Source organism: Prosthecobacter fusiformis, from assembly GCF_004364345.1.
GTDB lineage: Bacteria > Verrucomicrobiota > Verrucomicrobiia > Verrucomicrobiales > Verrucomicrobiaceae > Prosthecobacter > Prosthecobacter fusiformis.
Genome location: NZ_SOCA01000009.1, coordinates 115,063 through 170,919 on the forward strand (window position 1 = coordinate 115,063; position 55,857 = coordinate 170,919).

55 protein-coding genes and 1 tRNA gene (2 of these 56 cut by a window edge) are annotated in these 55,857 nt (G+C 56.0%); 30 read left to right on the forward strand and 26 right to left on the reverse strand.

What is annotated here, in order from left to right; genetic code table 11:
* From EI77_RS18845 to EI77_RS18860, 4 genes are all read left to right on the forward strand, one after another.
* Nucleotides 1-2,092, forward strand: partial view of a serine/threonine-protein kinase gene (locus tag EI77_RS18845; RefSeq protein WP_133796858.1) — the 3' portion only. Its footprint begins 1,226 nt before the window's first position; the window shows 2,092 of its 3,318 coding nt (coding positions 1,227-3,318); the start codon falls outside the window, past its left edge; its stop codon occupies nt 2,090-2,092.
* Nucleotides 2,093-2,193: 101 nt separating this feature from the next.
* A complete protein-coding gene (locus tag EI77_RS18850) occupies nt 2,194-3,732 on the forward strand; it encodes a sulfatase (RefSeq protein ID WP_133796859.1) in 1,539 nt (512 codons plus the stop codon).
* Nucleotides 3,733-3,798: 66 nt separating this feature from the next.
* The gene (gene murJ, locus EI77_RS18855) at nt 3,799-5,418 is read left to right on the forward strand and encodes a murein biosynthesis integral membrane protein MurJ (protein ID WP_133796860.1); all 1,620 of its coding nucleotides are present in this window, start codon (nt 3,799-3,801) and stop codon (nt 5,416-5,418) included.
* Nucleotides 5,415-6,011: a hypothetical protein gene (locus EI77_RS18860; protein WP_133796861.1), complete on the forward strand. Its 597-nt coding sequence runs from the start codon at nt 5,415-5,417 to the stop codon at nt 6,009-6,011. Before murJ ends, EI77_RS18860 begins: the two co-directional genes overlap by 4 nt.
* Before the next feature lie 151 nt (nt 6,012-6,162).
* On the opposite strand, the gene EI77_RS18865 is transcribed toward EI77_RS18860, so the two are convergent.
* The 4 genes from EI77_RS18865 to hemL all read right to left on the reverse strand — a co-directional run bounded on the left by EI77_RS18865 (nt 6,163) and on the right by hemL (nt 8,620).
* Nucleotides 6,163-6,516 carry a cupin domain-containing protein gene (locus EI77_RS18865; RefSeq protein WP_166647364.1) on the reverse strand — a complete coding sequence of 118 codons (354 nt, stop codon included), beginning with the start codon at nt 6,514-6,516 and terminating at the stop codon, nt 6,163-6,165.
* Between the two features lie 140 nt (nt 6,517-6,656).
* Nucleotides 6,657-6,944 carry a hypothetical protein gene (locus EI77_RS18870; protein ID WP_133796863.1) on the reverse strand — a complete coding sequence of 96 codons (288 nt, stop codon included), beginning with the start codon at nt 6,942-6,944 and terminating at the stop codon, nt 6,657-6,659.
* 150 nt (nt 6,945-7,094) lie between these two features.
* Complete coding sequence (locus EI77_RS18875; protein ID WP_133796864.1) at nt 7,095-7,313, reverse strand: hypothetical protein; 219 nt, start codon at nt 7,311-7,313, stop codon at nt 7,095-7,097.
* Between the two features lie 20 nt (nt 7,314-7,333).
* The gene (hemL, locus tag EI77_RS18880; RefSeq protein ID WP_133796865.1) at nt 7,334-8,620 is read right to left on the reverse strand and encodes a glutamate-1-semialdehyde 2,1-aminomutase; all 1,287 of its coding nucleotides are present in this window, start codon (nt 8,618-8,620) and stop codon (nt 7,334-7,336) included.
* A gap of 81 nt (nt 8,621-8,701) precedes the next feature.
* Between hemL and EI77_RS18885 the strand changes: the two genes are divergently transcribed.
* Nucleotides 8,702-9,427, forward strand: coding sequence for a hypothetical protein (locus EI77_RS18885; protein ID WP_133796866.1), 726 nt, complete (start codon nt 8,702-8,704; stop codon nt 9,425-9,427).
* 6 nt (nt 9,428-9,433) lie between these two features.
* On the opposite strand, the gene ruvA is transcribed toward EI77_RS18885, so the two are convergent.
* The gene (gene ruvA / locus EI77_RS18890) at nt 9,434-10,042 is read right to left on the reverse strand and encodes a Holliday junction branch migration protein RuvA (protein WP_133796867.1); all 609 of its coding nucleotides are present in this window, start codon (nt 10,040-10,042) and stop codon (nt 9,434-9,436) included.
* A 108-nt stretch (nt 10,043-10,150) separates the two neighbouring features.
* Between ruvA and EI77_RS18895 the strand changes: the two genes are divergently transcribed.
* Nucleotides 10,151-10,756 (forward strand): hypothetical protein, encoded by a 606-nt coding sequence (locus EI77_RS18895; protein WP_133796868.1) that lies wholly within the window; start codon nt 10,151-10,153, stop codon nt 10,754-10,756.
* A 140-nt stretch (nt 10,757-10,896) separates the two neighbouring features.
* Here the strand turns inward: EI77_RS18895 and EI77_RS18900 are convergent, their stop codons facing one another.
* Entirely contained in the window at nt 10,897-12,384 is a 1,488-nt protein-coding gene (locus EI77_RS18900) for a Gfo/Idh/MocA family protein (protein ID WP_133796869.1), read from the reverse strand.
* A 180-nt stretch (nt 12,385-12,564) separates the two neighbouring features.
* Nucleotides 12,565-13,641, reverse strand: coding sequence for a pyruvate dehydrogenase (acetyl-transferring) E1 component subunit alpha (gene pdhA / locus EI77_RS18905; RefSeq protein ID WP_133796870.1), 1,077 nt, complete (start codon nt 13,639-13,641; stop codon nt 12,565-12,567).
* 327 nt (nt 13,642-13,968) lie between these two features.
* On the opposite strand from pdhA, the gene EI77_RS18910 reads away from it, so the two are divergent.
* From EI77_RS18910 to EI77_RS18920, 3 genes are all read left to right on the forward strand, one after another.
* Nucleotides 13,969-14,325: a hypothetical protein gene (locus EI77_RS18910; protein ID WP_133796871.1), complete on the forward strand. Its 357-nt coding sequence runs from the start codon at nt 13,969-13,971 to the stop codon at nt 14,323-14,325.
* A 90-nt stretch (nt 14,326-14,415) separates the two neighbouring features.
* Nucleotides 14,416-16,278, forward strand: coding sequence for a tRNA uridine-5-carboxymethylaminomethyl(34) synthesis enzyme MnmG (gene mnmG, locus EI77_RS18915; RefSeq protein ID WP_133796872.1), 1,863 nt, complete (start codon nt 14,416-14,418; stop codon nt 16,276-16,278).
* Between the two features lie 6 nt (nt 16,279-16,284).
* Nucleotides 16,285-16,755: a hypothetical protein gene (locus EI77_RS18920; RefSeq protein ID WP_133796873.1), complete on the forward strand. Its 471-nt coding sequence runs from the start codon at nt 16,285-16,287 to the stop codon at nt 16,753-16,755.
* Between the two features lie 38 nt (nt 16,756-16,793).
* Here the strand turns inward: EI77_RS18920 and EI77_RS18925 are convergent, their stop codons facing one another.
* Nucleotides 16,794-17,276 (reverse strand): DUF3592 domain-containing protein, encoded by a 483-nt coding sequence (locus EI77_RS18925; RefSeq protein WP_166647365.1) that lies wholly within the window; start codon nt 17,274-17,276, stop codon nt 16,794-16,796.
* A gap of 85 nt (nt 17,277-17,361) precedes the next feature.
* On the opposite strand from EI77_RS18925, the gene EI77_RS18930 reads away from it, so the two are divergent.
* Nucleotides 17,362-18,117, forward strand: coding sequence for a phosphodiester glycosidase family protein (locus EI77_RS18930; RefSeq protein ID WP_133796875.1), 756 nt, complete (start codon nt 17,362-17,364; stop codon nt 18,115-18,117).
* Nucleotides 18,118-18,148: 31 nt separating this feature from the next.
* Here EI77_RS18930 and EI77_RS18935 read toward each other — a convergent pair whose 3' ends face one another.
* The 3 genes from EI77_RS18935 to EI77_RS18945 all read right to left on the reverse strand — a co-directional run bounded on the left by EI77_RS18935 (nt 18,149) and on the right by EI77_RS18945 (nt 20,352).
* Complete coding sequence (locus EI77_RS18935) at nt 18,149-18,415, reverse strand: hypothetical protein (protein WP_133796876.1); 267 nt, start codon at nt 18,413-18,415, stop codon at nt 18,149-18,151.
* Nucleotides 18,416-18,426: 11 nt separating this feature from the next.
* Nucleotides 18,427-18,840: a Uma2 family endonuclease gene (locus EI77_RS18940; RefSeq protein ID WP_133796877.1), complete on the reverse strand. Its 414-nt coding sequence runs from the start codon at nt 18,838-18,840 to the stop codon at nt 18,427-18,429.
* 99 nt (nt 18,841-18,939) lie between these two features.
* Nucleotides 18,940-20,352: a sulfatase family protein gene (locus EI77_RS18945; protein ID WP_133796878.1), complete on the reverse strand. Its 1,413-nt coding sequence runs from the start codon at nt 20,350-20,352 to the stop codon at nt 18,940-18,942.
* A 207-nt stretch (nt 20,353-20,559) separates the two neighbouring features.
* Here EI77_RS18945 and msrA point away from each other — a divergent pair, with 207 nt between their 5' ends.
* The gene (gene msrA / locus EI77_RS18950) at nt 20,560-21,147 is read left to right on the forward strand and encodes a peptide-methionine (S)-S-oxide reductase MsrA (RefSeq protein ID WP_345778282.1); all 588 of its coding nucleotides are present in this window, start codon (nt 20,560-20,562) and stop codon (nt 21,145-21,147) included.
* 119 nt (nt 21,148-21,266) lie between these two features.
* Nucleotides 21,267-21,776, forward strand: coding sequence for an MscL family protein (locus EI77_RS18955; RefSeq protein ID WP_133796880.1), 510 nt, complete (start codon nt 21,267-21,269; stop codon nt 21,774-21,776).
* A gap of 44 nt (nt 21,777-21,820) precedes the next feature.
* Here the strand turns inward: EI77_RS18955 and aroC are convergent, their stop codons facing one another.
* The 3 genes from aroC to EI77_RS18970 all read right to left on the reverse strand — a co-directional run bounded on the left by aroC (nt 21,821) and on the right by EI77_RS18970 (nt 24,073).
* Nucleotides 21,821-22,900 carry a chorismate synthase gene (gene aroC, locus EI77_RS18960; protein ID WP_133796881.1) on the reverse strand — a complete coding sequence of 360 codons (1,080 nt, stop codon included), beginning with the start codon at nt 22,898-22,900 and terminating at the stop codon, nt 21,821-21,823.
* A 284-nt stretch (nt 22,901-23,184) separates the two neighbouring features.
* Nucleotides 23,185-23,931, reverse strand: a complete 747-nt coding sequence (rnc, locus tag EI77_RS18965) for a ribonuclease III (protein ID WP_133796882.1) — start codon at nt 23,929-23,931, stop codon at nt 23,185-23,187.
* 67 nt (nt 23,932-23,998) lie between these two features.
* A tRNA-His gene (locus EI77_RS18970) sits at nt 23,999-24,073 on the reverse strand.
* A 288-nt stretch (nt 24,074-24,361) separates the two neighbouring features.
* Here EI77_RS18970 and infA point away from each other — a divergent pair.
* Nucleotides 24,362-24,580 (forward strand): translation initiation factor IF-1, encoded by a 219-nt coding sequence (gene infA, locus EI77_RS23870; protein ID WP_279586926.1) that lies wholly within the window; start codon nt 24,362-24,364, stop codon nt 24,578-24,580.
* A 5-nt stretch (nt 24,581-24,585) separates the two neighbouring features.
* Complete coding sequence (locus tag EI77_RS18980; protein WP_133796884.1) at nt 24,586-25,134, forward strand: ribonuclease H-like domain-containing protein; 549 nt, start codon at nt 24,586-24,588, stop codon at nt 25,132-25,134.
* A gap of 13 nt (nt 25,135-25,147) precedes the next feature.
* Here the strand turns inward: EI77_RS18980 and EI77_RS18985 are convergent, their stop codons facing one another.
* Both EI77_RS18985 and sufD read right to left on the reverse strand, forming a co-directional pair.
* Nucleotides 25,148-26,083, reverse strand: coding sequence for an endonuclease/exonuclease/phosphatase family protein (locus EI77_RS18985; protein ID WP_133796885.1), 936 nt, complete (start codon nt 26,081-26,083; stop codon nt 25,148-25,150).
* A gap of 12 nt (nt 26,084-26,095) precedes the next feature.
* On the reverse strand, nt 26,096-27,454 hold the full coding sequence (gene sufD / locus EI77_RS18990) for a Fe-S cluster assembly protein SufD (RefSeq protein WP_133796886.1): 1,359 nt from the start codon (nt 27,452-27,454) through the stop codon (nt 26,096-26,098).
* 48 nt (nt 27,455-27,502) lie between these two features.
* On the opposite strand from sufD, the gene EI77_RS18995 reads away from it, so the two are divergent.
* On the forward strand, nt 27,503-27,778 hold the full coding sequence (locus EI77_RS18995; RefSeq protein ID WP_133796887.1) for a type II toxin-antitoxin system Phd/YefM family antitoxin: 276 nt from the start codon (nt 27,503-27,505) through the stop codon (nt 27,776-27,778).
* A complete protein-coding gene (locus tag EI77_RS19000) occupies nt 27,775-28,197 on the forward strand; it encodes a type II toxin-antitoxin system VapC family toxin (RefSeq protein WP_133796888.1) in 423 nt (140 codons plus the stop codon). The genes EI77_RS18995 and EI77_RS19000 overlap by 4 nt, the downstream gene beginning before the upstream one ends.
* 309 nt (nt 28,198-28,506) lie before the next feature.
* Here EI77_RS19000 and sufB read toward each other — a convergent pair whose 3' ends face one another.
* The 5 genes from sufB to EI77_RS19025 form a co-directional block, all read right to left on the reverse strand.
* A complete protein-coding gene (gene sufB / locus EI77_RS19005; RefSeq protein WP_133796889.1) occupies nt 28,507-29,925 on the reverse strand; it encodes a Fe-S cluster assembly protein SufB in 1,419 nt (472 codons plus the stop codon).
* A gap of 39 nt (nt 29,926-29,964) precedes the next feature.
* Entirely contained in the window at nt 29,965-30,480 is a 516-nt protein-coding gene (locus tag EI77_RS19010; RefSeq protein ID WP_133796890.1) for a YcxB family protein, read from the reverse strand.
* A gap of 8 nt (nt 30,481-30,488) precedes the next feature.
* Nucleotides 30,489-31,244 (reverse strand): Fe-S cluster assembly ATPase SufC, encoded by a 756-nt coding sequence (sufC, locus tag EI77_RS19015; RefSeq protein ID WP_133796891.1) that lies wholly within the window; start codon nt 31,242-31,244, stop codon nt 30,489-30,491.
* Nucleotides 31,245-31,263: 19 nt separating this feature from the next.
* Nucleotides 31,264-31,719: a Fur family transcriptional regulator gene (locus EI77_RS19020; protein ID WP_133796892.1), complete on the reverse strand. Its 456-nt coding sequence runs from the start codon at nt 31,717-31,719 to the stop codon at nt 31,264-31,266.
* A 623-nt stretch (nt 31,720-32,342) separates the two neighbouring features.
* Nucleotides 32,343-33,281, reverse strand: coding sequence for an alpha/beta hydrolase (locus tag EI77_RS19025; RefSeq protein WP_133796893.1), 939 nt, complete (start codon nt 33,279-33,281; stop codon nt 32,343-32,345).
* Nucleotides 33,282-33,429: 148 nt separating this feature from the next.
* Between EI77_RS19025 and EI77_RS19030 the strand changes: the two genes are divergently transcribed.
* From EI77_RS19030 to EI77_RS19040, 3 genes are all read left to right on the forward strand, one after another.
* The gene (locus EI77_RS19030) at nt 33,430-34,890 is read left to right on the forward strand and encodes a trypsin-like peptidase domain-containing protein (RefSeq protein WP_133796894.1); all 1,461 of its coding nucleotides are present in this window, start codon (nt 33,430-33,432) and stop codon (nt 34,888-34,890) included.
* Between the two features lie 89 nt (nt 34,891-34,979).
* On the forward strand, nt 34,980-38,675 hold the full coding sequence (locus EI77_RS19035) for a WD40 repeat domain-containing protein (RefSeq protein ID WP_133796895.1): 3,696 nt from the start codon (nt 34,980-34,982) through the stop codon (nt 38,673-38,675).
* On the forward strand, nt 38,672-39,148 hold the full coding sequence (locus EI77_RS19040) for a cupin domain-containing protein (protein WP_133796896.1): 477 nt from the start codon (nt 38,672-38,674) through the stop codon (nt 39,146-39,148). The genes EI77_RS19035 and EI77_RS19040 overlap by 4 nt, the downstream gene beginning before the upstream one ends.
* 67 nt (nt 39,149-39,215) lie before the next feature.
* On the opposite strand, the gene EI77_RS19045 is transcribed toward EI77_RS19040, so the two are convergent.
* Genes EI77_RS19045 through EI77_RS19055 form a run of 3 tightly spaced genes read right to left on the reverse strand, consistent with a single transcriptional unit; the run spans nt 39,216 to nt 41,972 of the window.
* On the reverse strand, nt 39,216-40,124 hold the full coding sequence (locus EI77_RS19045; protein ID WP_133796897.1) for a L,D-transpeptidase: 909 nt from the start codon (nt 40,122-40,124) through the stop codon (nt 39,216-39,218).
* A gap of 40 nt (nt 40,125-40,164) precedes the next feature.
* Entirely contained in the window at nt 40,165-40,824 is a 660-nt protein-coding gene (locus EI77_RS19050; protein ID WP_133796898.1) for an HAD family hydrolase, read from the reverse strand.
* Nucleotides 40,825-40,877: 53 nt separating this feature from the next.
* Nucleotides 40,878-41,972 (reverse strand): alpha/beta hydrolase family protein, encoded by a 1,095-nt coding sequence (locus tag EI77_RS19055; protein WP_133796899.1) that lies wholly within the window; start codon nt 41,970-41,972, stop codon nt 40,878-40,880.
* Nucleotides 41,973-42,065: 93 nt separating this feature from the next.
* On the opposite strand from EI77_RS19055, the gene EI77_RS19060 reads away from it, so the two are divergent.
* The 9 genes from EI77_RS19060 to EI77_RS19100 all read left to right on the forward strand — a co-directional run bounded on the left by EI77_RS19060 (nt 42,066) and on the right by EI77_RS19100 (nt 52,778).
* Nucleotides 42,066-42,626, forward strand: coding sequence for a hypothetical protein (locus EI77_RS19060; protein ID WP_133796900.1), 561 nt, complete (start codon nt 42,066-42,068; stop codon nt 42,624-42,626).
* Between the two features lie 319 nt (nt 42,627-42,945).
* Nucleotides 42,946-44,100, forward strand: coding sequence for a DUF3570 domain-containing protein (locus tag EI77_RS19065; RefSeq protein ID WP_166647366.1), 1,155 nt, complete (start codon nt 42,946-42,948; stop codon nt 44,098-44,100).
* Nucleotides 44,101-44,103: 3 nt separating this feature from the next.
* Nucleotides 44,104-45,081: an FAD:protein FMN transferase gene (locus EI77_RS19070; RefSeq protein ID WP_133796902.1), complete on the forward strand. Its 978-nt coding sequence runs from the start codon at nt 44,104-44,106 to the stop codon at nt 45,079-45,081.
* A gap of 21 nt (nt 45,082-45,102) precedes the next feature.
* Complete coding sequence (locus EI77_RS19075) at nt 45,103-45,591, forward strand: TlpA family protein disulfide reductase (protein WP_133796903.1); 489 nt, start codon at nt 45,103-45,105, stop codon at nt 45,589-45,591.
* 50 nt (nt 45,592-45,641) lie between these two features.
* Nucleotides 45,642-45,836 carry a DUF4266 domain-containing protein gene (locus tag EI77_RS19080; protein ID WP_208300412.1) on the forward strand — a complete coding sequence of 65 codons (195 nt, stop codon included), beginning with the start codon at nt 45,642-45,644 and terminating at the stop codon, nt 45,834-45,836.
* Nucleotides 45,837-45,867: 31 nt separating this feature from the next.
* Nucleotides 45,868-48,816, forward strand: coding sequence for an Ig domain-containing protein (locus tag EI77_RS19085; protein ID WP_166647367.1), 2,949 nt, complete (start codon nt 45,868-45,870; stop codon nt 48,814-48,816).
* A gap of 178 nt (nt 48,817-48,994) precedes the next feature.
* On the forward strand, nt 48,995-49,567 hold the full coding sequence (locus tag EI77_RS19090) for a YceI family protein (protein WP_133796906.1): 573 nt from the start codon (nt 48,995-48,997) through the stop codon (nt 49,565-49,567).
* 5 nt (nt 49,568-49,572) lie between these two features.
* Nucleotides 49,573-50,721 (forward strand): type III polyketide synthase, encoded by a 1,149-nt coding sequence (locus EI77_RS19095; RefSeq protein ID WP_133796907.1) that lies wholly within the window; start codon nt 49,573-49,575, stop codon nt 50,719-50,721.
* 2 nt (nt 50,722-50,723) lie between these two features.
* A complete protein-coding gene (locus EI77_RS19100; RefSeq protein WP_133796908.1) occupies nt 50,724-52,778 on the forward strand; it encodes an FAD-dependent monooxygenase in 2,055 nt (684 codons plus the stop codon).
* A 4-nt stretch (nt 52,779-52,782) separates the two neighbouring features.
* On the opposite strand, the gene EI77_RS19105 is transcribed toward EI77_RS19100, so the two are convergent.
* Nucleotides 52,783-53,829 (reverse strand): agmatine deiminase family protein, encoded by a 1,047-nt coding sequence (locus EI77_RS19105; protein ID WP_133796909.1) that lies wholly within the window; start codon nt 53,827-53,829, stop codon nt 52,783-52,785.
* Entirely contained in the window at nt 53,822-54,688 is an 867-nt protein-coding gene (locus tag EI77_RS19110) for a carbon-nitrogen hydrolase (protein WP_133796910.1), read from the reverse strand. Before EI77_RS19110 ends, EI77_RS19105 begins: the two co-directional genes overlap by 8 nt.
* A 191-nt stretch (nt 54,689-54,879) precedes the next feature.
* On the opposite strand from EI77_RS19110, the gene EI77_RS19115 reads away from it, so the two are divergent.
* Together EI77_RS19115 and EI77_RS19120 are read left to right on the forward strand one after the other, a co-directional pair.
* On the forward strand, nt 54,880-55,263 hold the full coding sequence (locus tag EI77_RS19115; protein WP_133796911.1) for a ComEA family DNA-binding protein: 384 nt from the start codon (nt 54,880-54,882) through the stop codon (nt 55,261-55,263).
* Between the two features lie 136 nt (nt 55,264-55,399).
* A protein-coding gene (locus EI77_RS19120; protein ID WP_133796912.1) for a TIGR00266 family protein crosses the window boundary here: on the forward strand, nt 55,400-55,857 show its beginning. 565 nt of this gene lie beyond the right edge of the window; the window shows 458 of its 1,023 coding nt (coding positions 1-458); it begins with the start codon at nt 55,400-55,402; the stop codon falls past the right edge of the window.

Genomic DNA, 55,857 nt, shown 5'->3' on the forward strand with positions numbered 1-55,857 from the left:
CTCCGATGAGGTGATGGCCCGGCAGCTCATTGAGCGGCGCGATTATACGGAATCCGTCGCCTGGCTGACCCGCTCCCTGCGGACCGATCCCGGGAATACCCTGGCCGCCACCAGCCTCTTGAGCCTGCTTCAGCACACGCATCTCCTCCATCCCCTGACGCCGGAGCTGCCGCTCCCCTCAGGTGCCCAGGAGGCACACCTCGTCGCCCTCAGCCAGCAAACGGGAAAAGCCGTCGCTGTCTCCACCTTGAAATCCAAGGGCTCATCGTCTCCCGGCAAATCCGTGCTCAGCATTTGGGACACCGCCACCCATCACCGGACGGATTACCCCCTGCCCAAAGGCGTGTTCGCTACCTGTCTCACCGTCACCCAGGATGGTCGCCACGCCATCATAGCCATGGATGACGGCCAGGTAGAATTGCGATCTTTGATCGATGGGAAACGCCAGCCTTTGCTGCCGAAGCTCCCTCAGCCCGTGCTCAGCATGGCACTCTCTGGAGATGGGCAGATCCTGGCCGCCGGGGCTGAGGACGGGACCATCCAGGTGTGGGATACACATCGCCTGGACCGCCCCGGCTTAGTGCTGAAAGAAGCAGAACTTCCCGTGAATCTCCTGGTGCTGGATTACCTTGGCACCCTGGTGGCCACCGCGCAGTCGGTGGAAACTCAGGAAACTAAAGGCCGTGTTTCCATCTGGGATCTCAGCACCGGGCAGACCCTCGGCTCTCCCTTTGAGACCAGCGATAGCATCTCCTCCCTGGCCCTGCATCGGGAGCGGGAGATGATCGCCGTCGGCCTTTATTCCGGGACTGTGCACGTGGGCAATTTCCGCACGGAAACTGAGCTCCTCACCCCCCTCGGCCATCCCTCCGCTGTTATCTGCATGAGCATGAATGCCAACGCCACCACCCTCATGGTGGGCGATGGCCGCGGTTATCTCCATGCCTGGGATCTGACTAAAGGCCAGCCACGCACTCCCGCACAAGCTCATGATGGCGAGGTCCTCGTCGCCTCACAAGCTCTTGAGCAGGGGCTCGTCACCAGTGTCTCGCGCCATGGGGAAATGCAGGTGTGGAATACCCTCACAGGTGAGCGGGTTCAGCACCGCCTGCGTCACAGCATCGCCCAGGTCAGCATCACTCCCGATGGCTCCATGCTCATCGTTGCCCAGCGGCATGAGCCCAATGTCCAGGTTTGGAGCAGCCACCGGCGCATGACCACCCGCCGCTACTTGGCTGCACCGCAGGAATCCTACCTGGAACTGCCTGCACTTCCAAAAGACGCACCTCAAGAAATCCAGCAGGCAAACACCCGTGGCTGGAACCGCGCTGGCAACCTCATCGCCACCGCAGATCCCGAAGGGCGTGTCTCCGTCCATGACATCCAGGCCGGTTTCCGTCGTTTAGGCCCTTCATTCATTCATCCCCCTGCAGTCGGTGCCGTGGCTCTTTCCAAAGATGGCCACCTCGCCGCCACCTCCGGGCGCGACCAGGAAGTACGCCTCTGGGACGTGGTGACTGGCAAACCCACTGGCATCTCCATCCGTCATGAAGCCTTTGTCAATGCACTCGCCCTCAGTGACGATGCATGCAAGCTCGTCACGGTCACGGATGCAGGTGAAATCCATGTCTGGGATACCCGCACCGGGGATTGCCTCACCCCCAGCCTGGGCCAGGGCAGCGGCCTGACGGAAATCCACATCAGTATCGATGGAAAAAGCATGGTTTATCGCATGGAGGACCAGGGCTGGTTTTCACTGCCCATGCCAGAGATTCCAGATCGCCTCCCAGAGTGGTTTCTGGATTTGGCGGAGGCACTGGCTCATCGCCGTCTTTCGGAAGACGGCAAATCACAGACCCTCAGTCTGGTACAAGTGCACAACGCACTCGCTAAGGTTCCCAAAAAACAGTCTGCTGCAGACTCGACCGCCCTCCGCTGGGCTCATTGGCTGCTCAGCACCCCTGAAACCCGCAGTCTTTCCCCCCAGGAAAACGAGCCTTTTCAGGACTATGTCCGCAGCCTGGCTAAACAAAAGGACCCCTCTGCCCAGGCCGAAGCCCTGCGTTACCAGACGGCTTTACCTGGAGAATAAAAGCTTCTCACGCCAGTCCAGGACCCGCACCTTTGGCAATCAGCGGACAGAAACTCCTCGGCCTCAGCGTTTCAGCGCCGGTTTCATCCCCTTCCCAACCTATGATGTCCCTGCGTCCATTCCTATCCGTTTTATGCATTGGCCTGCTGGCTCCTACCGCATTGAAAGCGGCTGAAAACAGTCGTCCAAATGTGCTTTTCATCATCTCAGATGACCTCAATGCCAGTCTGGGCAGCTACGGCCACCCGCTGGTGAAGACCCCCAATCTGGACAAGCTGGCCGCTCGCGGCGTGCGTTTCCAAAATGCCGCCTGCCAGTTTCCCCTCTGCGGACCCAGCCGCAATTCGATGCTCACCGGTCTATACCCAAACACCACTGGCATCCTCGCCAATAGCCAGATCTTCCGCCAGACCATCCCCAGCCATCACAGTCTGTCCCAGGCCTTTCGGCTGGAGGGATACTTCGCCGCCCGCATCGGCAAGCTTTACCATTACAACGTCCCTCTCTCCATCGGCACCAATGGTCACGATGACCCCGGCTCCTGGGAAATGGAAATCAACCCCACCGGCGTGGATCGCATGCAGGACATGGACGAGGCCTTCAGCCTGATCCCCGGCAGCTATGGCGGCACCCTTAGCTGGCACGCCTCCGCGCATCCTGATGAAAAGCACACCGATGGCATGATGGCCCGTGAAGCGGAATGGGTGTTGGAACGCTGCGCCAAGGACAAATCGCGCCCCTTCTTCCTGGCCCTCGGTTTCTTCCGTCCGCACACCCCTTACATCGCCCCGAAAACCTGGTTTGAAGGTTATCCCAAAGAGCAGATGCCCGTCGTCCAAGGCTGGAAAGAAGACCAAGCCGATCTCCCAGCCCACGCCCTCGGCAGCTATAAAAAAGAGCAGGATAACCTCACCGATGACCTGCGCAGCCAAGCCATCCAGGCTTACTATGCCAGCATCAGCTTTATGGACGCCCAGGCAGGCATTGTCCTCAATGCCCTGGACCGCCTCGGCCTGGCTGAAAACACCATCGTCGTCTTTACCAGCGACCACGGCTACCACATGGGTGAGCACGGCTTGTGGCAGAAACAGAGCCTCTTTGAAGAAAGCGCCCGCGTTCCTCTCATCATGGCAGGGCCGGGCGTGACCAAAGGCGGCGTGGCCCAGGCTCCCGCCGGCCTCATTGACCTTTATCCTACGCTGACGGAAATGTGCGGCGTCAAGGCCCCCGCCAATCTCCAGGGTCAGAGCCTCGTTCCTATCCTCAAGGATCCCAAGGCCCCAGGTCGTGGCTGGGTCATCAGCCAAGTCATGCGCGGGGGCGGCGGCGGCGGCGGCAAAAAGAAAGGAGCCAGTCCGGCCGTTGGGGCCGTGGGTAAGCGCATCTTCGGCTATTCCCTCCGCACCCCGCGCTGGCGCTACACCGAGTGGAATGAAGGTAAAGAGGGCAAGGAACTCTACGATCACGACACCGACCCCAAAGAACTCACCAACCTCGCGGACAAGGCTGAACATGCCGCCACCGTCACTGAGCTATCCACCCAGCTCCAAGGCATCGTCAAGACCACCTTCCCGGCTGACGGCGTCACTCCCAGCCCCAAAGAGTTAGGCATGTGGGCACCCAACCTGACCGACCCGTAACCAACCCTTTCAGGAATGTGATTGCCAGAGCGGCGGCACCAACGAAGGTGCCGCCGCATTTGCATCATGACTGAAGAAAAAAAGGACACCGGCCCCCAGGCACGCAGTACCAGCGTCGTTTCCATCGCCATCCTCTGCAGCCGCGTGCTGGGACTGGTGCGTGACCAGTTGCTCAATGGCCTCTTTGGTTCCGCCTTTGCGGGCATCTTCACCGCCGCCTTTCGCACGCCGAACATGCTGCGGGATCTCTTCGCCGAAGGCGCGCTGTCCACCGCCTTCGTCACCACCTTCTCCAAAAAGATCAAGAATGAGGGGGACGAGGCCGCCTGGGTTTTGGGGCGTAAGATGCTTTCCCTCGCCGCTTGCTTCATGACCCTCGTCGCCATCGCCGGCGTGGTGCTGGCTCCATGGCTCTTTCGTCTGCTCACCCCCGGATTGTCTGAGGAGGCCAAAGTCCTCGGCACTTGGCTGGCGCAGATCATGTATCCCTTCATCGCCATCGTTTCTGTCACCGCCCTGGTGATGGGGATGCTGAATTCAAAGAAGGTCTTCTTCATCCCAGCTGTGGCTTCAGCCTTCTTTAATCTCGGCTGCATCGTCGGAGGCGTCGCCCTGGCCTGGTTCATTGATCCTGGCTTCCGCGCAGGAGAGATCACGGAAAAAGGCCTCACTGGTTTTGCCATCGGCACCCTCATCGGCGGTGTGCTTCAGCTCCTGGTACAACTTCCCTCTCTTCGCCGGGTTGGCTTTCGCTTCGGCCTGGATTTCGGCTGGAAGGATAGCGGCGTGAGCGATGTTCTGCGCCTCATGTGGCCCTCCATGCTCGCCGCGAGTGGCACCCAGATTTCGGTCCTGCTGAATTCCATCTTTGCGTCTTATACACCAGGGAAAGAATCCTCCCTCGCCTGGCTAGCCAATGCCCAGCGTCTGCAACAGCTTCCGTTAGGCCTCTTCGGCGTCGCCGTGGCCACCGTCACCCTGCCCATGCTCTCACGCCTGGCTACGGAAGGCATGTCTCCGGCCTTTCGCAATGCCCTGGCCAAAGGCCTGCGCCTCGTCCTCTTCCTCACCCTGCCCTGTGCCGTGGGCCTTTCCATCCTGGCGCAGCCCATCATTTCTATCCTTTTTGAACATGGCAAATTCACTGCCCACGATGTCGCCATGACCGCGGGCCCCTTGCAGGCCTATGCATTCGGACTCGTCTTTTACTCCGCCATCAAAGTCCTCCAGCCTGCCTTCTACACCATCGATAAACGCTTCATCCCTTTGATGATCAGCATCGGCGTCATCCTGCTAAATCTGGCTCTCAATTACACCACTGTTTTCATCCTCGGTTGGGATCATACCGCGCTTGCCTGGGCCACCGCTGTGGGCCTAGCCGCCAACTTCACCACGCTGTACCTCTGCATGCGCAAATTCGCCCATGGTCTGGAAACGAAGTCTCTCTTACTTACCCTGTCCAAGCTCATCACCGGTAGTGCCCTCATGGCCGCCGTCTGCGTCGGTGCCCAGATGACCATTCTCACCGGCTGGGACCAGATGAATTTCATCACCCGCACAGGCACCCTCAGTCTCACCATCGCGGTCGCCGCTTTCGTTTACTTCTTTGTCACGCAAATGCTACGCGTCCAGGAAGCCGGTGAATTCATGGGCATCCTCTCCAAGCGTTTCAGGCCCAAGTCATGAAGCCGCGCCGCATCTGGACCACGGTCGCCGTGCTGCTCGCCCTCATCTGGGCTGCTGTCGCCATCGTCATGCGCAAGACGGATCACCTCGTTTCCTGGCCCGCCAAAGTCATTGCCTTGGTCGAGGAAACTCCCTGGTCTAACGGCTCCCAAGTCTCCGCCCAAATCCGCCAGCAACACCTCAACGAGGTCATCATCAACCTCAACCGCCTGGATGCTCAGCAGCGTCGTAGCCTTCGCGAAGACGCCCAGGATTCACTCGACAAATTCTTCACCAGCCTCACCGAGAAAGAGCAAAAAGAATACGTGGACCGCACTGTTGAACCCTACTTTGAAAGAATCAGTAAGGGCCTCAAACTCATGCCCGAAGAGGAGCGCAAACGCCTCGTCGGCCGCATCCGCAACGACCTCAAAAACCTTCGCGGCAATTCCGCTGACGGCGAGCGTCTATCCGACCAGGACCGCGAATTCATGGAGTTCATGATCGCCGAGGATCCCATCCTCTTCCTTCGCGAAGCCCCTACTCGAGTAAAGATGGAGCTCGCCCCTGTGCTCGAAGAAATGCAATCCCGTGTCCAGGGAATGCGGCGATAGAGTCTAACCAAAAGGAGAATTATCCGGTAAGCTGGACGGCACTTGAGACAGGCGCAGCCAAAGTACTCCAGAGCTTTAGCCCGCCAAACCCCCGCCACTCTTTCGTCTCCCTTATTTTCAGCTTGGTATAAAACACTCGAAAGCGGAGTCCTCATCCCTCCACCTCAAACTCATCCGCCGGATCAAACGGCGGCATTGGCACATTGATGATTCGCAGGTTCCCCACTGCCCGGTGTACACAACCCGGCCGGATCATCACCGACGTCATCGGTTTCAAAGGAATCCGCTCCCCATCCAATTCCAGATAACCCTCGCCTTCCAGGACGATGTAGATCTCCGTCATCTTCTTGTGATAGTGCAGCTTCGCATCCGCATGGATATCCGTCAGATGCACCGTCGCCAGCGTATTCCAAGGCTCCTTGAAGGCCCGCCGCGCCTGTCCACAGGGGCAAGGCGTCGGCGTGATTTCATCCAGTTGGGCGACAGCGTAACGGGGTTCAGACATGATGGCCATTCATAGCGGACGCATCCCAAAAGACAAGTCTGTTACTGCCGCCGGTGCTCAGTCATGTATCCATCGCGATGGCTGAAGCAACCTCTACGAGATCCAGTTCGATAACATCCGGATGGATGTCTTTGACAGGTTCACGCATGACGCCCTTGAACAAGCAACCGTTGCCTGACTTTCTCCATGACGATTTCTGTGAGGTTTTCAGAGACAGGAATAAAAGGTCCCTTGTCCCGCTCTTCAAGAATGTCTTCAAGCGCTTGTCTTTGCGGATCCGCAAAACTCTCCTCCGCATGTTCTTCCTGCCACTGGTTTATTTCCAGCAACGAGAGGACATAGTTTTCTGGCGACTCATAGCCCTCGCTCGTCTTCCGGTTCACGAACGTCATCAAGTCATCAGGAAGATTGATGGTGAGCTGAGGCATAGCAGAATTTTATCATGAGAAAAACTTTAAGCACAAATTTTCCCACTCAGACTGGTTAAGGGTTTGAGAGCTTCCAAAGACCATCATGAACGATTGCTCCAAGCCAGGCAGCGAGAACAACAACAACGCCTTGAGCCAAACCTAGGATCGTCATTCCAATGCGAAGGTATCGTTGCCTCCAACCCAGTTAAAAGTCATCACTGCCACCACGCTAACTTGAAGTCCCAAAAGAAAGAAGATGGCAAAGCTATATTGGTGACTCAGCGCCAGTTTAGCGAAGGCAGGAATGCCGTCGCTTAGTGAGAGGATGATTAACATGACCATGCAAACAAGGAAGGTCAGCATCAGCGATTTGGATCCTCGTTTCATTGCTCAAAGTTTGTCCCTTTCTACAAAGCCGCCAGCGCTGCCGCCGCCACTTCCGCAGTCCGCTCCATGTCCGCTTTTGCATGCGCCATGCTGATAAAACCGGTCTCGAACTGGCTGGGGGCAAAGTACACGCCGTTGTCCAGGCAGTGATGGAAAAATTTACGGAAGGCTGCAAGATCAGAGGTCTTCGCATCCTGCAAATTTCGCACTTCTTGTTCGGTGAAAAATAGGCAGAACATGCTGCCCTTTCGATACCAGCGATAACCCAGCCCCTTGCGCTTCAGGACATCTAGCACGGCATCTTCCATCACCTGCCCAATCTCCTCCAGATACGCATAACCCTGCTGCCGGTCCAGTTCCCGCAACTGCGCCAGACCTGCTGCCATGGCTAGCGGATTTCCGCTCAGGGTGCCTGCCTGATATACCGGCCCCAGAGGTGCAAGATAGTCCATGATATCCGCCCGGCCACCGAACGCCCCCACTGGCAAACCCCCACCGATCACCTTGCCCAGGCAGGTCAGATCCGGAATGACTCCCTCCAGCTCTTGCACGCCCCCTTTGGCCACTCGGAAGCCCGTCATCACTTCATCAAAAATCAGCAGCGCTCCATACTTCGTGGTAATGTCCCGCAGCTTTTGCAGGAACCCGGGCTGTGGCAAAATGAGTCCCGCATTCGCAGGATAAGGCTCCACAATCAAAGCGGCGATTTCGTGTCCCTTGGCCGCAAAAAGTTCCTCCAGAGCTTCTACATCATTAAAAGGCAGTACGCTGGTCAGCTCCGCAAACGCCGCAGGCACACCGGCACTGTCAGGATGACCATGTGTCAGCGCACCGCTGCCTGCGGCCACCAACAGGCTGTCAGAATGACCATGATAACAACCGTCAAACTTCACCAGTCGCGACCGCCCAGTAAATCCGCGCGCCAGCCGGATGGCGGACATCGTCGCTTCTGTGCCGCTGTTCACCAGCCGCACTTTTTCAATGGATGGCACCCATTCACAGATCGTCCGCGCCATGTCCACCTCATACGGATTCGGGATGCCAAAGCTCACGCCGTCCTTGGCCGCTGTATGAATGGCCTCGATGACTGAAACGGGTGCATGCCCCAAAATTGCTGGACCCCAGGTGCCGACAAAATCAATCATCTCCCGCCCATCCACATCCCAGATGCGGCAGCCTTTAGCACGCCGGACAAAAAAAGGATCCCCCCCCACATTGCGAAAAGCACGTACAGGCGAGTTCACTCCACCTGGGATGTATTGCTTGGCCAGTTCAAAGAGTTTGGTCGAAAGAGGTCCGTTGGGCATGCCCACGGATACGCGAAAGCGAACGGGCGTCGAACAAAAGCTTTCCACCGGACGTCTCTTCTGCGTAGTCTTTATGACGTCATGAAAAAGGCCCTTCTAACCCTCCTGGTTCTCAGCATGGCGATCCTTGCCAGCAAAGCGCCTGCACAGCTTTCCTCCCGTAAATCCTCCCTTCTTGCCCCTGAACCAGGCACCATGGATGTCGAGGACCTCCTCAAAAGACCGGTGATGCTGAAGGTGCTTCAGGAATCCCCTGTTTATACCCGCTCCACCATGGAGCAGGCCATTGGTAGCATGGCCCCCGGCACCCTGGTGAAACTCGTCGGCATTTCCGATAACGGTTACCGCGTCCGTGGACGTGCCCGCCATGGAGATGTGTCCGGGTGGGTACGCCAGCCAGACCTGCTATCCCCCGATCCCAATCTGGTCCCCAATCTCAAAAAACTTCACCAGCGTCAGATTGAAGTCCAGGCTCTGATTGACGCCAAACAAATCGCCCTCGGTATGACCAGCGAGGAAGTTCATGCCAGCCTGGGCAAGCCCAATCGCAAATCCAGCAAAGTCAGTGCTTCAGGCCGTGAGGAGACTCTCGAATACATTGTTTACGATCGCATTCCCCAATACAACACAGGCTTCGACGGCCTTGGACGGCCTGTGCAGACCGTCGTTTATATCAAGGTGGAAACCGGCAGCATGAGCGTCAACCTCAAGGGCAACGTGGTGGAAAGCATCGAGGAAACCAAGGGTAATCCACTTGGCACTGGAGGTGTCAAAATTGTCCCTGGCCCCATCATCTTCGGCTGGTGATCCGCCTCACTGTAGCGAGCGCAGCGCATCCCGGATCAGTTTATCCGCACGCACAGGTTCGGTAGCAGCTTTCGCCAGTTCATTGACTGTCTTCTGCGCATCGCTCTGCTTATAACCCAGCGCGATTAATCCCAGTACCGCATCGCTCACTGCTTCCTGGCGCGGGTCATGCGCTCCACGGGCTACCTCCGCTGCCTGCCACGCATCCACCACGCCCACCTTGTCCTTCAGTTCCAGGACAATGCGCTCCGCCGTTTTTTTCCCCACCCCTTTGATCCGAGCCAGGGCGGCGGTGTCATTGCGGATCACCGCATCTTTAAAGGCAGGCACCGGCATTCCGCTCAAGACAGAAAGCGCCATCTTGGGACCGATCCCGGATACCCGGTCGATCAGCAGGCGGAAAAGATCTCGCTCATCGTTGGTGAAAAAACCAAACAACGTATGCTCCCGCTCCGTCACGTGATGATGTGTCAGCAGCTTCACCTCCCCGCCAGGCTGCGGCAGTTTGTCAAAAGTCGTCAGCGGGATGTTCGTTGCATAACCCACCCCTCCCACATCCACAATGGCCTGATGAGGATGGGCTTCAGCGAGCTTGCCACGAAGAAATGCGATCATCCCGAGATGAAGCCGTGTCGCTCCCCCAGCGCAAGGCCTTTGATGCTGGCACAGAGATGAAACACGTGCTCCATTCACCGCCAGCCCGTTTTCTTCCGGCAGATCTCCATGAAAAGCCTCCTCTTTGCCGCCCTCGCCTTTACCTCCTCTCTCACGGCCCAGACAGTGGCAGGAAAATTGGAAACTCTGCTGCTGCTTCCAGAGCCTGCCGTCCTGCGAAACAACTTCTCCTTTAGCCCAGAAGGCGCAGAAAAAACCGTCCTGACACCCGCTAAAGAGCTCACCGATGTGCCCGGCATCATGGCCTACTCCAGCGAGGAATTTAAACAGCTCGGTCTCAGCGTCGCCACCTTTACGGAGCGGGCCAAAAAAGCAGCCGATATCCGTCTCGCCTCCTTAAAGCCCCATCTCGTCAAAGATGATGCGGGCAAGGTCCTCTATGCCGTTTATCGCAGTGAGAAACCTCTCATCGCGTCCCTCCTCGTCGCCCCTTCCCTGCCCCTCATCTTCGAGTCCCTCTTCGGCAGTGAAGTCTGGGTGGCCATCCCGGACCGCCACTCTCTATTCATCTTTCCTGCTAAACCCGAAGCCCTCGAAGAATTCACCGCCGACCTCGCTGATCGCTTTCACAACGATCCCCGCGCCGCCAGTTCCGAGATCTTTTCCCTCAAAAAGGACACCCCTATTCGGGTCGTCGGCAGCTTCATGCCATAGCTCAATCTGGCCATTCCAGAGCCAAAGTAGTCTAGAACTCTAGCTTGCCGAAACCCCCTTCAAACATCGGTCAAGCCTCCACACAAAAAACGCGGAACCAGTTTCCCGGTTCCGCGTTCTCAAGATTTGGTTAGGCCAGCTTAGCTGATTTTAGGCAGCTCGAACTCAGGCACATACTCTTCCATCGCCATCTTGTTGGCCTCGTCAGCGAACTCACCGGTGAACTTCTCGCTCTTCGGATCGTATTCCAGCCAAGGACCGACGGATGCCTTCTCAGCATTCATGTCGATCTTGTTGTCCACGAGGTTCTGCACGAAGTGTTCGAAGGTCTCCTGGGCGGCCTTGCTGTTGCTGAGGCGCTCTTTGATCTGGTCGTTGGACATTTCCTTGCCGAGGCGATAGGAGATGTTGGACATGTGAGCCAGGGCTGCCGCATGGTAACCATGGGAAACATGGAGCACATCCTTCGTCAGCTTACCTGCACGGCAGGAGTTGATGAAGTTCAGCATGTGGTCGGGACCGTCCTGGAAGTTTTCAAACTTCTCGATGCTCTTGCCGTCATTGTCATAGGCCTTCGCCTCTGCAATGAAGCCGCCTTCGCAATGAATGACGTTGCCGATACGCGGAGCGGATGTCTTGCCATTGATGCGGTAAACGGGTTCAAAACCTTTCGTCCAGTTCATGTCCTTCATCGGAAGGCCACGGTTGTCGAAAAGCAAAGGCGCGCCTTCAGCATAGTCAAAAAATGCCATCTGGTTGTTCGCGGTCTCGCCATCGTCATCGTAACCCCAGCGGCCGCCGAGGCTCATCACGCGTTTTGGCAGCTCCGTTGGATCACCCAGTGCCCAGCGGGCCACGTCGAGCTGGTGAGGCCCCTGGTTGCCAATGTCGCCATTGCCGTAAGCCCACTGCCAGTGCCAGTCATAATGGAACTTCTGGCGGTGAAGTGGCAACTCTGCACGAGGAGCAGACCACAGCTTGTAATCCACAGATTCAGGCGGCGCCACAGCAGCTGGTACCTTACCGATGCTCTGGCGTGCTTTGTAATTGATCCCGCGGCTCAGCACCGTCTTGCCGATCTTGCCACTTTTCACATATTCCATGGCGGCTGCCCAGCCCAGGTCAGAGCGGCGCTGCATACCATGCTGGACCACCTGGCCTTTTTTCTCCACGATACCAGCAGCTTCAACAAGCTTGCGGCCTTCCCAGATGTTGTGGCACACAGGCTTCTCCACATACACATGCTTGCCAGCGGCAATGGCCGTCAGGGCGATCAGGGTATGGCTGTGGTTCGGTGTAGCGATGGTGATCGCATCAATGTCTGGATCTGCGCAGCACTCGCGGAAGTCTTTATAAGGCTTCACCTTGACGTCTTTCTTGGCCAGCTCGGCGACCTTCTTGTCCAGGACTTCGCTGTCCACATCACACAGAGCGACGATACGCACTCCTTTGATTTTCAGCAGGCTGTTGATGTGGCCTGAGCCACGGGACTTGAAGCCGATGACGGCCACGCGGACATCATCGTTCGCACCGATGGTTTTCGCCCAGGTGGGCAAAGTGGCAAGGCCGGCGGCTCCGGCGATGGTGCCGCGCACAAAGGTACGGCGACTGGTGTTGACTGGATTCATGACGAAGTTTGGGTTAGGTTACGGACGCGCGGATTCTATCCGCACATCGCGGTAAATCGTAGCTTACTCAATACGGCAGAAACCTGCCAACCTTTCTTCTGACGTGATGCCCGAATCGGATACTTTTATGCCGGGATAGTCCAAACCCCGGTCACAAAGCTCTGCCTAACCAAAAGCGTGTCAATCATTGAAGAAGTGGCGGCCAGTCGCGCCTGCTTCCGTCTTGTTGTCCACTTCCCAGTACACATCTTCGAAAATCGACTCTGGCTCCGGATAAGCACTCGCTTTCGCAAACTCGGCCGATGCCTCAGCTTCTGCCTGGGCTTCGCGGTCGATCTTCTTCAGCTCATCCTCCGTCGCCACACCTTCTTCCAGCAGATTGCGCTTCCACACCTGGATCGGGTCATGTTGCTTCTGGTAACGTTCCACTTCTTCCTTCGTGCGATACTTCATCTTGTTCGCATCCGCGACCGAGTGACCTTCCCAGCGATAGGTTGCGATTTCCAGCATCGTCGGCTTACTCTCATTGTGAGCACGGTCAATCGCCACCTGCACGCGAGCGCGCACGTCATAGAGATCTTCACCCACAAACGAATCCCAGGCCATGCCGTATCCTTCAGCACGCTTCGCCAAATTTTCATTGTAAGCCGAAGAACGCTCCTGGCTGGTGCCCATGGAGTAACCGTTGTTTTCGATCACATAAATGACCGGCAGATCCCAGAGAGCGGCCAAGTTCAGTGATTCATGAAACGCACCTTGGTTCACCGCACCATCACCTAAAAAGCAAAGCGCCGCTCCTTTGAGGCCGCGATATTTCAAACCATAGGCCAGGCCAAGACCCAGCGGAGTCTGGCCAGCCACAATGCCGTGACCACCCCAGTAATTTTTATCCGGCGCAAAGTAATGCATCGATCCACCCTTGCCCCTCGAGCAGCCAGTCACTTTTCCAAAAAGTTCCGCCATGCACTCATTCATGGACATGCCCACTCCCAGCGCGTGCGCGTGGTCGCGATAAGCGGTGATGACATGATCGTTTTCACCCATCAAGGAAACGCAGCCGATCGCCACAGATTCCTGGCCGATGTAAAGATGAAGGAAACCACCCATGCGACCCGCCTGATAATGCTGCAATGAAACCTGCTCAAAGCGACGCACCCGCACCATCTTCCGGTATAGTTCAATCTTGTCCGCAGCGGTCAGTTTCGCATTAATCGGAGCATCAGCGGATTTGGCAGAAGGAGCAGTCTGGGTGGCCATAGTTGAGGGAAAGAGATACTAGCCGGATGAGGAGGGGAAGCAAGTCAGGAGTCCATGCTGTAAAGTAAACACGGATTAGACAGTCCATCCCCTTTGGATAGCATGGATGATGCCTGCTTTCTGGAAGCCTCAAGACTGTTTCCTGCATCTCAAGGATGTGGAGAATATCCCCTCCATACTTTCGGCATAAAGTGCCGGAATGATCAACATAGTCCCCGGATCATTCATTCGACATCCTTGTGGTGCCCGCCTCGCTGCTTGTGCGTTTTCTTAAACGACCCACATTTCTGGCCAGATCCTCTAAACCCGGGATAAACTCATTCATCCATGCTCACACAGGACCTCCAAAATCCAGCCGAGAGATCGATGATCATCTCCGTTCGTCTGTGGTTCTTTTGGCCACTGGCCTGTATACTCTTCGCCGCCGCTTCATACCCTTTCGGCTCCTATATCCGCGTCGCCAACAGTTGGGCTCAGTGGATCTATTTCATCATGCTCGCGGCTTTCGCCATCATACCCCTTAAATTTTTCTGCCTCGCCGCACGCTCTTCTTGGCTAGCCCTGAAGGATCGAAAGCACCGACATCAGGGTGTCATTTCGATCATCATGCTGGGCCTCGCAGCCCTGATCATCTTCCCGCTGGGCTTAGTCATAGCAAATCTGGGCGTCATGGCCGGCTCCTGATCCCTCCCATTTGTTCCACATGGAACAATTTATCCGGATGTGCTAAGGTGAATGCCGGGTTTAAAACCGACCTATTTCCCTTTCCTGACCATGTCCACCAGCCTCTATACCTACCCGAAACACTACGATGTTATCGTCTGCGGAGCAGGCCATGCGGGGGTAGAGGCAGCGATGGCGGCTGCGCGGCTCGGATGTCAGACAGCCATCCTCACTCAGAATCTGGACACCATCTCCCAGATGTCCTGCAATCCCGCTATCGGTGGCCTCGCCAAAGGTCACGTCGTGCGGGAGATTGATGCGCTCGGCGGCGTTATGGGCCTGAATACGGACGCGACAGGTATCCAGTTCCGCATGCTGAACGCCAAAAAGGGACCCTCTGTCCAGAGCCCCCGAGCCCAATGCGACAAGAAGGCCTACCAGTTTCGCATGAAGTGGCTGATCGAAAACCAGCCAAACCTGGATATGCACCAGGGCAATGCAGCCGAAATCTTGGTCGAAAATGACGTCGTCATCGGCATCCGCACCAGCCTCGGGATGATCTATCGCGCCTCCGCCGTCATCATTTCCTCCGGCACATTCATGCGCGGACTCCTCCATGTCGGCCTCCAAAACCAAGCCGGTGGCCGCATGGGAGACAGCATCTCCACTCTCTCGGATAGCCTCCTACACCTCGGCTTCGAAGTGAAGCGTTTCAAGACCGGCACCCCTTGCCGGATCAACAGTCGCAGCATCGATTTCACCCAGTGTGAACTCCAGCCCGGCGACACTCCCCCACCCCATTTCAGCTATCTTTCCGGGGTGCAAGACCAAGATCCTGACCTCTTTACCCTCAACCACTGGGGTCCAAAAATGTTCCACGTGGAACAAACCCCTTGCTGGATCACCTACACCAACCCCCAAACACACGACATTATCCGGGCTAATCTGGACAAGTCACCCATGTATTGCGGTCGGATTGAGGGGGTCGGCCCACGTTACTGTCCGTCCATTGAGGACAAGGTAGTGCGCTTTTCAGAGAAGGAACGTCACCAGGTTTTCTTGGAACCCGAGGGTCGCCATACCCGCGAATTCTATATCAACGGGGTATCCACCTCCCTGCCATACGAGGTCCAACTCCAGTTCATCCGCTCCATAGTTGGGCTCGAAAAGGCCGAAATCATCCGTCCAGGGTACGCTGTGGAGTACGATTATTGCCCCCCAACCCAGCTCTCCTCAACCCTGGAAACCAAGCGAGTCGGCGGTCTATACTTTGCCGGACAGATCAACGGGACCTCCGGATATGAGGAAGCAGCCGGTCAAGGTCTCCTCGCCGGGGCCAATGCTGCCCTCAAAATCCAGGGTAAACCACCCCTCATCCTCGGCCGTAGTGAGGCTTATCTCGGCGTGCTGGTGGATGATCTCGTCACCAAAGGCACCACCGAACCCTATCGCCTCTTCACTTCCCGCGCTGAATACCGCCTCCTTCTCCGTCAGGATAATTGCGACCTCCGCCTCACTCCCCGCGCCGCAGCGCTGGGTTTGGTCGATGATTTCCGTCGCACTCATACCGAGCAGAAGGCCGCCAAACTCGCCGAGGCGAACCACTTCGCACAAACCACCAGTCACAGCAGCATGCGCCTTCATGCCTGGATTCGTCGGACTGAAAACGATCATACTTTCCTGCCCCAGGATATCCGCTCCCAGTTTTCCGATGAAATCTGGCAACTCCTGGAGAACGACCTCAAGTATGAAGGCTACGTCCAGCGCCAAGAACTCATGGTCGAAAAGACCTCACGCATGGATGAAAAGGAGATTCCTGCCAATTTCGATTACTCCAAAATTCACGGTATGAAGACCGAGGCCCACATGCGCCTCTCCCAAATTCGCCCCACCACCCTCGGCCAAGCAACCCGCATCCAAGGCGTCACCCCTGCTGATATCGCGCTCCTCGCTGTCATGCTAAGAAAGGGATGAGTTTCGATGCTGCTTTTGCTCCAATGCATGGGCATTGCCCTGCTCATCTATCTCCTCCTTCATTATCTCTCCCAATGGGCGGTATCCGTCTGGGCAACCAAAGTAGCTGCTAAAGCTTTAGCCAAGCCTCATCGCCCCTCTACCCTTCTACCTGAAAGCCTCTGCACCATTCACATCACTGAGGATGAATTCAGCTTCTTTCATCCCGATGGCACCCAACAAAGCCTGAAGTGGTCTGATCTCCAGAAAATGGAAATCATCACCACCAGTGATGGACCACTGCTCCCAGATCGCTTTTGGGTGCTGCATGGTTTACAGGAACCCATCATCATTCCTCAAGGAGCTCAAGGCGACGTCACTTTGCTCGAGAGACTGCAGAAGCTTCCTGGCTTTAAAAACGATGTTTTTATCGAGGCTCAGGGCAGCACTTCATATGGCCACTTCACTTGCTGGAACAAGTCACCCGCCGAGCCATAAGCAGTGCAATTCTTGTCCATGACAAGAACTCCTCAAACTCATCCCAAGTGGATACCTCTCCGGGTTCTTCTTCCTCCACCAAAGACTAGCAGCCTGGCACCAAACAATAACCCCAGCCCGCCTCCGCCCATCATCAGCCAGGGAAGTTTGCCCGTTTTTCGCTCCAGGCAGGCTTCATGCGGATTTGCAGGATCATAGTAAACAGGGACTTCTTTTCCTACCGGCCGTGCATTGACGATCACCGCCGCATCCGACCTGTTGCTTGAACTCCCGTCCATAAAGCCGATCTGGTCACCCTTATATGTTTGGCCGTCCACCTCATACTCATAAGTCACCCGTGCCTCATACATTCTCGTCGTAGCACCGGCTCTTGTCCTTGCCTCCGCCACTTCAGAATGCAGCACCTTACCGGCGGCAACAGGCCAGGACTCACTCGTCTTCATCTTCGAGTAATAGCCCCAGCCCAGCCAGATAAAATAACCCGAAACAAGGAGAGGAATGAATTTGGTGATTGCGCGCATGATGGCGATTGATGGCATCGAATAGTGTGATTGACCAAATCCTCCTGTATGTGACACACTTTTCTACCTGCCCTTTTTAGCTCGTATGACTCCTCGCCTTTATCGTTTCCTGGGCAGCCTCGGCTTCCTTATCGCCCCTGCCCTGCTCGCCACAGACATCCAAGAATACGACGGAGCCCTCTACCACCTGTACCGCGTTCCAGTCGCTGAACACACCAAGCTGGACCTGCGATGGACCGATCCCACAGGCCAACCCCTTTCTGATTTCGGGGGCCTTCAGCAGCAGCTCGCCAGTGAGGGTAAAAAGATCCTCTTCGCCACCAATGCAGGCATCTACGAGCGTGGCCCCCGACCATGCGGCCTAACAATAAGTGCTTCAAAAGAACAAGTGTCTTTAAATCTTGCCGACGGCGCCGGAAATTTCTATCTCAAACCCAATGGCGTCTTTTATCTCGATGACGTTGCAGGCCCCGGCATCGTCACCAGCCCCGAATACCCGGCCCTGAATGTGCGCCCGCGCATCGCCACTCAATCCGGCCCCATCCTCCTTCGCAAGGGTGTCATTCACCCCGCCTTCCAGCCCGATTCTGTTAATAAAAGACAGCGCAGCGCCGTGGGCATCGTCGCTGCCACTAAGGAGATCGTCTTCGTCATGAGCGACCGTGAAGACCGCGCCAAAGGCCGCGTGACCTTCCACCAGCTCTCCCGCTTCCTTCTCCACCTCGGCTGCCAGGATGCACTTTATCTCGATGGAGAAATCTCCCAGATGATCACCGCCCCCGCTCCCGGCACAAAGTTCAGCCCCAATACCTTTGCAGCCATGTTCGTCATCACGGACTAACAAAGAGTATCACAAAAAAGCATCTGCCCGATCAGCCCAGGTCACCTGGGTCCACACCCATCTCCCGCAGCTTCGCTGCCAGTAGATCAGCCCGCTCCTGCCCCGTAAATAGCATCTTCCCTTCCCGGTCGCACCAGCGCAACCATTGATGCGTCACTCCTTCGAACTCGCCTTCCCAGAGCATCAGGCCCAGGCCCAATTCACCAAACGTCATCTGCTGCTGGGGCCGGTAAACGCTCCGCTCCAGCGCAAACACGCTCTGGCTTTTTTCCGAGAGATAGTGGATGGGATCAAACACTGCATACCACGTCACTCCCATGTGCTGGTAATTGCGCAGCTTTGCATCCAGTTCACTCCCTTGGTGTTTGAAACAATCTCAATCACCACATCCGGGACCTTGCCATCAAACATCCAGCTAAAGTAAGCGCGATGTTCTTTGTTCATCAGGTCCTGCAGGGGTTCCACATGGGTAGTCACCAGCACATCCGGCACAATGGCAGGCCGGTTCAGTGCTACATATACCCCCACATTCGCCATGGCTACAAATGGGAATCCCGGATGCCAGGAGGCATGAATGGATTCCGTGAGAAGCCGCATCTGTTTCTCAGAGAATCGATTAGCCAGCGGAACATCGTCCTCAGTGATCAGGTTGGAGACATCTGGACGCGGGATTTCCTCCTCCAAATCGCCTCCTGTATGGGTGCTCGTGCTGCCATCCATCATGCGCCAAGAATAAACGAGCAGCCGCTTCCCACAAGATGCTAAACCATCCCAACTGAGAGTCCTCAGGCCTGCTACTCTCCGTCACTCCCGCAAGACCCGTTACTTGTAGTCCTCCCCATTCAGGCTGCGCGCCACGCTTTCCAGCCAGTCTTCCAGCGCCATTTGCATCTGCGGCACCCGCTCAGGCTGCTCGGCAAAGAGCACCCGGCTTTCTGTGGGATCTGCACTCAGATCATAGAGTTCCCATTCCACCTGCCCTTTTTTGTCTTCGATGCGATGCAGCTTCCAGTTTCCGTCCAGCCAGGCCGCATGCCCTGGAAAATTATCCACGGACATCGGCTCACCGATCACTCCTGCATCTTTGAAAAGGCGATTCTCACCTTCGGGTTCGCGGCCATCTGCCTGCGCAGCCAGCAGATCACTCATCCACTCCTCAGACGGTGTCGGAATGCCCTTCCCCGGCCGTTCCCAAAAACCGATCGAGCGATTCCGTTTCTTTTCAGTCCCCTCCAGCAGTGGCAGCAGATTGATACCGTCCAGCTCATGCAGTTTCTCCGGCTCCACCTTCGCCATCGCCAGCACCGTCGGAAAAATGTCGCTGGTCGTGCACGGTGCCGTGATGACCTTCGGCTCCGCGAATAACGCCGGCCACTCCATCAGCGCAGGCACCAGCAGCCCACCCTCATAAATATTACCCTTGTTTCCACGGCGACCCCCGCTTGAGCCTATTTTGGGCAGCGCCCCATTATCACTGCAGTACCACAGCACCGTGTTCTCGCTCAATTCCAAATCCTTCAACTCCTGGCGGATGCGGCCAAAGGCACGATCCATAGCCGTGATCTCTCCATAGAAATCCTGCACATTCTTCGGCTGGTCAGCATACAGTGTCCGGTCCTCTTCCAGCGCTCGGTGTGGGCTGTGTGGGGAGCCAAACCAGACCACCGCCAGGAAACGCTGCTTTTGGTTAGACTGCTGCCGGATATACTGGATAGCCAGTTCCGCTGTGATATCCGAGCTATCTCCCTTGAACTGTTTAGCCGTGCCTTCATCACTCAGGATCGGATCCATATCGAAGAAATTTGGGGCCGAAATCCAATGGTCAAAACCGCTCGCACCTGGACTTACCGGACTCGCCTTCTGCACTCCGCCCAGATGCCATTTGCCATAATGGCCTGTGCGATAGCCCGCTTCCTTCAGTACCTCCGCCACCGTGATCTCCTGCGGCCTCAGCGGGTATCCCCAAGAAAAGCAGCCAAACCGGTTTGGCGTACGTCCTGTCAAAACACTGCCGCGCGTGGGCGAGCACACGGGGGCCGCCGCATGAAAATTATCGAATCGGATTCCCTCCTTCGCCATTGCATCGAAGTTCGGCGTCTTCAGATGCGGGTGGCCATTATAGGCCATGTCTCCCCATCCCTGATCATCCGCCATCACCAAGACAATGTTCGGCGGCTCAGTGGTGATGGCTTGCGCTGAAACAGTCACGAGGAAACTCAAAAGTAGTGCTTTCATATCACAGATCGGTTTATGCAAAGGCTACGGACTGCGAGCGTACATGTCCAGACTCGCTTGCACTGGAATAAATCGGAAGCCGTCATCTCCCATCTCACGAAAGCACACACATCTGAAAGTTTGGCTGCCATCGTAACGCATGAGTAGTCGCCACATACGCCAACCCCCTTTGCGACCATGAAACTCTTTATCTCACTCCTCGCCGCCATGTCCACTGCCCTTTCCCCCGCCATCGCCGCAGATCCTGCGCCCTCATCTGGAAAAACTGAGCTCGCCGTACTCGGCGGTGGTTGTTTCTGGTGTACCGAAGCCCAGTATGAAATGCTCAAAGGCGTGAAAACCGTCGTCAGCGGTTATTGCAACGGCAGCAAGGAAAACCCCACGTACAAGGAGGTCTGCACCGGCGATACTGGCCACAATGAAGTCATTCAGATCGAGTTCGACCCCACCATCATCACCTACAAGGAAATCCTCGATTACTTCTGGATCGCCCATGATCCCACCACCCTCAACCGTCAGGGCAATGATGTGGGTGATCAATACCGCTCCGGCATCTATTACATGAATGACGAGCAGAAAAAGATCGCCGAAGAATCCATGAAAGCCGCTCAGAAAGACTGGGACCAGCCCATCGTCACCGAGATCGTCCCTCTGAAGAAATTCTACATCGCCGAAGACTACCACCAGGACTACTTCGTGAACAACCCCAACCAGGGTTACTGCCGCGCCGTCGTCAGCCCCAAAGTCTCCAAATTCCGCGCCAAACTGGCCAAGGAAGGCAAATTTAAAGAGTAAGCCCGCGAGCGGAATGAATCCGGGCCTCTATGCGCCCATCCTCCTGCTGAAAATCGATAGAAATGAGGTGGCAATGGCCGGATGGTCCGGTCCTTGTCACCTCTTCTTTTATCGGCCACATGAAGCTGCCTCAGTTCGAATCACCAGCCATGCTGGATGAGTTTAAGAAATTCATCCTCAAAGGAAACGTCGTCAGCCTTTCCACCGGAGTCATCATTGGCTCCGCCTTCAACAACATCGTCACCGCTTTTACCAAAGGCATCGTCGAGCCCATCCTCGCCATCTTCGGTGGCAACGATCTCGGCACCTCCAATTGGAAATTCAAAATCTGGGAGAAAATGGCGACCGTCACCGAAAAGGTCAACGGCGTCGAAGTGAAGACCGAAAAAATGATCCCCGTACTCCTGGATGTTGGAGCCATCATCGGCAGCGTCATCGGATTCCTCATCACAGCAGCCATCGTCTTTTTCATCATCGTCAAGCCAACCAACAAGCTGCTGGACCTCGTCGTAAAAAAAGACACGCCACCCGCAGCCCTACCGCCGGATGTCGCCCTTCTCACCGAGATCCGCGACATGATGAAACGCCAGGAAGAAGCGGCCAACCGCAGCCAGTCCCCCGTTTTGTAGTCCCGCCTTAAGGCGGATTCTTTGAACACCGCACCCAGCCTTTTTTACGCATTAAGTGCCCGCTGCCGCAGGAAGTGGTCCACCACTACCAAGTGCACCATCGCCTCCACCATCGGCACGGCACGCGGCAGCACGCAGGCATCGTGACGGCCACGGGCTGAGAGCGTCGTATCCTCGCCGGTGTTGGTCACCGTCTTTTGCTCTCGCAGGACAGTGGCGGTCGGTTTGAAAGCCACACGGAAAACGATTTCCTCGCCGTTGCTAATCCCGCCTTGGATACCGCCGCTGCGATTGGTGCGGGTGCGCACATTTTCGCCGTCCATATAAAATTCGTCATTGTGCTCCAGACCCGTCATCAGCGTCCCGGCAAAGCCGCTGCCAATTTCAAAGCCCTTCGTGGCAGGCAGGCTCATCATCGCCTTGGCCAGATCTGCTTCCAGTTTGTCAAAGACCGGTTCTCCCAGCCCGGCGGGCACTCCCCGCACCACGCATTCCACCACACCGCCCACGCTGTTTCCCTGACTGCGCACGCTTTCTATCAACTCGATCATCCGCTCCGCCGCATCAGGATCGCAGGTCCGGACAATGTTGGATTCGATCAACTCGGATGTCAGCGTCTCAGGCACCTTGGCTTCCAGATGCTGGATGGTCTTCACGTAAGCCAGGCATTCATAGCCCTTTAGAGACTGTTGGAGCACTTTGCGGGCGATGGCCCCGGCTGCGACACGGCCAATGGTTTCACGCGCGCTGGAGCGGCCTCCACCCGAGACGGCTCGGATGCCATACTTCGCGTCATAGGTATAGTCGGCGTGGCTCGGCCGGTATGCCTGCGCCATCTCCGTATACGCTGAGGGACGCTGATCCGTATTCCTCACGAAAAGGCCGATGGGCGTACCCAGCGTCACACCATCCAGCACTCCAGACAGGATCTCCGCCTTGTCATCCTCTTTGCGGGGCGTCACAATCTTGCTCTGCCCTGGGCGACGCCGGTCCAGCTCACTTTGGATGTCCTCCACGGTCAAAGGGATACGCGGCGGGCAGCCATCAATGACAACACCCACCCCGGGACCATGGGATTCACCCCAAGTGCTGATGCGGAAAAGAGTGCCGAGGCTGCTGGACATAGGGTGGGTATGATGGACGGCAGAGATGCCTGTGCAAGCAAAGCTGTGCTCAGAGTGAGTTATGCCTCTTATGCCCAGTCTCTGAGATTGAATAAGGGTAGCTCAATTAAATCTCCTTATCCGTATAGGCTGGGCATAAGACCAATAAGCCTGTTCCTCTGCCCAAACCGGGCCGTTCCACAGTTGCTTTCTCTGCGGATAAAATTGCGCATAGGCTGTGTATCCTCACGAACAAGTCTCAGTTATGAGGGTTGCTCGCAGAGTTGAGGGGAGTTATCGGCCTCTTACTCACACTTAATGACAGAAATTTTAGTGGATTTAATATTCAGGGAAGCCAGACTTTTAAGTTGTGCTATAAGAGTTGGAGATTCCAAAGCTGCTTTAGCCGATGCTGTCTCCGCTTCTTTCTTGCTGTTTCCGCTTCCAGTTCCAAGCACGGCACCCATCCAATTGACGCTGGCTTCGAAAGACTTGGCGTGATCTGGCCCGGATTGACCGAGGATCTCGTATTGAGGAGGCATGGGCCCTACCGACTGGATGATTTCCTGAAGCTGCCCCTTCGGATTCTGGTCTCCTGGATTCACCAGCAGCTTTTCCAGATCCTCACTAAACAAGAATCGTGCGAAGCGCTGCGCTTCGGCAATACCTCCATCCAGATAAATGGCCCCTGCGACAGCTTCCAAGACATCCGCCAGCGTGCTTTCCCGCTCGCGGCCACCATTGGCCTGTTCGCCACGGCCCATGATCAGAAAACTTCCCAGTTTTAACCGGCGTGCGACATTGGCCAAAGCCTTGGTGGAAACGATTTGGGAACGCAGGGTGGTCAGCTTCCCCTCGTCCGCCTTGGGCAGCCTTTGATAGAGCAACTCCGAAAGCAACAGCTGCAGGACGGCATCTCCCAGGAATTCCAGGCGTTGATTGTCTGCCTGGACCCGCTGCGCCTCATAGCCGACACTTCCGTGAGTCAGGGCCATCGTCAGCAATTGACGATCACGAAAGGAGTAACCAAGGACAGATTCGAGCACTTCCATGAGACCAGGAGAATTTCACACGCCTTGTTCCAGAGGGTAGAACGGCTGTCAACGTGAACAGCGGGAATGGGGTGATCGACGGGGCTCGAACCCGCAACAACCAGAATCACAATCTGGGGCTCTACCATTGAGCTACGACCACCATCTGAAAACTAGCGAAGCGGAACATAATGCAGTGTTGGCTCAGCGCCAGCACTTTTTTGCAACCTGCTTCTCACACAGAATGGTTAAGACAGGAAAAATTAGCAGTTGTCAACCGGGTCCACGCGCAGCACTCTTAGACCGCCCGGATTTCTGAAAAATCCGCGCTGAGTTATCTATGCCTCCTCCTCGTCGTTCAAATAATCGTGGCGGACCACGTCGTCCATCGGGTCCATCCCGTGGCGGTTCCGGTCGTCGCCCCCCTCCGCCCCCGCCACCTGAAGACGAACTGAAGCAGAAGGAAGAGGCCATTGAACTTGATGGCGTCATCTCTGCCGTTCTCGCTGGTACCATGTTCCGCGTAAAGCTGAAGAACGGTCATGAAGTTCTGGCCCACATCTCCGGCAAGATGCGCAAGCGCTTCATCCGTCTGGTGATCGGTGACAACGTGAAGATCGAAATGTCGCCTTACGACATGGACAAGGCCCGTATCGTCTATCGTCTCTGAGTGCGATGGCCCGGGATATTGTTTACTTCGACCTGGAAACCCGCCGCACCGCCAATGATGTGGGCGGCTGGGGGAACAAGCACAAGATGGGTATTTCCGTCGGTGTCACCTTCAGCACCCGGCTTGGGGAATACCGCATCTTCCAGGAAGAGGAAACGTCCGATCTGATCTACCAGCTCACGCGGGCAGATCTCGTCGTCGGTTTTAACCATGTCAGCTTCGACTATGAAGTGCTCATGGGTCATACCATCTTCGACTTCCGCGACCAGGTCCGGGATCTGGACCTGCTGGTGGATCTTGAGAAAAAGCTCGGCCACCGGCTCAAGCTGGATGCCGTCGCCTCAGCCAGCCTGGGTACGGGCAAGACGGCCGATGGTCTCGATGCTATCCGCTGGTGGCAGCAGGGAAAGATCGCCGAGATCGCCGAATACTGCGCCTTCGATGTTAAGGTAACCAAATGCGTTCACGAATACGGTGCCAAAAATGGCTTCGTCAAATACCATGACCGCAACGGTCGTGAGCAGCAGGTGGCTGTGGACTGGAAGATCGACTGAGGTGCTGCCGACTTCACTTTTCCTTGCGGCGTAGCGTCACGAGGAGTGCAGCGTGGTCACTGTGGGAAAGAGCCCAGACCTTGCGGGCTTCGACCGTCTGCCAGTCTCGGCCTAACCAAAGATGATCCAAACTGAGCAGGGGAAGCCCCAGTGGCCAGGTTTCTTTGAAGCCTTCTCCTGCATCCTCCAGTGCGTGGGTATAGCGTGCGCGGTATCCATCGAGAAGAGCGGACTCCAAAGGCGTATTGAAATCACCCATCAAGAGCGCATCGGAACGTCCTTGTGTATGGGAAAGAGCATCCTCCAACTGGCCTTTGCGCCAGTGCAGTGGATGCGGGTAAACATCCGCGACCACGACCGGGAAAGTTGGGCCGAGGCCTGTGACTTCATAGCATGCATAGGCACCTGAGCGCTCCAGAGTACCCCAATCGCGGCGGGTATAGTCCACACGCGAAGCCCAGAGAATACCACGGCGCATCCATTCCACCTTATAGCCCGGCAGCATGGATTCATAGATGCGGCATCGATCTTCCATGTTCTTGCGGCCCGGCTCCACAAAGGCTGCGAAATGGGGCTTGAAGTCGCGGATCAGATCTACCATGCCCTGGTGTATAGTGGTCGGATGGGACAGATTCCAGTAGAGGATACGCACCTCTTGGTTCTTATCCCGCACTAAGCCAGCAGGCGGACCGCTGCCCCAGGAGCTGGCGATCCAGGTGGATGCCAGGGCCAGGCTGGTGATCGCTGCAGCCAGACGGGAGCGTTTGCCTGCCTTTGGCCAAACCAAAAGGATGACAGCGAGTGCCAGCAGGCATGGCTTTGGCATCGCATAAAACAGAAGCCGCAGGCCAAACAGATGATCCTTGAGACCGAACTGGAGGACGAGTCCCAGCCCAAGCCCCGCCCAGCCTGAGATCAGGCAAAAGCGGAGCAGCCGGGAAAGGATCATTGCCGGATTGGCTTAAACAGCGCGTTCCAGCTTCTCATCAATACGGGCCACAAGGGTGTCCAGCACCTCACTGTTGCCAAAGCGCTTCAGCACATCCGCTAGGAAACCTTCGATGATCAGCTTGCGGGATTCACTGTCGCTGATGCCGCGGGCCTTCAGGTAGAAGAGCTCTTCATCGCTGATGGGGCCGCTGGTGGCACCGTGGCTGCACTTGACCTGGTCAGCATTGATCTCCAGACCAGGAAGCGAAGTGGCTTCGGCTTCATCACTGTTGAGCAGGTTGCGGCAAGTCTGATAGGCGTCCGTATAATGGGCGGTTTCATCCACGGTGATCAGGCCGCTGAAGATGCTGCGGGATTTGCCATACAATGCATTCTTGTAAAGAAGGTCGCTCGTTGCATGCGGGGCCATGTGGTTCTGCAATGTCCGCTGATCCACGATCTGGTCACCGATAGGCAGTGAGACGCTGAGCATGTCACTGCGGGATCCCTGGCCGATGAGGTCACTGACGGTTTCACTGCGGCTGAACGCGGCACCGAGCTGGACCTGAAAGCTCTTCACATTGGCGTCACGACCGGCGACGATGCTGGAAAGATGCAGGGCCTGCGCATCGTCCGCCAGCTCCTGGCAGGCAGCATAGGTGATGCGGCTACCAGTGCCACTGACGAGGTCAGCAACGGCGATGCTGAGCCCGCCTTCACCTTCCAGGCTGCGGTAATGGTCCACCACGCTCACTTCAGCATTGTCACCGCTAACAATAAGTGTGTGCGGGAAAATGGCGGCATGATCACCCACCACCCAATGGAAAACCTCAATGGGTTTTTCGATGGCCACATTCTTCGGCAAGACGATGACGGTACCTGCCTTGACATGGGCCAGATGCAGCGCGGCAAACTTGGCCGAGCCGAGGGTCATCTCCCGTTTCATGAAGTGATCCTTCAGCACATCGCCATGTGACTTCAGAGCTTCAGCGAAGTTCACACAGACCACGCCGACTGGCAGGGCATCGGTTTCTGAAAGCACCAGCTCATCATTCACAAAGACAAAGCGGGCCGTGCGTTCCTTCAATCCCTCGGATGCTAAGATAGCCGCCTGCTTCTGGGCTTCCGTGGCTGGCATGGCCGGGCGATGCTGAGCCAGCTCCATGTTTTTGGCATTGGAATAACGCCAGTTTTCATCCTTGATGCTGGGCGTCGGAAGCTTTTGAAACTCCTCCCAGGCCGCTTCAGAGCGGGCTAAGAACCAGCCTGGAGCGGAGGTTTCATCACGCACAGGCGCAATGACTTCAAGACCGGAGGGAGCAGGGATGGCAGGAGTGTCAGACACAGGATCGAGGTTAAGTTTGGGAGTGGGGGAAAGGGTAGCGGGCATGGAAAAATCTGGCTAGACTGGCTAGAATGAAAAGGTTATGCTCGGTTTATGAAAGCCGTTAAAAAAGAGTGGCAACTCCAGGAAGCGAAGAACCGCTTCAGTGAGGTGGTCAACCAGGCGCTGACCGACGGCGCGCAAACCATCACCCGGCATGGCAAGCCTGTCGTCGTGGTGTTGTCACAAGAAGAGTTCAGGCGGCTGGCTCCAAAGAAAGAAGAGAAGGAGTGGAGCATGCTGGAGCACTTGCTGGCCTGTCCGGACAAGACGTTGCACAAACGGGTCTTTAGGACCCCAGGTGCACCGCGTGATGTTGATTTCTCATGAAGTATCTGCTCGACACCATGGTCGTCAGCGAGCCGACCAAACGTAAACGAGAGCCAAAAGTTATTCAGTGGCTTATCGCACAGGATGCTGATTGCGCCATCTCCATCCTGACTCTGGGCGAAGTGGAACGCGGAATCGTGAGCATGGCCCCTAGCCAGCGGAAACGTAATCTGACGGAGTGGTTTAACAGCTTTGCGGAGCACATGGAGCAGCGTAACCGCATTCTCCCGGTGGACCGCACGTTGATGAGTTTTTGGGGTCCGGTTTACACTCGAGAAGAGCGACTGACCAAGCGCAAGCCGCCCTTTGTCGATACGATTCTCGCGGCTACCGCTGAACTGCATGGGCTGACACTGGTGACGCGCAATGAAAAGGATTTCCCGAAGAGTCTGAGCCTGATTAATCCTTGGAAGATCTGAAGAGGAGCGGGGTCCAGTGTTTCGAGATGCACGCGCAGACCAGCCGCCGCAGACTTTGCGGTCATCACTTAGGTTATTATGATGAAGCTGGGAGAGCATGATTTCTACAGATGACGGATCAGGGCTGTTCTGCGGAAGCGGGTTTTACTGCAGTGGATTTTGCTTGCTGGATAACCAGAAGTTGGTCAAGCTTGGTTTCGATGGAATCCATCCTTACACGCAGGGTGTTAACTAAGCGGAGAATCCACCAGATGAACACATAGGCAAGTATAGGCCATATTACGGCCAAGGCTTGGTTTAACGAATGCATCAGCCGACGCTGCCCTCCATTTCGAGATCAATGAGGCGCTTGAGCTCGACGCTGTATTCCATGGGGAATTCTTTGACGAGGTCGTTGATGAAGCCGTTGACGCTGAGGCTCATGGCCTCGGCTTCACTGAGGCCGCGCTGCATAAGGTAGAAGATCTGATCGGCACTGACCTGGCTGACGCTGGCTTCGTGCTGCGTAGAGTGCTGGTTGCCGCGCACGCTGATGGCCGGGTAGGTATCGGTGCGGCTGTTGGTGTTGATTAGCAGGGCATCGCACTCGGTGTTGTTCTTGCAGCCTTTGAGGTGCTTCGGAATATGGACCAGACCGCGATAGGTGCTGCGGCCTTCACCAATGGAGATGGACTTGCTGATGACGTTGCTGGTGGTGTCATCGGCAGCGTGCACCATCTTGGCACCAGTGTCCTGATGCTGGCCGGTGTTTGCCAGAGCAATGCTGATGACCTCACCACGGGCGCGCTTGCCCTTCATGATGACGCCGGGGTACTTCATGGTTAGGCGGCTTCCGATGTTGCAGTCGATCCAGCGCACTTCAGCATCTTCATGGGCGATGCCGCGTTTGGTGACGAGGTTGAAGACGTTACTGCTCCAGTTTTGCACGGTCACGTATTGGATCTTCGCACCCTTCATGGCCACGAGTTCCACCACGGCGCTGTGCAGCGTGGCGGTTTCAAATTTAGGGGCAGTGCAACCTTCCATGTACATCAGCTCCGCGCCTTCATCGGCGATGATGAGCGTACGCTCGAACTGGCCGAACTGCTCGGAGTTGATGCGGAAGTAAGCCTGCAAAGGATGCTTCACTTTCACGCCTGGAGGCACGTAGATGAAGGAACCGCCAGAGAACACGGCGCTGTTGAGGGCGCTGAATTTGTTGTCGCCAGTCGGGATGACTTTGCCGAACCACTTCTTGAAAATCTCGGGGTGCTTGTGCAGGCCCTCGGTGCTGTTGACAAAGATGACGCCCTGCTCCTCCACGGCGGCCTTGATGTTGGAGTAAGCAGCCTCCGAGTCATACTGAGCCTCCACGCCGGCGAGGAATTTTCTTTCCTGCTCCGGAATGCCCAGGCGGTCAAAGGTGCGCTTCACATCTTCTGGCACATCGTCCCAGGAACGCTTCGGCTTCTGGCCATCGGAGAGGTAGTAGCGGAACTCGTCGAACTTGATGTTCTCCAGATCCTTGGTGGCCCAATGCGTAGGCATGGGCTTGCTCTGGAAAATCTTGAGCGCTTTGTGGCGGAACTCACGGATCCAGTCGGGGTCGTTTTTGACATCGGCGATGAAGTCCACCGTCTTTTCGGTGATGCCGAAGCCGGAGTCGAACTTGTTGCGCTCAGGGAACGTGAAGTCCCCCACGCTATCAACCTTGATGTCGGAAATGTCGTTGTCTGGGGCGGTGACCATAATAAGAAAGTGTTTGGTGTTCAGTTTTCAGTGCTCAGCTCAGCCAATCTTGGAATGCTTGGTTTTGGTGGAGATGAGCTGGAGGAAGCGGTCGTAATCGGACTCGGAAGAGAAGGCGGTTTTTGGGAGCCAGTTGAAGGCTTTTTTATGACTGTAAATCATAGCGCCATCAGGTGTGGAGATGCTTTCAATGAAGTAATCCCAATCGAACTTCCCCTCTCCTAGTGGCATTCTCACCAATAAGCCTTGATCATTAAATTGGTATGACACCGTAGTTCCGAATGATGGAGAAGTCTTCAAGGCTCGCAGGTAGATTCGCGGCCCCATCCAATAAGCCAATGCTAATAAGAGCGCGGCTCCCACCAAAAACCAATACTGCGGGAACATCTGGATTTTACCCTGGCTGATAATTGAGGGAATGGTGGAGATAACTACAAGTGCAACGGCCACCCAAAGAGGCCAGCCAAACACTGTGGAACGACGACTGTGCCATTTGTACCCCGCCAACATTGTTGGAGCATCAAAAGGCATAGTCGCTGTAATCTCTTCGTTCATTCAATTAGTTAGGCAGCAGCGAGCAGCTCTTCCTTGACCCAGTCGTAGCCTTTTTCTTCGAGCTTGAGGGCGAGTTCTTTGCCGCCGGTGTGGACGATCTGGCCGTCGATCATGACGTGGACGATGTCGGGCTGGATGTAGTTCAGCAGGCGCTGGTAGTGGGTGATGACGAGGAAGCCGCGGTTCTCGCTGCGCATGGCATTGACGCCACGGGAGACGACCTTGAGGGCATCGATGTCGAGGCCGGAATCGGTCTCATCAAGAATGGCATACTTCGGCTCCAGCATCATGAGTTGGAGGATCTCGTTGCGCTTTTTCTCGCCGCCGGAGAAGCCTTCGTTGACGCTGCGGCCGGTGAAGCTGCGGTCCATTTCGAGCTGGTCCATGCGTGCATAGAGCTGCTTGTAGAATTTGATGGCGTCAATGTCCTCGCCTTTCGGCAAGCGGGCCTTGAGGGCGGCACGAAGGAAGTTGGCGTTGCTGACGCCGGGGATCTCATGCGGATACTGGAAGGCCAGAAAGAGCCCGGCGCGGCTGCGGGCATCCACGGCCATATCGAGGATGTTTTCGCCATCCAGGAGGACTTCACCGCTGGTGACTTCGTAGTCTTCGTGGCCGCAGAGGACCTTGCTCAGAGTGCTTTTGCCAGAGCCGTTGGGGCCCATGATGGCGTGGACTTCACCCGGATTGATCGTGAGGTTGAGGCCTTTGAGGATTTCGCGGCCGGGGATCTGGGCGTGGAGTGCTTTGATTTCGAGGGACATGAGGGAGTTTAAGAAAGGGTTAGGCTTTGTGGGAACACGCGTTGCAGGTTCCGTGGATGGCGATGTCCATGCGGGTGACCTTGGTGCCAGCGGGCAGGTTCCAGAATTTGGCTGGGTCGAAGTCGGCCGCAGGGTGGGCATCAATGACCTTGCCGCAGGTCTCGCAGTGAAAGTGGACGTGCTCGTGGAGGTTGGCGCAGTAGCGGGACTGGCCGCGCTCAAGCTGGACCTGGCGGATGAGGCCGTGGGTGGTCAGGTGCTCCAGACAATTGTAAACGGTGGCGAGGGAGATGCTGGGGGAGCGCTCCTTGACCTTGGCGAAGAGATCGTAAGCCGTCGGGTGGTCATTGGACTCGGCCAGGGCCTGGAAGACCTCCCGACGGTGCGGGGTCAAGCGAGCATCCGTGCCCAGCACGGCCAGACGGCAGTCCAGGCCGCTGGGCTTGGATGAAGAACGTGGGGATGGAGTGGCCATGTTAGAATTAGAATTGGAATGATTCTAATGTATTGGATACGTCAAGGAATCAAGGGGGGATTCGAGATGCAGTGGAATTTGGGGTAGAAGGAAGTACTCAGTGCTCAGTTCGGAGCGCACAGTGCGTTGATGAGATCAAGATGGTATTTATAAAAATGGTTATGGGGGTTATGGATGATAAGGCTTATTGGAAGGCGGATGGGGATGGGGAGAAATTGAATTTTATCCCCATTTGGGGATCATTTGAGTTAATAGCTTGAGGATGAGTGTCTTAGCATGGGGATTGGTTCCCCATGGAGTCCCCATTGGGGGATGGTTGGGGAATCATGGGATTGCTAGATTCGATCTGCATTGGGTCTGAAGGGAAGATTGAAAAGGGTAGGTTTGCGGATAGAATACATTATTTATGGATGTTTACAAGGTGGTGATGAAGAGGATAGGTAGGATGGATGGGGCCATGCACTGAAACTCCCAAATCACCACTGGTTCTTTTTGCCGCAATGGGGCAGAGGGGCAGATTTCTTATTCAGTCTCACTTCATTCGCTGCTCCTCCGCCCCCCTCGGTTAAGTCGGTTGATTGGGTAGAGAGTCGAGATGAGGTCTGGAACAGCACAAGGTATAGCTACTTGAGGTGCTTGAGGAAGAAGGCGACCGTTCGGGACTGAATTTCGGAGCGGGGTGGATGGATGGATTCGCCGCTGAAACCGTGGCCGGCTCCTTTGGAAATGAGGCATTCGATGGGGATGCCTTTGGCGGTGGCGGCGTCGCGGAGGGCGATGGCGTTTTGAAAGTTGAGGACGATGTCATCATCCCCATGGGCGACAAAGATGGGAGGGCTGTCGGCACGGAGGAGCTCGATGGGGCTGAGCTTGAGGGCGAGGTCGCGTTTTTCCTCAAGAGTGCCGCCGAGGAGAGGGAGGAGACGCTGGGGCCGCTCGAAATTGCTGCCTTTCATGAGTTCGCGGTCCACAAAGGAGACGAGTGGATAGTATGAAGCCACACAGCGGATCCTTACGGGTGGACCGGGGATGGCTGGATCGCAGGGATAGTCTGCATCCTCTCCCAGGGCAGTAACGAGGGTGAGGTGGCCGCCGGCAGAGGAGCCAAAGGTTGCGATGCGCTCGGGATCAATGCCATAGTCCCCGGCGTGTCGGGCCAGGAAACGCACGGCGTCCTTGCAGTCGGCCACGGCATCATTGGCAGTGGTGGGCTGGCCGTCCACAAGGCGGTATTCAATGCTGGCACAGGCGATGCCTTCCTGGTTGAGGCTGCGGATGACGCCAATGATGTCCTGACGGAGGGCTTTGTATTTATCCCCCTTCCCCCAGCCACCGCCGTGGATGTAAACGACGAGAGGCGCTTGATCGAACTTCTTTTCCAACGGCTGAAAGAGCATGAGGTCCAGCTTCTGACCTCCGGCTTCTTTGAAGACGATGTTATTGATGATCTTCAGGTCCGCTGGAAGGCGGGGGATGTGAGCGGCTGTTTCCTCGGGAGCAGAGAAGGCGAAGTTGAAGAAGAGCAGACTCTGGATAGTCAACAGAAGGGAAAGCAGTTTCATGGAGAGGAGTATGGGAACGTGGTTTTTTTAACCCTTCTTTGACCGTTCTCCCGGCTTTACATACTGGATTAGGATTGTCATGAAACGAGGCGACTCTATCGCATAGGCATAAGAGTTGCCTAATTGAGAAATGGGCCTAGAAGGGTAGATGCTTATCTGGCGCGCCACAGGAAATTTGCTTCTATTTTTCAGCTATTGCTTTGTGTGTGATGCCAAATCTGAGACGCTGCCTGGAAAGGAACGTGAGATGGTGGTGCAGAGAGATGCTACTCCGCTAGGAAGCCGGACCCAGGTGGTTTTAAGCTATGCGGATGTGATTGAGCGTGTGCGGGACAGCGTGGTGACAGTGTATGTTTCCCGAGCGAGCAAAGGTGAGGATCGTGAGGACAGTGAGGAAAATCCTTTTGATCTTGTCCCAAGACGAAGATCCATTGATGACGATTCAGAAGAAAAGTATCAAGGCAGCGGGAGTGGTGTCATTCTTACTCAGGATGGATTGATCGTCACAAATGCCCATGTGGTGAAGGATGCGGACAAGATTTACATCCGGCTACGTGGGAGAGAAGAAGACATGGAAGCAGTGATGATGGGCATTGACCCGGCGACGGACATCGCCGTGCTCAAGATGGAGGCGGAGAGTCTGAAGCCGTCCACTCTGGGGGATAGCAGCGTGGTGCGTCCAGGGGATGTAGTGCTGGCCATCGGCAGTCCTTTCGGGCTGGAGCAGACGATCACCCTGGGTATCATCAGTGCTACAGGCCGGGGTACACTGGGGCTGATTGACGGAGGGATGGAAGATTTTTTGCAGACGGATGCGGCGATCAATCCTGGCAATTCGGGAGGGCCTTTGCTGGATGGATTGGGGAGGGTGATCGGCATTAATACGGCCCGCTACTGGGGAGATAACATCGGCTTTGCCGTGCCGGCCAATCTGGTGCTAAAAGTCGCCGGAGATTTGTACCGCCATGGATGGGTGGTGCGAGGTTTTTTGGGGGTGCATACACTGGAGGTGACTCCGAAACTGGTTGGAGAACTGAAGCTGCCCAAGAAGGCGCGGGGTGTGATCATCAACAGTGTGGAAGCCGATGAAGCTGCTGCGAAGGCTGGATTTCATTCGGGAGATCTGGTCATTGAAGTGAATGGCCGACGGGTGGAAAATGGGGCAAGATTTCGCCTCAGTCTGGCCAGTCAGCAGCCGGGTGATGAAGCGACTTTCCAGGTGTTGCGCGATGGGAAGGAAATCAGCCTTCAAGCTAAGCTGGGAGACCCTCCCGAATTGAGGGCAGCGCGTGCTATCGCAGCGAAGGCGGAGCCGTCCGATCATGAGTGGGCTCCCGGTCTGTTTGTGGCGGAGGTGGACCGGGATTGGAGGATGAAGCTAAAGCTGTCCCCCCAGATAAAAGGCCTGGTGGTCACGAAGGATTTCAAAATCCAGGATCGTGGTGTCCATCTCAGTGCCGGAGACCAGATCTTGCTGATCAATGGCAAGCCGGTGAAAAACCAGGCAGAGGCTAAAGCGCAGCTGGCTTCGCTAAAAACTCAGATCCTATTGCTTAAAATCCGGGGAGCGGAGGATGAACGTTTTGTGGCGGTGCCGCGTGTGCCCTGAAGAATCCAAGTCATTCCCCTTTTCCAAATTGTATGATGAATTCGTCTTTATCCTGTATCTTGCTGGCAGCTCTGTGGTGGCCGGGAGTCTTGTCCGCCCAGAATCAGGATGTGCCCGAGCCGCCTGCGGAGTGGAAGGTGGAATTTCAGCCGAGGACAGCATCCGCACTGTTGGGACATCTGGGAGAGCCTGAAATAGGCTCACCGATGAATACGCGTGATCTCAGGATGGTCTGGCATGAGAGCGGGCGTCTTTTCTTTTCTAATACAGGGATCCATATCCCCCCTTCCGAGCAGATCATTCAGGTATGGAGCTACCCGACGGCAACATCCCCGGCGAAATGCAAGGGCAGTCTCAACGTGGGGGGATCTTGGTCGCTCTCTGCAGCGGGTGACCGGTTGTGTGCCCAAGCCTACGCGCCCGCCGAAAAGTATCACTATGACAAGAATGAATTTCATGCGGTGAGCTGCTTTCGGTTTCCTGAGGGCGTGCGAATATGGAAGTGCGCTTTTGATACTGGCAATTATGCGAGGCTGGTAGCCACCTGTTTCAGTAAAGACGACAAGCGGGTCCTGGCCGCCACTTACAATGAAGGTCTGTCCACATTGCATTTATTGAATGCGGAAACTGGGGCCGAAGAAAGCCGGTTGGTCGTGTCAAACCATCAAGAGCGAAGGTGCTCCGAGAGCTGTCTGGTGGCTTTGGGAGATGAGTTTGCCCTGATTATGCAATCCGAGTCCCAAGGGGCCAAAATATTTCAAGTAAGGCTGAATCCACTGAGACTGGATCCGGCCCCTTTTGAAAATTTGTCTTTGGGTGATCTACATCGTCTGGTGCGTAGCAAGGACGAACGCTACCTGGCTGTATCCAGCAGTGATAGCTATGAAATCCTGGAGGCAAAAAGAGGTATGTGGGAATCCTGCCTGGATGGCCGTGCCCAGGGGGTGTGGTCTGGTAACGGCAGATTTTTAAATCCGATGGTTTTCTCACCCGACAGCCGGTTTTTGTTTGTGAGCACGTCCGCAGAAGCGAAGGTGATCGACATCGCCGCACGAAAGGTGATCAAGGATGAACTAGGAGGTGCAGAGGGGGCCGTTTATTCGCCAGACGGGTCAGTGATTTTGGTGGCGGAGCACAGCGGCATCGGTGTCTGGAATACGAGGGACTGGAGCTACCGGCCTTCCATCGAAAGCCAGCATGACTGCCCGGTATCGGGGGTGAATTTTTTACCTGATGGCAAAACGCTGATCTCTCGAGACCACAATGGCCTGATCGTATGGGATTTACCCACACGAAGAGCGCGAGCTTCGCTCAAAAGCTCACGGACCCAAGCCCAGTTTGGAGCTTTTGTTCTGGTCAATGGGATGCGGGACATCATCGCCAGTGACGGCTGGGACTACTTGCGCTGGCCTATGCCTTCTTTACAAGGTCCGCCGCCTGCCAAGCCTGTGAAAAAGTTGGGTGTTCCGGCCTTTGGAACAGTGCTTAGCCAGGCCGAGTCATGCACGCACCAAAGCATCTTTGCAGATAAAACAGGCCGTCAGCTGATTACGGTGTCGTCTGGGAGCGTGCATCTGAGGGATGTATCGGCACCCGGTACGGTCAAGACCTTGTCATCATTGGAGAATACTAGATTCAGCGACTATGAGCATCTGGTCTTTTTGGATGAACAGAATATCTGTTTGCATAATTCGGAAGGTGAAATTTTCCATGTGAATCTGAAAACGGATCAGCTAACTGAACTGACCGAGATGAAGGATGCCTCGTATAAGGGGCTGTGGATTCCTGGCAGGCGGTGGTATGCAACTCTGGGCAAGGCTGGTGTGCAGTTCATTAATGCAGGAACTGGAGCCGTGGCACAGACTTTGCGTAAAATGAAGGGGAATGTGGATTTTAGCCATACCTACATCCAAGGAGCGTTTGGAGCAGCGGTCACCAAGAATGAAAAAATGGTGGCGGCTTTTATGTCAGACCGTTTGCACGGCATCAATTACGTGAGTCTTTGGGACCTTGATTCGGCACAGATGCTAGCTTTGCAGATGCTGCCTGGGATGAGTATGAACTGCCTGGACTTTTCCCCGGATGGAAAGACCCTGGCGGTGGGACATGGGAACACGGCGATTTCCCTGTGGGATGTGGACAAGATGATCGCGGCAGCTCCGCCGCCTGCGGAAATTCCGGTGGTGGCTTCAAGCGCTCCGAGAGTGCGTCCTAAGGTGGCACAAGCTGAAGAAGAGCCATCTGGTCCTGTGCCCGATGCGGAAGGTCATCTATGGACTTTCCGTCCAGACGGTTCCTGCGCGGTAGAATCCCGCCTGCCATCATTTGGGAAACTGAAAGTGAATGGAAAGCCGTTTGTCAGCCAGCGGGTATCCTACTTCAAGGCAGAAAAGGAGCTGATACGCAGCCCATTTGCCCTGGATCATTTTGGAGTGATCGAAGGGGAGGGGGTGTGGGTGAGCCGCCACTTGGGTGTGCATGCAATGTTCATGATGGCAGAAAATATTCTGCATGCGGTGGACAGCTTTACCAATGTAACTGACAAAGCAGTGAAGACCGAGATCAGTTTTGAAATCGAGTATCCGGCTGATGCCAAAGGGCTACTGACAACTCCGGATGCGCCGTTAACCATCCCACAAGACGGGCGGTTTTCACTGGGGAAGGATGACCTCTGGATCGCGGCTTCAGGGTCTGGAAAAGTGGGGGAAACGCTGGCGGCTGTGCGTGTGCAGACGATCGTCAAGAAGCAGTCTCCCCAGGTGCAATGGGATGCGATGAGCAAAAAGCTGCTGGTCACTTATACCGCAGAGATTCCGCCCGGTGAGACACGCTGGCTGGCGCATGGTGTAAGTCTGGTCCGACGTTATACTGAGGGGGGGATTGATGCGGTGACTGGTTTTCCCAGCCATGCCGAGGTCGGCTACCATGTGCCTCCTGGAAATGACGCCCAGATCCTCAATTTTGGCCGACCTGATCTGGGGAGTCCTGATCATGTGAAGCTTCCTCAATTCTCCTCCACGATGGACGAGGAGAACAGTGATTCTAAAACGAAACGAGACCTGGACGGCCTGGGTTTTACCTGGGCAGAGCAACATGACAAGGGGAGATATGGGGAAATGGGAGCGACGAGTGTCTATCAAATCTGGTTTGAGGGACGCCCTGCAAGGATGAGGCTGCCTGATTCCTTGTTGCAGCCTCATTACAACGGAAAACTGGTGATGCGGTCTGCCATCGTCCTGCATGACCCCATGTCCCCGGTGATGGTGCAGCGCCAGGATCATAATCTTGAAGGTGGAGCAGCTACCGTATGGCAGGATAAATTTTACAATCCAGATGCGGAGGCCCGGACCGTGCGCATGAGCTATGTGACTACATTCCGCTCACCTGTGGTGGCTGTGTGGGATGCGAATGGGCAAAAGCGACCACTGGCGGATCTGAAGGACACGGCTTCGGGACTGGGCGGAGCCTGCGCGTTCGTTTTGGAAGGAGCGGAGCAACCTGCCACACTGCTGGCTTTTCATCGTGAGGGCGCAGCCATATCCGCAAAGATGCGTTGGCTGGGGCCTCAGGCGATCGCGCTGGATTACGAATTTGTGATCGAGGCAAAAACGACGGTGAATCTTCTCCATGGGGCTTGTCAGCGCCCTTTAACAGCTTTTGGTGGGGCGGATAGTGCTTTTTCCGACTGGCTGCCGTTAAAGCTTAAACCTTCAGTTGCACAGCCGGGTCAAACTTCGGTCCAACCTATCATGTTGCTAAATTATATAGTAAGTCCCTCTCCATGAACCGTACCCACTCTGAAGATCTGCCCTGGAACACGCAAAATTCGCCACAGAGGAAGTATGGGGTGATGAGGCGGGGGCTTTCGCAGGCGGCGGGTTGCCCGAAGGATACGGGGACTTGGGGTGGGGGACATCCGTTTGAGGTGGAGATCCACCGGGTGGCACCGGGGAAAATCAATTTTCCGCTGCATGAGCATTCGGCGCAGTGGGAGGCTTATTATATTCTCTCCGGAATGGGCCAGGTGCGCGGGCCGAAGGGAACAGAATCGATCCAGGCGGGGGATTATTTGGTCTTTCCGCCGGGGGAGGCGCACCAGATCATCAACCATACGGAGGAGGAGCTGACTTTTATGGTGATCGCGGATCAGCCCCAGGCGGATGCGATCCATTATCCAGAGTCGGGCAAGTGGCTCTTGAAGCCCCAGAAGAAGTGCTTTGAGATGAACGAGGTGGACTACTTTAAGGGGGAAGAGTGAGGAGTGGTGCACAAAAAAGGCGCTGACCGTGGGAACGGGCAGCGCCTGGGAAAAGGGGATGGTTTAGTTATTGACCAGGGGCGGGCTCGGCAGGCTTGACCTCTTCAACCGGGGTGGCTGGTGCGGGTGCGTCTGGGACGGATTCGAGAGCCTGTGTAGGAGCGGGGGTGGGCGCAGGCAGAGTGGTGATGGTGGTGGTGCCGGTAGGGGTGGTGGCCGGGGTAGTCGCTGAGGCATCAGGGCCAGGGCCGTTCGGATCATCGGCTGCCAGGCTGGTGGCTTCTTTTTGACCAGCGACATCGGCTTTGGCCTTGGCGGCAGCCAGCTTGGCGGCATTGGCTTTGGACTTGGCGTTGGACTGCTTCAGGTAGGTGGCGTAGTCCGGGCCGCTGCCGACGATGGTGACTGGGGTGCCAAGGGTGACGCTGCGATAGATGGTGCCGGCGAATTTGGATGGCAGGCGGATGCAGCCGTGGGAGGCGCGGCGGCCTGGGCGGGGGATGGGACCGATGTGCATGCCCACGCCATCATTGGTGAGGCGCATGAAATAGGTCATCTTGGCGGCTTCAAAGCGGCCACCGGGTGGCAGGAGGTCGCGTCCTTGTTTGAAATCTGAATTAACCAGCTTGCCGTTGGCATCGTAGCCTTTGCCATAAAGGTTGGAGACTTTGTCCGCGACTTTTTCGATGATTTTGAATTCACCGGTGGGGGTGGGGAAGCTGGTGATGCCGGTGGCGACGTAGGTCCAGCCGATCTGGTCCTTGCCGTTGTAAAGGTAGGCGATCTGCTCATCCACGTTGATCTTGATGGAGGTGATGCTCTTGCCTTCGCCGGTCCATTCAAAGAGTCCGGTACGCTTTTGGGCCTCTGCTGCGGGCGGAGGCTCCGCCGTGGGGGTCTTACAGGATGAAAGACCGAGAGCAGCCACCAGGATGGTGCTTTGGAGAGTGATTCGCAGGATGCGGTTATGGGACATGGTCTGGCAGACTACGCCTAATTTCCGCTTGACTCAAGGGTCAGCACGATTTGGCGAAGATTTCGAGCAATTCGCCCGGCTGGGAAATGATGTGATCTGCACCGTTTTCGGTGAGTTCCTGGACGGAGCGGAAACCCCAGTCCACCCCGATGGCGAGCATGCCAGCGCTTTTGGCGAACTGCATATCGATGCCTGAATCGCCGACGTAGGCGCATTCATGGATGCTGATTCCTAGGGAGGCGGCGGCTTCTAAGGCACCTGCAGGATCGGGTTTATGAGGGACTTCCTGACGCTGGCCGAGAATGATATCAAAGCTGCCAGGGCCGAAGAAGTGCTCGGTCATGGGGACGGTAAAACGGTGGGCTTTATTGGAGATGACGCCGAGCTTCAAGCCGTTTGCTCTGAGTGAGTCAAGAGCCGGGACGATGCCGTCATAAGGCAGGGTCTGCTGCTGCCACAGGGTGTTATAAAGGGTCCGGTATTCCTCTGTACAAATCCGGATGAGTTCACTGTTGCGGTGGGCTGCCGGCAGGGCGCGCTCGACGAGTTTTTCCATGCCGTCCCCGACCATCTGTTTGAAAATTTCGATGTCACAGCGGGGGTAGCTGCGGGCATCCAGCATACGGTTGATGGATTCGGCGATGTCCGCGAGGGAATTGATGAGGGTGCCGTCGAGGTCGAAGATGAAAGCTTTCAGCATGCTGTGTGATGGCCCGGGATGCAGGAGACTTCAAGCATGCCTGTGTTACGGAGTCAAAGGCCGGACTGGGTGTCACCAGATTCCAGGAGGATGGGATTTTTGAGATCCCAGACGACAGGTGTGCCTTTTTGCTGGGCGGCGAGCCAGTTCAGACCTGCGTTGTAGATGATTTCGTGCGCTCCATCAAACAGGGTGATGCGGGTGCTGCCGGAGATTTTGCGAAACAGAACGGGCTTGGGGGTGCGGAGGGTCTCCTTCAGGAGTCTGGATTCGGTGGAGCCGGGCATCCAGCCAGGGCGTTTGGAACCGGGGGGAAGGATGGATATGTAAAGAGGGTCAGGCTCGGGAGCCGGCCAGGAGGATGGGCGTTGCTGGGTTTCATAATAGCTCTGAATCTCCTGGTCCGGCAGGGTTTCAGCAGCGGCCTGGTTGAAGGCTAACAAACTATGCCGAAATGGAACGCTGCCCAGGCGGCCATCCTGGATGCCATGATTGAGGTCCAGGGGCAGCTGTCTGGCCCGGGACAGCCAAGTCAGGGGCGAGCGCTTGATGGCTTCCTGCAATCGTGCGTCTGTCGGCGGTCCACCGAGGGAGGCTTCGATGTTCTGAGCATAACCATCGGGGCGGCCGTTTCTCAGATGCTCGCTATGCCAGGCTGCGATGTCGCTGATGCCGCACCAGGCTGAGACGCCCGCCCAGATTTCCGGATGCCTGCCCGCCATAAGCATGGCCATATGGCCGCCACCGCTGACGCCGATGAGGTAGATGCGGCTGGTATCCACGGCCTGGCTCTTTTTCATGTGCTCCACTGCATCAACAACGTCCTGCACGGCCAGGTCGCTGCCCATGGCCTCGGGTGTGTTGTTAGGCCCGCGGAAATTGGGGGCGATGAAATGCCAACCCATTTGACTGCACCAGTGGGCGTAGGCACGGCCATTGGAGCTTTGTTTATAGTCGCTGCTCCAAGTGTGGAGCCCGACGAGCAGGGGGCGGGCTTCCGTGCCGGGTGGAGACCACGCCAGTGCAGGCTGTTCTGTCTGGTCGGCAGAGCTGCGGACTTGGATATGCTGGAGGTTGGGTGGCCAGGCCTGGGCGTAGGCTAGGTGGCAGGCCAAGAAAAAGATCCCGGTGACAAAAATGGATTGCATGGAATCCAGAGGGTCCAACGAAGGACGGGGAGCATCAAGAATAAAATGATGCTGAGGAAGGCAACTGCTAGTGAGTGTCAAAATCAACCTAAGATGACATTTCGGTCATTTATCGACAAGTCTTTGCAAGCGCAGGAATACCCAGCGAAGATGGGGCTGCATCCTTTTATGAGGCTTCAACAACAAATCATCTCTGCGATCTTGATGTTGGTTTATGCCTTCACCGGTACATCCATGCTTCCGGCAATATTTGTTATGCTGGCGGTGTATGATGGCAGCCATAGCATCCAGGTCCGGGAATCGGATCGCGGGACCCATCTGCTGCTCCATCATGATGCGGGGAATTATACACCGGCTGTTTGTGATCATGAGAATCGGGTGGCCAAATTCATGGTCACCCTTTGCAGACCAGATCATGAGGGAGATCACTGCCTGCTGTCAGCGCACATGAGGGTCAGCATAACTTCCGAAGATCATTCTCTCAAGGGACTGGCGAAAAGCAATCAGATGCTCAACTACGGGGCGACCGAAAAGCTGGTGTTCAGCTTTCCCAGATATTCGGATAACGAAGCACAGGCAAGGATGAATGACCTGGGCCAAGCTTGTCTGAAGCACCGCCAGGAGAATTGGGGTACGGTGCAGATGCTGGTTTGAGAGGTGAGAAATGCGCGTGCCGCCATACCGCGTGCTTCTTCAGCCCGGTGGCCCATGTCGGTCCCATGAGCGGTTAGAGAAGCAAATGCAAATCATCATTTGTTAGGGGGTGGCTCAGCCGTACGAGCGCCACATCTGTCTCTTCACCCTCCCTGTGCTTCATGGGCATGCAGTTCAATATCCATGCAGAGGCGACTACAGGCCAGCACAACCCTGCCCTGATGACAGCCACAATTTCTTCACCGCTCCGTCCAACATGTCCATTACCAAGCCAGCCCATCCCGAGACTTTCATGCGGGAACTTATAAACAAGCCGTTGATGAGACCCCGTACTCTGGCTCCGCTGCTGCTGCCCACGATTTCCCTGGGTGCGGCTGAACATCTGCGCTTTGACTCCAGCTATCAGACCTATGAGGAGGCCAATGGCCGCATAGCCGTGGAGTCCTGGTATTACCGTGGTGAAATGAATCTCACGGATGAAACCCTGTTTAAATTCCAGCTCTTGAGAGATGCCATTAGTGGCGCATCGCCGACGGGGGCACTGCCGGGGGGCACCCAGCCATTTCTTTCGGACGTGGAGGATGTGCGTAATGGGATCCTGGGTGCATTGTCGCATCAGTTTGGAGACCATCGGGTGGAGGTGGAGTTTTCCCGCAGCAAGGAACATGACTACCTTTCGTATGGGCTGTCTCTGAGTGACCGCTGGGAGTTAAACCAGAAGAATACGACGCTGTCTATGGGGTTGAATTACCTGGACGATTCCATTGTGGTGCTGGGGATTGAGGATCAGTCAAAAAAGAGTTATGACCTTTTCTTTGGGGTGACCCAGCTGCTGGACAAAAACACGGTGCTGGCTGCGAACCTGACGGTGGGATACAGCGAAGGATATCTGAATGATCCGTATAAGGCCATCCAGCGCACAGACATTGTCTCTGTTTCCGATGGAATGGGAGGGATGATTGATTTCCCGACGACAAACCTGTATCGGGAAAATCGCCCGGACAGCAGGCTGCGAGGGGTGTTGCAATTGCAAGGAACGAGGTTTTTTGACAAGTTTCAAGCCGCGTTGGACGCGACGGTGAGGCTGTCCACCGATGATTATGGTGTGTTTTCCCAGAGTCTTCAGGTGGAATGGAGGCAAGCGCTTGGGAGCAGGCTGGAGCTGACGCCGTTTTTCCGTTACTACAGGCAGAACGCGGCCGATTTTTTCCACAATACCCTGGATGATGTGTCTGTGGCAGACCCTGCGGAATATCCCAGCGGAAGGGGGCCACACTATTCGGCGGATTATCGCCTTTCCTCCATGAGCTCTCTGAGCCTTGGGCTGAAGGCCCGCTGGCGTGTGAGTGATAACATCTCCCTGTCTGCCGCCTATGAGCTTTATGACATGAGCGGCACAGGATCACAGCAGGCACCTGCTCAGGCTTATCCGACGGCGAGCATATGGACCTTTGGCGTGACCATCGAATTTTAAACCATGTCCGCTCACCAACAAAACCAACCGATGCGGATCACGCCGGACAGCCGTGGAGTGCGGAGTATTCCTTTCCATGCTTTGGGGGCACCCTGCGGTGTCCAGTTTCGATGCGATGACGATAAAAGGTCATTGCAATTTGTGGCGGATGCCTTGGGCTGGCTGGGTCATTTTGAAGCGAAGTTTTCACGCTTTCGTGCTGATTCCATGGTCACCCGAATCAACGAGGCAGCAGGGAAACAATGGGTGGAAGTGGACCCGGAGATGGAGCAGATGCTGGACATCGGAGATGCGATGCACCGCTTGACTGCGGGTTTGCTGGACCCTGCCATGCTGCCCCTGCTGCGAGTGTGGGATTGGAAAAAAGTGCATGCGGCACTGCCTGATGAGGAGACCATCCGGGAGGCGCTGGACCTGTGTAACTGGAGCGAGGTGGAAAGGAGTCCAGGAAAGATCCGGCTGCCAAGAAAGGGCATGGGCCTGGATTTTGGCGGCTTTGGCAAAGAGCATGCGGTGGACCAGATCGCCAGTATAGCGCGGCAGCATGGGATTGAGGATCTGCTGGTGGATCTGGGGCGTGATATCTTTGCGATGGGCGGGAACGGGCTGCATCCGTTTTGGCATGTGGGCATCCAGGACGGCATCCAGACGGAGCGTTGCATTGGTGGTCTGGCGGTCTCCAACTATGCCGTATGTGCCTCAGGCGACTATGCGCGGAGGTTTGAACATAAGGGGGTGCGCTATGGGCACATCCTGGACCGCCGGACCGGCTGGCCTGTGTGCCATGGCCTGAGGGCGGTGACCGTCCTGGCACCGACCTGCCTTGTGGCCGGGATCTATTCCACCTGTGTGTTTGTCCTGGGCAGGCGGGAGGGGATGCAATTCGTGCAGAACGCTCCGGGAGTGGAGGCCTGCCTACAGGATGAACAAGGGATTTCAGGGACAGAGCATTTTAGCAAACACCAAGTCAAAGCGGCTTAAAACGATACCAACTCAAATCATATGAAATACATCATCAGTCTTGTCATTACCGTCTGCTTCAGCCTAACCATGATTGTCGCGGGGGAACCTGCGGTCGGATCCGCTCTGCCGGATCTTGGCAGTCTGCTGCCTGGATCCGCCCTGCCAAAAACGGCGGGTAAAGTGGTCTTAGTGGACTTTTGGGCATCCTGGTGCGCGCCTTGCAAGGCATCCTTTGCCACGATGTCGCGCTTGCATCAAAAGTATGCGGCTCAGGGCTTGGTGATCATTGGCATCGGGGTGGATGAGGAGAAGGAAAAGTTCCTGTCATTTGCAGCCAAACAGCAACCCGGTTTCACCCTGGTGCATGATGCCGGACAGGCAGCGGCCGGTTTTTTTAATCCGCCGACGATGCCAACGAGCTATCTCGTCGATCGCAGCGGTAAGATCCGGCACATTCACAAGGGATTTAAAGGTGCGAAGACCGAGGCCGAATACACGGCGGAGATTGAGGAACTGCTGAGCAAATAACTCTACGACCAACCGAGATGAAACCTTTGATGCTCCTTCTGGCTTTTGCCATGACCGCACTCTTGAGCAGTTGCTCAGAAAATCTTGTTAGGGTGAAGCCTTTTGAGAGGGGAAACCTGGCGAATCCTTTGATGAGCACGGACCGTGATTCCCTTCTCCTGGCGATGACCATGCATGCCTACTTTTCACGCGAGGCGAGTTTTGGTGGCGGCGGAGTGGGAGGCGGAGGCTGTGGCTGCAACTAACCGATTTAAAACCATCCAGATTATGAACACCATGAAATGTTATTCACTCATTCAGAAACTCAAAAAATCTTTGTCGCGCGGTGGGTCGTTGCTCCTGCTTTTCCAGCGCACCCCGGTGGCGCAGGTGCTCATGCCGGAGGTAAATTTTCTGGCTTCGGCGGCGGCAATGGACACAGCGAAGATCGTCATTACCAGTGTGATCGGACTGGGAGCGTACGACAGTGTCGCTGGTGCAACTACGGTGAGCCAGGTGGCACCGGCAGCCGGTTCCACAACGGTGCCTGTGACATCGGGCACCAATCTGGGAAGTGTCTTCCAGATCATAGGAGGAGGTGGGCACACGCCTCAGTCCTGGTCGGTCTCCAGCGGCACATTGCCGAGCGGCCTGACGCTGACCAATGCGAAGGGGAAAACCACTACTCTGACAGGAACCACGACGCAGACGGGCAATTATCCAGTGACGATCAGGGCCTGGGAAAGCACCGGCTTCAAGGGAAGATCTGCGCAAGGAGCGTTTACGGTGCAGGTTTCCGCTCCTCCATCTGCAGCCATCGTTACCCAGCCGTCGGCGACCACAATCAATAGCGGGAGTGCGGCGACGCTGACCGTGACGGCTTCAGGAGGAATACCTCTGACATATCAGTGGTACCGGGGAAACAGCGGTGTCACCGACTTTCCTGTAGGGACGAATGCTGCCTCGTATACGACGCCTGTTTTGACAGCGACGACCAGTTATTGGGTGAAAGTGACCAATACCGTCAATCCTACTGGTGCGAACTCTAGTACGGCCACTGTGACTGTCCGGCAGCCTGCGGTGATCACGAGTGATCCGGCTCCCGTTTCCATCAATAGCGGACAAAGCATCGTGCTGACTGTCACAGCTACCGGGGATGATCCGCTGAGCTATCAATGGTATGAAGGAGCCAGCGGGGTGATAACAACGCCTGTGGGAGAAAATTCGGCTTCATTCACCACGCCGGTGCTGATCTACACGACGAGCTACTGGGTGAAGGTGAGCAATATCGCGAATCCTACTGGAATGAATTCTACGGAGGCCACAGTAACGGTCGTGCCACCGGCCATGCCTGTTATATTTACTCCTTCTCAGTTGGCTACCGGCAGGACTGGGATCTCGTACCGTGTGGCACTGGGGGCAGTGGGGGGGACGGGACCCTATGCTTGGTCACTCAGCAGTGGTACGCTGCCTGAGGGTCTAGAGCTGGACAGCACAGGGGTCATTTCCGGGACGCCGACGGTGGTGGGGACAAGTGCATTCACGGTGGAGGTGACGGACTTCAATGGGGATAAGGATACAGAAGCCTACAGTGTGACAATGAGTGACCTAGCCATCTCGACGACCATGTTGCCTACGGCTGTGAAGGGTGTGGCGTATTCTTATCCTCTGTCAGGTTATGGCGGCATGCCTGCATATTCATGGAAAGTGATTGGAGGCAGTCTGCCAGGGGGGATGAGCTTTTCAGATACGGGAATGCTTTCCGGAGTTCCTGCGACTGTTGGGAATGCGCCTCTGACGGTTCGTCTCACGGATGGTAGCGGTTTTTCTGTCACCCAGCAGCTGACAGTGCCCGTTTCGGCTACTTTTTTGGTACCTGTCATTCAGCCGTTCAGCTTTGAGCCAGTTACTATTGGGACCGATTTTAGCTATACGGTTTCGGCATTAAATTATCCGAAGACTTTTGTTATGACCGGCCTCCCGAAAGGGTTGAAATTTGTGGCAGCGACGGGAGTGATTAGCGGTCTGCCAGACGTGTCAGGGGTTTTTAATGTGCAGATTCGTGCTAGCAACACCGGGGGAACGAGCAGCACAGTGACAGTGCCTTTGACTGTGAATGCGCTGAAGGATAACTTGGTCGGTAGCTTTGGTGGATTGGTGGCGCGCGATCCTGTGAACCGGGGCCTGGGGGGCGTCTTGACCGTCACGACGACCTCGATTGGTAGTTATACGGTCAAGCTAGTTGGAGCACTGGGTATCAAGGCAGCCTCCACGAGTTATTCAGCCAAGGGCCGGTTGGTAGCTGCTGCCCCGCAGTTGAAAGTGCCCTTAGGAGGATATGAGTTGGCTTTAACCATCGATCCCGATACCGGGCTGATGGCAGGCACGCTTGGCAGTGTGAAAGTTAGCGGCTGGCGCTCTGCTTGGAATGCGAGGACCCATCCTGCGGATACACTGCTGGGCTATTATAGTCTGGCGTTGGACCTGAAGGATGCTTGGGATGTGGGTGTGGATACGGTTCCTCAAGGCAGCGGCTTTGCCACATTCACCGTCAGTTCTGCGGGAAGTCTGAAAGTGGTTGGGAAGACTTCAGATGGCCAGACGATCACAGGTGCCAGTTTCCTGGGATCTAAAGGAGAGTTTTGGATCTATACAGCTTTGTACAAAAATTTAGGCAGCATTCAGGGGGAGCTGGCCGTGCATGAGGATGAGGGGGGAATCGCTGCCTTCAATACTATCCGGGGAACTGTGTCCTGGTTTAAACCGGGAACGGTGACGCTGACCTATCCTGCGACCTTTGGACCGGTCAATTTAAAGGCAGAAGGGGGTTATCTGGCACTAGCGAGCAAAGCAAATATCCTGGGGTTGCCGGATGCGGGAAGCGTGCGACTGAGCTTCACGGATGGCGGGCTGGCAGCCTCGGACAAGGATCCGGACATGAGCTTCACCTATACTGCGGATCACAAAACCGTATTGTTAACTGATGCGGTGAATAATCCTGGAAAGGTGACTCTCAAAATCAATGCTGCTACGGGAGCCGTGCTGGGCAACTTTACCCTGGTGGAAGCCACACCACCTCTGACGCGGGCAAAAGTGCCTTTTGTAGGGCAGGTGGTGAGAATGAGTGATGGCGGTGTGAAGGCTGCAGGTTACTTCCTACTGCATCAGATTCCGGTCTCAGGCCAGACGGCGGCGAAGGCACCCGTCCTTTCGGGTGGTTTCAAACTTCAGCAGCCTGTTCCTTAATTTTCCATGGACCAGGCTATGAGGCCTGTCTTTGCATTCAGCAAAGGCAGGCCTGCCCCGAATTAAGGCACGTGCTGTGCTGTAAAGAAGGGTGGCGGGAGGGGGTTCTCGCCCCCAGGGAGCGGCGGTGCAATAAACGGGCGGACTGGATTTGAAGCTGAATTTTTCTGTTATTTCTATGAACTCGTATTTATTACTTTTAATTAACCTTTTGTTAGGTGCCACCCTGGTGCAGGCGGATCAAAAAGTGCTGTGGTCAGGAACCGGGGACATAACTTTTTCCGGTACTTCCACCCTTCATGACTGGGCGGGCAAAGTGGCGGCCAGCCCTTTTTCGGCCACAGTGGTTTATGACGAATCTGGTCGGCCCCAAAGGATCCAGGCGAAGGTTTCAGTGGAAGCTGGCAAGATGGACACGGCCGAGCCAAAACGGGATGAAAACATGAAGCAGGCACTGAATGTCCCGATTTACCCGCTGATCCAGGCCAGCCTGGATGCTCCGGCAGAGAAAATTGCTGCGGATGGCAAAACGCCCACCCGTCTGCCGATGACCCTGATGCTACTAGGGAAGTCCCACAAAATCGTAGCGGAGATCAGTGATTGGAAACTGTCTGCCAAGAAAGCGACCTTTGATCTGGACTTCGACGTATCCATGAAGGCTAGCGGGATCAGTGTCCCGCCGGTGCTGATATTCATCCGCGTAGGCGATGCCGTGAAGGTGCATGCCTCTGTGACCCTCACACAAAACTGATCCCCATGTCTTCTTACATTCATCACATCGCCACGGCCACGCCACCCTATGCCTACAGCCAAGCTTATACGCGTGACCGGCTCAAGGAATGGACGCAGAATCCGAAGACGAAGCGACTGATCCAGGCGATCTATAACCGGAGTGGCATTGAGACGCGGCATAGTGTGACGGGTGACTTCATCGCCGGGGCGGATGCAACGTTATTCAGGTCTGATGCGGAGGGCAGGCTTATTCCTCCAGGCACTGCGGAGCGAAACCGTGTTTATGCACACAGTGCGCGTGAGCTTTCGGTGGAGGTGGCGAAACGCGCGATTGCGGATGCGCCGGGTTTTGCCAAAGAAGACATTACCCACATCATTTATACATCCTGCACGGGTTTTGCTAATCCTGGACCGGACTACCATGTCATCCGTGAGCTGGGTTTGAGAGGGAATATTCAGCGTTACACGCTCGGGTTCATGGGCTGTTATGCGGCGTTTCCGGCATTGAGGATGGCGGCGCAGTTTTGTGAAGCGGATGCGGATGCTGTGGTGCTGGTGATCTGCCTGGAACTGTGCACGCTGCACATGCAGGTCAATGACCAGCCGGACAGCATCCTGGCCAATTCTCTTTTTGCGGATGGTGCGGCGGCGGCCATTGTGAGCGCTCGGGAGCCAACGGTGAAGAAACCGGCGTATCGTCTGCGCGGTTTTGAATCAGCACTGTTGCCGTCGAGCGAGGCGGACATGGCCTGGGAGATCGGCAATGAAGGCTTTAATATTGTGCTCTCCAGCTATGTGCCGGACATCATCGGCCAGAATATCCGTCAGCTTCTGAAGGGTATCCTGACACGCAAGGGGACCTCCCCGGAGGAGATGAACGAGTGGGCGGTACATCCGGGCGGCAGGTCCATTTTAGACAAGGTGCAGGAAAGCCTGGCGCTGCCAGCGGATACGCTGGAGGCTTCCAGAACGATTTTGAGAGACTATGGGAACATGAGCAGTGCGACCATTCTGTTTGTGTTGAAGGAGATGCTGGACACGGCGGATACGGATCATGCGAATCTATGTGCCATGGCCTTTGGGCCTGGTCTCACGGTGGAAACGGCGCTGCTGGAGCGGCTGGGCAGTACGGCGATGAGCACGCATGCTTTGGCTGAAAACTTGAAGGTCTGACCATGGCTTCAACGACAATGATGTACACGCCAGCTCAGCGCTGGGTGGCACTGGCTTATGGGCTGGTGAGCCATACGCTTTTTTTAGCGGCAGTGGGTGTGATGTTTGTCAGCCTTTATGAGGGACTGCATCTGAGCCTGCTGCATCTGCATGGCTGGGCGGCGGCGGTAGGGGACGTCATTTTGGTCCTGCAGTTTGGGCTTGGGCATTCGCTGCTGCTTTCCGACCAGGGCCGCCGATGGCTAGCGAGAATGGCTCCGCTGGGACTTGGGCGGGAGCTTTCGACAACGGTTTTTGCGGGGTTGGCCTCCTTGCAGTTGCTGATTACTTTTTTGTTATGGTCATCTTCGAAGGTGTTGTGGGCGGCGCCTGAGGGGTGGGTTAAAGGTGGGTTAAGCGTGCTTTACGGTATTTCTTGGCTGCTACTGGCGAAGTCCATGAGTGATGCGGGACTGGATGTGCAGGTGGGCAGCATTGGCTGGCATTCCGTGTGGCGGGGGCATGCGCCCGTATTCCGGCCGTTTGCACGCACGGGCCTGTTCAGATACAGCCGTCAGCCGATTTATTCCTCTTTCACGCTGATCCTCTGGACGGCCCCGGTGTGGACGCCGGATCATCTGCTTATCGCAATGCTGTGGACGTTGTACTGTGTGGGAGCACCCGTGTGGAAGGAGAAACGCTATCTGCGCTTTTATGGTCAGGCGTATGCTCGCTACCAGGCCGTGGTCCCGTATTGGTTCCCAGGCCGCAAGGGCCGCGATATGAGTTTTCCGACTGAGCCTTCTATTCCTGCGGTTCACGATGCCGAGGTCATTGTGATCGGTGGTGGTCCCGTGGGTATGGCCTTAGCCTGCTTGCTAGGAGGTCGTGGGGTGCGCGTGCTGGTGGTGGAAAAACGTGGAGCACTGCCTTCACATTCGCAGGCCATCGGCATCACACCGCCGACTTTGGCCATCTTGTCCGAGCTAGGGCTGGATGAAGCGTTTATAGGGCAGGGCCTGCCTATTCATGACTGCCATGTACACGGTGAAAGCGGGGCTTTGGGCATTGCTTCATTCCGGCAGATCCCGGGGCAGTATCCATTCATCCTTTCGCTGCCGCAGCAGATCAGCATGCGGCTGCTGGCGGATAAGCTGGCCCTGTATCCATCGGTTAAAATGCTGCGTGGGGTGGAAGTGGTTTCGGTAGAGCAGACCGGAGATGCCGTGACTGTGGGACTGAAGGATGAAGCAGGCGTGATCACTATCCGCAGCGCGGCTTATGCGGTAGGATGCGACGGGCACCGGAGCCGGGTGCGGGATCTGCTGCGGATGCGTTCCCGACGGTATGACTACGGGCATCATTTCGTGATGGGTGATTTCCAGGACCGAACGGCGCTGGGAGGGGAAGCGCATCTTTTTTTTACCGCACAGGGGGCCGTGGAGAGCTTTCCTCTGCCGGGAGGATTGCGGCGGTGGATCGTGCAGACAAAACAGCCGGAGGCGGAGCCACCTGCGGGTTTTATCAGTGAGGTCGTCCGTATGCGTTCAGGACACATCATTGCGCCGGAGGATCAGGTGAACCAGAGCGCCTTTTCCCCCTGGCGGCTGGACTGTGAGCAGCTCTATGATGGACGTGTTATTTTATGTGGTGATGCGGCGCATGTGATGAGCCCCATCGGTGGTCAGGGAATGAACACGGGGTTTGCCGATGCGGAGTTTGCGGCGTTGATGCTGCATGCCATTCTGCGGCAGGGCCAGCAGGCGGGTCCCTGGTTGGCGGAGTATGACCGCTGCCGACGCAAGGCATCCAACACTGCGGCTACGCGGGCCGCGCTGGGCATGGGCCTGGGTACATGGCGTGGCAAAGGGATGTCGTGGCTGCGGGACAGGCTGCTGCGGCACCTGATTTTACGCGGGCCGATGGCGGGCATTGTGGGTCCGTGGTTTGCGATGATGACGATCCCTTTCAACCGCGCGGCGAAGTCCCGTTTCGTCGCGACGTACATGACCGGTAATTGCACAGAAAAAAGCCAGCCTGAATCCAGGCTGGCTTTTCAAGAGGAGTCTCAAGGCTGAGTGATTACTTGGGCTCGTGCATAGCGATGCAGTGCAGTGCACCGCCTTCCATAACAAGATCCTTGGAGGTGACGGAGATGATCTCGCGACCTGGGAAACATTCGGCGATCTTGTCTTCCGCAATCGCGTCCTTCTTCTTCTGGCCGAAGATGGGGACCATGACGGCATTGTTCAGGATCATGAAGTTGGCATAGCTGGCCGGCAGGCGGCTGAGGCGCCAGTCCTTGGCTTCGATGGCGTTGGGCATTTCGATCTCGATGATCTCTAGCTTGCTGCCATCGGCGGTGCGGACGTCGTCGAGCTGCTCGCGGATCTGCTTGAGCACTTTGAAGTTCGGGTCGGATTCCTTGGATTCCACCATGCAGATGACGGCGTCATCGCGGACGAAACGAACGATGTCGTCGATGTGGCCGTCGGTATCGTCACCTTCGATGCCTTCTTTGAACCAGACGATGTTGCTGACGCCAAGCATGCCTTTGAGTTCTTTCTCCATCTCTGCCTTGGAGCGTGCCTTGCCGCCATTGCGGTTTGGATTCAGCAAGACGGCTTCCGTGGTCAGGAGGAGACCTTTGCCATTGGTTTCGATGGCACCGCCTTCGAGAGTGAAGTCGGAGGTGAAGCGCTGCATCTTCAGGACTTCGGCCGCCTTCTCGGGGATGGTGTTGTCGAGGTCGTAGGGGAACTTGCCGCCCCAGGCGTTGAAGTTCCAGTCGGTGATGGCGATCTCACCGGTTTCATTGTGCTTGATGAAGATGGGGCCGTGGTCGCGGCACCAAACGTCATTGGTGGTGTGATTGTAGAGGTCCACCATGTTCAGCGCGCCTTCATTGTCAGCGATGCTGAGGCGGATGCTCATGTGCATCATCTCAGGCGCATTGATGCGCACACGCTGGTAGCGGGTGAGGTTGGCTGCGATCTCTCCAAACTTGTCCTGCAGCTTGAGATAGGTCTTCGGACAGCTCTCCTTGTTGGAGGGCCATGAAAGCCAGATTGCTTCCTGCGTTTCAAATTCGGCGGGAAGGTGGTAGTTCTGCGGGTATCCTTTACTCATCGAGGTAGCGTTTGGTCAGAGGGGCGTAAGTGTCAATGCGACGATCACGGAAAAAAGGCCAAATGCGACGAAAGTCTTCAACGGCTTGAAGATCGCAGGTCACAATGACCACTTCTTCCTGTTCGACTGAACCTTTGGCGACGATTTCGCCATAAGGGTTGGCCACGAAGCTCTGGCCCCAAAATTCGGTGTCGTCCTGGAAACCGGTGCGGTTGACGGCGGCGACGAAGCAGCCATTGGCCACGGCATGGCCACGCTGGACGGTTTCCCAGGCGCAATGCTGTGCGCTGCCCAGTTCCGCCTTTTCACTGCTGAGCCAGCCGATGGCAGTTGGGTAAAAAAGGATCTCGGCTCCAGCCAGGGCAGTCAGGCGTGCGGCCTCCGGATACCATTGGTCCCAGCAGATGAGGACGCCTATGCGGCCGAATTTGGTGTCCCAGACTTTGTAGCCCAGGTCACCGGGGGTGAAGTAAAATTTTTCTTCAAAGCCCGGGTCCTGCGGGATGTGCATCTTCCGGTATTTGCCGAGATAGCTGCCATCGGCATCTACGACGGCGACGGTGTTGTGATACAGGCCTGGACCGCGCTTTTCAAAAAGGGGGACGATGATGACGACACCGAGCTCTTTGGCCAGGGCCGTCATGTGCTCGGTGGTAGGCCCAGGGATGGGCTCAGCCAGATCAAAGAGGGCTGTGTCCTGGCGGGTGCAGAAATACGGGATGTCGAAAATCTCCTGAAGGCAGATGATCTGTGCGCCCTTGGCGGCGGCATCCCGGATCAGCACGTCATGGCGGGCATGGCTTTCGGCCTTGCTTGCATACGTGGTGCCTTGGATCAGGCCGAGGGTGACGGTGGACATGGGGGGCGGAGGATTGAGAGATGTACGGGCGGCGCAAGTGAAGAAATGCGGCACATCTGTTCAGGTTACTCTTTTGAACCCCGACCTGTCAAAGCCCATGAGAGCAGCGCGAGGGGAGAATGCGGTTATTTAAAACTGGATAACCCGAGGTCAATCACCTAGTGTAGTCGCGCCTTATTCCCAAACGCCTTATGAAATCCATCCTCATCGCCCTCCTGCTTTCCACATTCACTTTCACCCTCCAGGCTGCCGATGCACCTGCTGCCAAAAAGGGTGAGGCAAAGGAAAAAACGGTGTCTGAAGCGGCCGTGGCGACAGCCAAGAAACTGACACCGACGGAGAAGACGAAACTGCTGGAACTGCTGAACAAAGGTGATGATGCGGCGCTGCAATCCCTCCCAGGCATCGGCCCTGCGAAAGCCAAAGGCATCGTGAAGGCGCGTCCATTCAGCGATCCAGCGGATCTGGTGAAAGTGAATGGCATTGGCGATGCGACCCTGGCTGACATTGTGGCACATGCGAAAGCCGGTTATCCAGTGGCGGAAAAGAAGAAGACCGAGGCCAAGAAAAAGTGATGGAGCTGCTAATAAAAAATCAGCCAAAGAGTAATCGTGACAGCTAAAAGGTGCATCTTAGTGCGCGGTCCGGTCCAGCCAGGAGGGTGTTGATATCCCTCGTGGCCCCGGAAGCACATTCATCATTACATTCCCCATGAACCCTTGGTTTTACGTCGATTCAGAAGGTCAGAGGCATCAGGTCAGCGAAGAACAATTGCAGTCTCTGGCCAGTGCCGGTGCGCTGCGGCCGGAGAGCCTCGTATGGACAGACGGGCAGGCGCAATGGAGCCGTGCTGACCAAGTGCTGCCAGCTTTGTTCAATGGTGCTGGACGCATGCCCCCACCCTTGGCAGGGCCTCCTCCTTTGCCAGGTGGCCGAGGTATGCGGGCGCATGATGTGGACTATGAGATCCATGGAAATGAGATGCAGATCGTGGAGGTGGAGCTGGATCCTGGGGAGACCGTGATCGCTGAAGCTGGTGGCATGAACTACATGGATGACGGCATCGTCTTCGAAACAAAAATGGGGGATGGATCCTCGCCATCCAGCGGTGGGCTGATGGGCATTTTGAAGACTGTGGGCAAGCGTGTGCTGACGGGAGAATCCATCTT

What these genes read in the sequence shown, in the direction of transcription:
- EI77_RS18850 (WP_133796859.1), top strand. Translation starts at nt 2,194, where the DNA reads ATGATGTCCCTGCGTCCATTCCTATCCGTTTTATGCATTGGCCTGCTG.
- murJ (WP_133796860.1), top strand. Translation starts at nt 3,799, where the DNA reads ATGACTGAAGAAAAAAAGGACACCGGCCCCCAGGCACGCAGTACCAGC.
- EI77_RS18860 (WP_133796861.1), top strand. Translation starts at nt 5,415, where the DNA reads ATGAAGCCGCGCCGCATCTGGACCACGGTCGCCGTGCTGCTCGCCCTC.
- EI77_RS18865 (WP_166647364.1), bottom strand. Translation starts at nt 6,516, where the DNA reads ATGTCTGAACCCCGTTACGCTGTCGCCCAACTGGATGAAATCACGCCG.
- EI77_RS18870 (WP_133796863.1), bottom strand. Translation starts at nt 6,944, where the DNA reads ATGCCTCAGCTCACCATCAATCTTCCTGATGACTTGATGACGTTCGTG.
- EI77_RS18875 (WP_133796864.1), bottom strand. Translation starts at nt 7,313, where the DNA reads ATGAAACGAGGATCCAAATCGCTGATGCTGACCTTCCTTGTTTGCATG.
- hemL (WP_133796865.1), bottom strand. Translation starts at nt 8,620, where the DNA reads ATGCCCAACGGACCTCTTTCGACCAAACTCTTTGAACTGGCCAAGCAA.
- EI77_RS18885 (WP_133796866.1), top strand. Translation starts at nt 8,702, where the DNA reads ATGAAAAAGGCCCTTCTAACCCTCCTGGTTCTCAGCATGGCGATCCTT.
- ruvA (WP_133796867.1), bottom strand. Translation starts at nt 10,042, where the DNA reads ATGATCGCATTTCTTCGTGGCAAGCTCGCTGAAGCCCATCCTCATCAG.
- EI77_RS18895 (WP_133796868.1), top strand. Translation starts at nt 10,151, where the DNA reads ATGAAAAGCCTCCTCTTTGCCGCCCTCGCCTTTACCTCCTCTCTCACG.
- EI77_RS18900 (WP_133796869.1), bottom strand. Translation starts at nt 12,384, where the DNA reads ATGAATCCAGTCAACACCAGTCGCCGTACCTTTGTGCGCGGCACCATC.
- pdhA (WP_133796870.1), bottom strand. Translation starts at nt 13,641, where the DNA reads ATGGCCACCCAGACTGCTCCTTCTGCCAAATCCGCTGATGCTCCGATT.
- EI77_RS18910 (WP_133796871.1), top strand. Translation starts at nt 13,969, where the DNA reads ATGCTCACACAGGACCTCCAAAATCCAGCCGAGAGATCGATGATCATC.
- mnmG (WP_133796872.1), top strand. Translation starts at nt 14,416, where the DNA reads ATGTCCACCAGCCTCTATACCTACCCGAAACACTACGATGTTATCGTC.
- EI77_RS18920 (WP_133796873.1), top strand. Translation starts at nt 16,285, where the DNA reads ATGCTGCTTTTGCTCCAATGCATGGGCATTGCCCTGCTCATCTATCTC.
- EI77_RS18925 (WP_166647365.1), bottom strand. Translation starts at nt 17,276, where the DNA reads ATGCGCGCAATCACCAAATTCATTCCTCTCCTTGTTTCGGGTTATTTT.
- EI77_RS18930 (WP_133796875.1), top strand. Translation starts at nt 17,362, where the DNA reads ATGACTCCTCGCCTTTATCGTTTCCTGGGCAGCCTCGGCTTCCTTATC.
- EI77_RS18940 (WP_133796877.1), bottom strand. Translation starts at nt 18,840, where the DNA reads ATGATGGATGGCAGCACGAGCACCCATACAGGAGGCGATTTGGAGGAG.
- EI77_RS18945 (WP_133796878.1), bottom strand. Translation starts at nt 20,352, where the DNA reads ATGAAAGCACTACTTTTGAGTTTCCTCGTGACTGTTTCAGCGCAAGCC.
- msrA (WP_345778282.1), top strand. Translation starts at nt 20,560, where the DNA reads ATGTCCACTGCCCTTTCCCCCGCCATCGCCGCAGATCCTGCGCCCTCA.
- EI77_RS18955 (WP_133796880.1), top strand. Translation starts at nt 21,267, where the DNA reads ATGAAGCTGCCTCAGTTCGAATCACCAGCCATGCTGGATGAGTTTAAG.
- aroC (WP_133796881.1), bottom strand. Translation starts at nt 22,900, where the DNA reads ATGTCCAGCAGCCTCGGCACTCTTTTCCGCATCAGCACTTGGGGTGAA.
- rnc (WP_133796882.1), bottom strand. Translation starts at nt 23,931, where the DNA reads ATGGAAGTGCTCGAATCTGTCCTTGGTTACTCCTTTCGTGATCGTCAA.
- EI77_RS18980 (WP_133796884.1), top strand. Translation starts at nt 24,586, where the DNA reads ATGGCCCGGGATATTGTTTACTTCGACCTGGAAACCCGCCGCACCGCC.
- EI77_RS18985 (WP_133796885.1), bottom strand. Translation starts at nt 26,083, where the DNA reads ATGATCCTTTCCCGGCTGCTCCGCTTTTGCCTGATCTCAGGCTGGGCG.
- sufD (WP_133796886.1), bottom strand. Translation starts at nt 27,454, where the DNA reads ATGCCCGCTACCCTTTCCCCCACTCCCAAACTTAACCTCGATCCTGTG.
- EI77_RS18995 (WP_133796887.1), top strand. Translation starts at nt 27,503, where the DNA reads ATGAAAGCCGTTAAAAAAGAGTGGCAACTCCAGGAAGCGAAGAACCGC.
- EI77_RS19000 (WP_133796888.1), top strand. Translation starts at nt 27,775, where the DNA reads ATGAAGTATCTGCTCGACACCATGGTCGTCAGCGAGCCGACCAAACGT.
- sufB (WP_133796889.1), bottom strand. Translation starts at nt 29,925, where the DNA reads ATGGTCACCGCCCCAGACAACGACATTTCCGACATCAAGGTTGATAGC.
- EI77_RS19010 (WP_133796890.1), bottom strand. Translation starts at nt 30,480, where the DNA reads ATGAACGAAGAGATTACAGCGACTATGCCTTTTGATGCTCCAACAATG.
- sufC (WP_133796891.1), bottom strand. Translation starts at nt 31,244, where the DNA reads ATGTCCCTCGAAATCAAAGCACTCCACGCCCAGATCCCCGGCCGCGAA.
- EI77_RS19020 (WP_133796892.1), bottom strand. Translation starts at nt 31,719, where the DNA reads ATGGCCACTCCATCCCCACGTTCTTCATCCAAGCCCAGCGGCCTGGAC.
- EI77_RS19025 (WP_133796893.1), bottom strand. Translation starts at nt 33,281, where the DNA reads ATGAAACTGCTTTCCCTTCTGTTGACTATCCAGAGTCTGCTCTTCTTC.
- EI77_RS19030 (WP_133796894.1), top strand. Translation starts at nt 33,430, where the DNA reads ATGCTTATCTGGCGCGCCACAGGAAATTTGCTTCTATTTTTCAGCTAT.
- EI77_RS19040 (WP_133796896.1), top strand. Translation starts at nt 38,672, where the DNA reads ATGAACCGTACCCACTCTGAAGATCTGCCCTGGAACACGCAAAATTCG.
- EI77_RS19045 (WP_133796897.1), bottom strand. Translation starts at nt 40,124, where the DNA reads ATGTCCCATAACCGCATCCTGCGAATCACTCTCCAAAGCACCATCCTG.
- EI77_RS19050 (WP_133796898.1), bottom strand. Translation starts at nt 40,824, where the DNA reads ATGCTGAAAGCTTTCATCTTCGACCTCGACGGCACCCTCATCAATTCC.
- EI77_RS19055 (WP_133796899.1), bottom strand. Translation starts at nt 41,972, where the DNA reads ATGCAATCCATTTTTGTCACCGGGATCTTTTTCTTGGCCTGCCACCTA.
- EI77_RS19060 (WP_133796900.1), top strand. Translation starts at nt 42,066, where the DNA reads ATGACATTTCGGTCATTTATCGACAAGTCTTTGCAAGCGCAGGAATAC.
- EI77_RS19065 (WP_166647366.1), top strand. Translation starts at nt 42,946, where the DNA reads ATGAGACCCCGTACTCTGGCTCCGCTGCTGCTGCCCACGATTTCCCTG.
- EI77_RS19070 (WP_133796902.1), top strand. Translation starts at nt 44,104, where the DNA reads ATGTCCGCTCACCAACAAAACCAACCGATGCGGATCACGCCGGACAGC.
- EI77_RS19075 (WP_133796903.1), top strand. Translation starts at nt 45,103, where the DNA reads ATGAAATACATCATCAGTCTTGTCATTACCGTCTGCTTCAGCCTAACC.
- EI77_RS19080 (WP_208300412.1), top strand. Translation starts at nt 45,642, where the DNA reads ATGACCGCACTCTTGAGCAGTTGCTCAGAAAATCTTGTTAGGGTGAAG.
- EI77_RS19085 (WP_166647367.1), top strand. Translation starts at nt 45,868, where the DNA reads ATGAAATGTTATTCACTCATTCAGAAACTCAAAAAATCTTTGTCGCGC.
- EI77_RS19090 (WP_133796906.1), top strand. Translation starts at nt 48,995, where the DNA reads ATGAACTCGTATTTATTACTTTTAATTAACCTTTTGTTAGGTGCCACC.
- EI77_RS19095 (WP_133796907.1), top strand. Translation starts at nt 49,573, where the DNA reads ATGTCTTCTTACATTCATCACATCGCCACGGCCACGCCACCCTATGCC.
- EI77_RS19100 (WP_133796908.1), top strand. Translation starts at nt 50,724, where the DNA reads ATGGCTTCAACGACAATGATGTACACGCCAGCTCAGCGCTGGGTGGCA.
- EI77_RS19105 (WP_133796909.1), bottom strand. Translation starts at nt 53,829, where the DNA reads ATGAGTAAAGGATACCCGCAGAACTACCACCTTCCCGCCGAATTTGAA.
- EI77_RS19110 (WP_133796910.1), bottom strand. Translation starts at nt 54,688, where the DNA reads ATGTCCACCGTCACCCTCGGCCTGATCCAAGGCACCACGTATGCAAGC.
- EI77_RS19115 (WP_133796911.1), top strand. Translation starts at nt 54,880, where the DNA reads ATGAAATCCATCCTCATCGCCCTCCTGCTTTCCACATTCACTTTCACC.